This window comes from Flintibacter sp. SJQ-8, assembly GCF_054108085.1.
In genome coordinates, this window is record NZ_JBPJWR010000004.1 from 511,064 (window position 1) to 567,613 (window position 56,550).

Annotated in this window: 55 protein-coding genes and 2 pseudogenes (2 of these 57 only partly in view); 35 read left to right on the forward strand and 22 right to left on the reverse strand. The window is 61.2% G+C overall.

Features of this window, described 5'->3' with window-relative positions:
* The 7 genes from ACSAMP_RS03450 to ACSAMP_RS03480 all read right to left on the reverse strand — a co-directional run.
* On the reverse strand, window positions 1–290 hold the beginning of the coding sequence (locus tag ACSAMP_RS03450; protein WP_457799519.1) for a penicillin-binding transpeptidase domain-containing protein. 1,972 nt of this gene lie to the left of the window's left edge; 290 of the gene's 2,262 nt are visible here — the first part of the coding sequence; it begins with the start codon at window positions 288–290; the stop codon falls past the left edge of the window.
* A 429-nt stretch (window positions 291–719) separates the two neighbouring features.
* Entirely contained in the window at window positions 720–1,232 is a 513-nt protein-coding gene (locus tag ACSAMP_RS03455; RefSeq protein ID WP_457799520.1) for a rod shape-determining protein MreD, read from the reverse strand.
* Window positions 1,233–1,248: 16 nt separating this feature from the next.
* Window positions 1,249–2,091, reverse strand: coding sequence for a rod shape-determining protein MreC (gene mreC, locus ACSAMP_RS03460; RefSeq protein ID WP_441796989.1), 843 nt, complete (start codon window positions 2,089–2,091; stop codon window positions 1,249–1,251).
* Window position 2,092: 1 nt separating this feature from the next.
* Window positions 2,093–2,698: a Maf family protein gene (locus ACSAMP_RS03465; protein ID WP_457799521.1), complete on the reverse strand. Its 606-nt coding sequence runs from the start codon at window positions 2,696–2,698 to the stop codon at window positions 2,093–2,095.
* Window positions 2,699–2,716: 18 nt separating this feature from the next.
* Window positions 2,717–3,166: a dUTP diphosphatase gene (gene dut / locus ACSAMP_RS03470; protein WP_441796987.1), complete on the reverse strand. Its 450-nt coding sequence runs from the start codon at window positions 3,164–3,166 to the stop codon at window positions 2,717–2,719.
* 159 nt (window positions 3,167–3,325) lie between these two features.
* Entirely contained in the window at window positions 3,326–5,410 is a 2,085-nt protein-coding gene (locus ACSAMP_RS03475) for a U32 family peptidase (protein WP_457799522.1), read from the reverse strand.
* A 76-nt stretch (window positions 5,411–5,486) separates the two neighbouring features.
* The gene (locus ACSAMP_RS03480; RefSeq protein ID WP_441796985.1) at window positions 5,487–5,798 is read right to left on the reverse strand and encodes a cell division protein ZapA; all 312 of its coding nucleotides are present in this window, start codon (window positions 5,796–5,798) and stop codon (window positions 5,487–5,489) included.
* Window positions 5,799–6,047: 249 nt separating this feature from the next.
* Here ACSAMP_RS03480 and ACSAMP_RS03485 point away from each other — a divergent pair, with 249 nt between their 5' ends.
* The 10 genes from ACSAMP_RS03485 (at window position 6,048) to ACSAMP_RS03530 (ending at window position 18,455) form a co-directional block, all read left to right on the forward strand.
* Window positions 6,048–6,395 carry an Asp23/Gls24 family envelope stress response protein gene (locus ACSAMP_RS03485; RefSeq protein ID WP_441796984.1) on the forward strand — a complete coding sequence of 116 codons (348 nt, stop codon included), beginning with the start codon at window positions 6,048–6,050 and terminating at the stop codon, window positions 6,393–6,395.
* A gap of 28 nt (window positions 6,396–6,423) precedes the next feature.
* Window positions 6,424–8,118 (forward strand): DAK2 domain-containing protein, encoded by a 1,695-nt coding sequence (locus ACSAMP_RS03490; protein ID WP_457799523.1) that lies wholly within the window; start codon window positions 6,424–6,426, stop codon window positions 8,116–8,118.
* A gap of 145 nt (window positions 8,119–8,263) precedes the next feature.
* A complete protein-coding gene (gene mutY, locus ACSAMP_RS03495; RefSeq protein ID WP_457799603.1) occupies window positions 8,264–9,343 on the forward strand; it encodes an A/G-specific adenine glycosylase in 1,080 nt (359 codons plus the stop codon).
* On the forward strand, window positions 9,340–10,218 hold the full coding sequence (locus tag ACSAMP_RS03500; RefSeq protein ID WP_441796982.1) for a radical SAM protein: 879 nt from the start codon (window positions 9,340–9,342) through the stop codon (window positions 10,216–10,218). Before mutY ends, ACSAMP_RS03500 begins: the two co-directional genes overlap by 4 nt.
* Window positions 10,219–10,238: 20 nt before the next feature.
* On the forward strand, window positions 10,239–11,642 hold the full coding sequence (locus ACSAMP_RS03505; protein WP_441796981.1) for a Sapep family Mn(2+)-dependent dipeptidase: 1,404 nt from the start codon (window positions 10,239–10,241) through the stop codon (window positions 11,640–11,642).
* Between the two features lie 277 nt (window positions 11,643–11,919).
* Window positions 11,920–12,933: an alpha-hydroxy-acid oxidizing protein gene (locus ACSAMP_RS03510; RefSeq protein WP_441796980.1), complete on the forward strand. Its 1,014-nt coding sequence runs from the start codon at window positions 11,920–11,922 to the stop codon at window positions 12,931–12,933.
* A gap of 109 nt (window positions 12,934–13,042) precedes the next feature.
* Window positions 13,043–14,329 (forward strand): LCP family protein, encoded by a 1,287-nt coding sequence (locus ACSAMP_RS03515; RefSeq protein WP_441796979.1) that lies wholly within the window; start codon window positions 13,043–13,045, stop codon window positions 14,327–14,329.
* Between the two features lie 212 nt (window positions 14,330–14,541).
* A complete protein-coding gene (locus ACSAMP_RS03520) occupies window positions 14,542–15,051 on the forward strand; it encodes a shikimate kinase (protein WP_441796978.1) in 510 nt (169 codons plus the stop codon).
* Window positions 15,052–15,158: 107 nt separating this feature from the next.
* Window positions 15,159–17,069: a DEAD/DEAH box helicase gene (locus tag ACSAMP_RS03525; RefSeq protein WP_457799524.1), complete on the forward strand. Its 1,911-nt coding sequence runs from the start codon at window positions 15,159–15,161 to the stop codon at window positions 17,067–17,069.
* A 48-nt stretch (window positions 17,070–17,117) separates the two neighbouring features.
* On the forward strand, window positions 17,118–18,455 hold the full coding sequence (locus ACSAMP_RS03530) for a butyryl-CoA:acetate CoA-transferase (protein ID WP_457799525.1): 1,338 nt from the start codon (window positions 17,118–17,120) through the stop codon (window positions 18,453–18,455).
* Window positions 18,456–18,743: 288 nt separating this feature from the next.
* Here ACSAMP_RS03530 and ACSAMP_RS03535 read toward each other — a convergent pair whose 3' ends face one another.
* The 5 genes from ACSAMP_RS03535 to ACSAMP_RS03555 form a co-directional block, all read right to left on the reverse strand.
* Window positions 18,744–19,364 carry a TatD family nuclease-associated radical SAM protein gene (locus ACSAMP_RS03535; RefSeq protein ID WP_441796975.1) on the reverse strand — a complete coding sequence of 207 codons (621 nt, stop codon included), beginning with the start codon at window positions 19,362–19,364 and terminating at the stop codon, window positions 18,744–18,746.
* A gap of 50 nt (window positions 19,365–19,414) precedes the next feature.
* Window positions 19,415–20,182 (reverse strand): TatD family hydrolase, encoded by a 768-nt coding sequence (locus ACSAMP_RS03540; protein ID WP_457799526.1) that lies wholly within the window; start codon window positions 20,180–20,182, stop codon window positions 19,415–19,417.
* A gap of 103 nt (window positions 20,183–20,285) precedes the next feature.
* A complete protein-coding gene (locus tag ACSAMP_RS03545) occupies window positions 20,286–21,644 on the reverse strand; it encodes a sensor histidine kinase (protein ID WP_457799527.1) in 1,359 nt (452 codons plus the stop codon).
* Window positions 21,641–21,973, reverse strand: a complete 333-nt coding sequence (locus ACSAMP_RS03550; protein ID WP_457799528.1) for a winged helix-turn-helix domain-containing protein — start codon at window positions 21,971–21,973, stop codon at window positions 21,641–21,643. The genes ACSAMP_RS03545 and ACSAMP_RS03550 overlap by 4 nt, the downstream gene beginning before the upstream one ends.
* Before the next feature lie 88 nt (window positions 21,974–22,061).
* The gene (locus ACSAMP_RS03555; RefSeq protein ID WP_457799529.1) at window positions 22,062–22,877 is read right to left on the reverse strand and encodes a VTC domain-containing protein; all 816 of its coding nucleotides are present in this window, start codon (window positions 22,875–22,877) and stop codon (window positions 22,062–22,064) included.
* Between the two features lie 176 nt (window positions 22,878–23,053).
* Here ACSAMP_RS03555 and ACSAMP_RS03560 point away from each other — a divergent pair, with 176 nt between their 5' ends.
* The 3 genes from ACSAMP_RS03560 (at window position 23,054) to ACSAMP_RS03570 (ending at window position 26,379) form a co-directional block, all read left to right on the forward strand.
* Window positions 23,054–24,703, forward strand: a complete 1,650-nt coding sequence (locus ACSAMP_RS03560) for a carbohydrate-binding domain-containing protein (RefSeq protein ID WP_457799530.1) — start codon at window positions 23,054–23,056, stop codon at window positions 24,701–24,703.
* 11 nt (window positions 24,704–24,714) lie between these two features.
* Complete coding sequence (locus tag ACSAMP_RS03565; protein ID WP_457799531.1) at window positions 24,715–25,098, forward strand: S-layer homology domain-containing protein; 384 nt, start codon at window positions 24,715–24,717, stop codon at window positions 25,096–25,098.
* Between the two features lie 213 nt (window positions 25,099–25,311).
* Entirely contained in the window at window positions 25,312–26,379 is a 1,068-nt protein-coding gene (locus tag ACSAMP_RS03570) for a branched-chain amino acid aminotransferase (RefSeq protein ID WP_441796972.1), read from the forward strand.
* Between the two features lie 296 nt (window positions 26,380–26,675).
* Here ACSAMP_RS03570 and ACSAMP_RS03575 read toward each other — a convergent pair whose 3' ends face one another.
* The 7 genes from ACSAMP_RS03575 to ACSAMP_RS03605 all read right to left on the reverse strand — a co-directional run bounded on the left by ACSAMP_RS03575 (window position 26,676) and on the right by ACSAMP_RS03605 (window position 32,752).
* Window positions 26,676–28,481 (reverse strand): recombinase family protein, encoded by a 1,806-nt coding sequence (locus ACSAMP_RS03575; protein WP_457799532.1) that lies wholly within the window; start codon window positions 28,479–28,481, stop codon window positions 26,676–26,678.
* Entirely contained in the window at window positions 28,468–28,713 is a 246-nt protein-coding gene (locus ACSAMP_RS03580) for a helix-turn-helix domain-containing protein (protein ID WP_117568913.1), read from the reverse strand. Before ACSAMP_RS03580 ends, ACSAMP_RS03575 begins: the two co-directional genes overlap by 14 nt.
* An 88-nt stretch (window positions 28,714–28,801) precedes the next feature.
* Entirely contained in the window at window positions 28,802–28,999 is a 198-nt protein-coding gene (locus ACSAMP_RS03585) for a hypothetical protein (RefSeq protein ID WP_117466784.1), read from the reverse strand.
* The gene (gene mobV, locus ACSAMP_RS03590) at window positions 28,983–29,969 is read right to left on the reverse strand and encodes a MobV family relaxase (protein ID WP_015537326.1); all 987 of its coding nucleotides are present in this window, start codon (window positions 29,967–29,969) and stop codon (window positions 28,983–28,985) included. The genes ACSAMP_RS03585 and mobV overlap by 17 nt, the downstream gene beginning before the upstream one ends.
* A 2-nt stretch (window positions 29,970–29,971) precedes the next feature.
* Window positions 29,972–30,190, reverse strand: a complete 219-nt coding sequence (locus ACSAMP_RS03595) for a hypothetical protein (RefSeq protein ID WP_015534241.1) — start codon at window positions 30,188–30,190, stop codon at window positions 29,972–29,974.
* Window positions 30,191–30,783: 593 nt separating this feature from the next.
* A complete protein-coding gene (locus tag ACSAMP_RS03600) occupies window positions 30,784–32,157 on the reverse strand; it encodes a DNA primase family protein (RefSeq protein WP_054324427.1) in 1,374 nt (457 codons plus the stop codon).
* Window positions 32,132–32,752, reverse strand: a complete 621-nt coding sequence (locus ACSAMP_RS03605) for a CHC2 zinc finger domain-containing protein (protein ID WP_015537325.1) — start codon at window positions 32,750–32,752, stop codon at window positions 32,132–32,134. The genes ACSAMP_RS03600 and ACSAMP_RS03605 overlap by 26 nt, the downstream gene beginning before the upstream one ends.
* 233 nt (window positions 32,753–32,985) lie before the next feature.
* Between ACSAMP_RS03605 and ACSAMP_RS03610 the strand changes: the two genes are divergently transcribed.
* The 5 genes from ACSAMP_RS03610 (at window position 32,986) to ACSAMP_RS03630 (ending at window position 36,292) form a co-directional block, all read left to right on the forward strand.
* Window positions 32,986–33,825 carry a helix-turn-helix domain-containing protein gene (locus tag ACSAMP_RS03610; protein ID WP_015534243.1) on the forward strand — a complete coding sequence of 280 codons (840 nt, stop codon included), beginning with the start codon at window positions 32,986–32,988 and terminating at the stop codon, window positions 33,823–33,825.
* A complete protein-coding gene (locus tag ACSAMP_RS03615) occupies window positions 33,806–34,468 on the forward strand; it encodes a sigma-70 family RNA polymerase sigma factor (RefSeq protein ID WP_117466788.1) in 663 nt (220 codons plus the stop codon). Before ACSAMP_RS03610 ends, ACSAMP_RS03615 begins: the two co-directional genes overlap by 20 nt.
* Window positions 34,469–35,030: 562 nt before the next feature.
* Window positions 35,031–35,390 (forward strand): PadR family transcriptional regulator, encoded by a 360-nt coding sequence (locus ACSAMP_RS03620; protein ID WP_015534245.1) that lies wholly within the window; start codon window positions 35,031–35,033, stop codon window positions 35,388–35,390.
* The gene (locus tag ACSAMP_RS03625) at window positions 35,387–35,845 is read left to right on the forward strand and encodes a DUF1700 domain-containing protein (RefSeq protein WP_024738886.1); all 459 of its coding nucleotides are present in this window, start codon (window positions 35,387–35,389) and stop codon (window positions 35,843–35,845) included. Before ACSAMP_RS03620 ends, ACSAMP_RS03625 begins: the two co-directional genes overlap by 4 nt.
* Before the next feature lie 3 nt (window positions 35,846–35,848).
* Window positions 35,849–36,292: a hypothetical protein gene (locus ACSAMP_RS03630; protein ID WP_457799533.1), complete on the forward strand. Its 444-nt coding sequence runs from the start codon at window positions 35,849–35,851 to the stop codon at window positions 36,290–36,292.
* Between the two features lie 588 nt (window positions 36,293–36,880).
* Here the strand turns inward: ACSAMP_RS03630 and ACSAMP_RS03635 are convergent.
* Window positions 36,881–37,201: pseudogene (locus tag ACSAMP_RS03635) on the reverse strand (23S rRNA (uracil(1939)-C(5))-methyltransferase RlmD); the annotation flags it as partial.
* Here ACSAMP_RS03635 and ACSAMP_RS03640 point away from each other — a divergent pair.
* Window positions 37,193–37,843 (forward strand): hypothetical protein, encoded by a 651-nt coding sequence (locus ACSAMP_RS03640; RefSeq protein ID WP_457799534.1) that lies wholly within the window; start codon window positions 37,193–37,195, stop codon window positions 37,841–37,843. The pseudogene ACSAMP_RS03635 and the gene ACSAMP_RS03640 sit on opposite strands and share 9 nt — an antisense overlap.
* A 27-nt stretch (window positions 37,844–37,870) precedes the next feature.
* A complete protein-coding gene (locus ACSAMP_RS03645) occupies window positions 37,871–38,584 on the forward strand; it encodes a metallophosphoesterase (protein WP_457799535.1) in 714 nt (237 codons plus the stop codon).
* On the opposite strand, the gene ACSAMP_RS03650 is transcribed toward ACSAMP_RS03645, so the two are convergent.
* The gene (locus tag ACSAMP_RS03650; protein WP_457799536.1) at window positions 38,575–39,639 is read right to left on the reverse strand and encodes an NAD(P)H-dependent flavin oxidoreductase; all 1,065 of its coding nucleotides are present in this window, start codon (window positions 39,637–39,639) and stop codon (window positions 38,575–38,577) included. The genes ACSAMP_RS03645 and ACSAMP_RS03650 overlap by 10 nt on opposite strands.
* Window positions 39,640–39,800: 161 nt before the next feature.
* On the opposite strand from ACSAMP_RS03650, the gene ACSAMP_RS03655 reads away from it, so the two are divergent.
* From ACSAMP_RS03655 to ACSAMP_RS03690, 8 genes and pseudogenes are all read left to right on the forward strand, one after another.
* Window positions 39,801–41,015: a HipA domain-containing protein gene (locus tag ACSAMP_RS03655; RefSeq protein WP_457799537.1), complete on the forward strand. Its 1,215-nt coding sequence runs from the start codon at window positions 39,801–39,803 to the stop codon at window positions 41,013–41,015.
* 18 nt (window positions 41,016–41,033) lie between these two features.
* Window positions 41,034–41,303, forward strand: a complete 270-nt coding sequence (locus tag ACSAMP_RS03660; protein ID WP_457799538.1) for a helix-turn-helix domain-containing protein — start codon at window positions 41,034–41,036, stop codon at window positions 41,301–41,303.
* Between the two features lie 386 nt (window positions 41,304–41,689).
* Window positions 41,690–41,845: pseudogene (locus ACSAMP_RS03665) on the forward strand (EamA family transporter); the annotation flags it as partial.
* Between the two features lie 131 nt (window positions 41,846–41,976).
* Window positions 41,977–42,561 (forward strand): hypothetical protein, encoded by a 585-nt coding sequence (locus tag ACSAMP_RS03670; RefSeq protein ID WP_457799539.1) that lies wholly within the window; start codon window positions 41,977–41,979, stop codon window positions 42,559–42,561.
* A gap of 151 nt (window positions 42,562–42,712) precedes the next feature.
* Window positions 42,713–44,401, forward strand: coding sequence for an efflux RND transporter periplasmic adaptor subunit (locus tag ACSAMP_RS03675; protein WP_457799540.1), 1,689 nt, complete (start codon window positions 42,713–42,715; stop codon window positions 44,399–44,401).
* Between the two features lie 4 nt (window positions 44,402–44,405).
* On the forward strand, window positions 44,406–45,146 hold the full coding sequence (locus tag ACSAMP_RS03680; RefSeq protein WP_457799541.1) for an ABC transporter ATP-binding protein: 741 nt from the start codon (window positions 44,406–44,408) through the stop codon (window positions 45,144–45,146).
* Window positions 45,143–46,393 (forward strand): ABC transporter permease, encoded by a 1,251-nt coding sequence (locus ACSAMP_RS03685; protein WP_457799542.1) that lies wholly within the window; start codon window positions 45,143–45,145, stop codon window positions 46,391–46,393. Before ACSAMP_RS03680 ends, ACSAMP_RS03685 begins: the two co-directional genes overlap by 4 nt.
* Before the next feature lie 225 nt (window positions 46,394–46,618).
* Entirely contained in the window at window positions 46,619–48,481 is a 1,863-nt protein-coding gene (locus ACSAMP_RS03690; RefSeq protein WP_457799543.1) for an S-layer homology domain-containing protein, read from the forward strand.
* Window positions 48,482–48,538: 57 nt separating this feature from the next.
* On the opposite strand, the gene ACSAMP_RS03695 is transcribed toward ACSAMP_RS03690, so the two are convergent.
* On the reverse strand, window positions 48,539–49,474 hold the full coding sequence (locus ACSAMP_RS03695) for a D-2-hydroxyacid dehydrogenase (protein ID WP_457799544.1): 936 nt from the start codon (window positions 49,472–49,474) through the stop codon (window positions 48,539–48,541).
* A gap of 217 nt (window positions 49,475–49,691) precedes the next feature.
* Between ACSAMP_RS03695 and recG the strand changes: the two genes are divergently transcribed.
* The 7 genes from recG to ACSAMP_RS03730 form a co-directional block, all read left to right on the forward strand.
* Window positions 49,692–51,788, forward strand: a complete 2,097-nt coding sequence (recG, locus tag ACSAMP_RS03700) for an ATP-dependent DNA helicase RecG (RefSeq protein ID WP_457799545.1) — start codon at window positions 49,692–49,694, stop codon at window positions 51,786–51,788.
* 113 nt (window positions 51,789–51,901) lie between these two features.
* Entirely contained in the window at window positions 51,902–52,375 is a 474-nt protein-coding gene (locus tag ACSAMP_RS03705) for a GNAT family N-acetyltransferase (RefSeq protein WP_457799546.1), read from the forward strand.
* Window positions 52,376–52,425: 50 nt separating this feature from the next.
* Complete coding sequence (locus ACSAMP_RS03710; protein WP_457799547.1) at window positions 52,426–52,812, forward strand: C-GCAxxG-C-C family protein; 387 nt, start codon at window positions 52,426–52,428, stop codon at window positions 52,810–52,812.
* Window positions 52,813–52,958: 146 nt separating this feature from the next.
* On the forward strand, window positions 52,959–53,420 hold the full coding sequence (locus tag ACSAMP_RS03715; RefSeq protein ID WP_457799548.1) for a hypothetical protein: 462 nt from the start codon (window positions 52,959–52,961) through the stop codon (window positions 53,418–53,420).
* A 715-nt stretch (window positions 53,421–54,135) separates the two neighbouring features.
* Window positions 54,136–55,344: a cation diffusion facilitator family transporter gene (locus ACSAMP_RS03720; protein WP_457799549.1), complete on the forward strand. Its 1,209-nt coding sequence runs from the start codon at window positions 54,136–54,138 to the stop codon at window positions 55,342–55,344.
* A 158-nt stretch (window positions 55,345–55,502) separates the two neighbouring features.
* Window positions 55,503–56,195 carry a response regulator transcription factor gene (locus ACSAMP_RS03725; RefSeq protein ID WP_441796958.1) on the forward strand — a complete coding sequence of 231 codons (693 nt, stop codon included), beginning with the start codon at window positions 55,503–55,505 and terminating at the stop codon, window positions 56,193–56,195.
* Between the two features lie 46 nt (window positions 56,196–56,241).
* Window positions 56,242–56,550: the 5' portion of a sensor histidine kinase gene (locus ACSAMP_RS03730; RefSeq protein WP_457799550.1), read on the forward strand. It continues 1,131 nt past the right edge of the window; only the first 309 of its 1,440 coding nucleotides appear in the window; its start codon is at window positions 56,242–56,244; the stop codon falls past the right edge of the window.

Genomic DNA, 56,550 nt, shown 5'->3' on the forward strand with positions numbered 1-56,550 from the left:
TCCCACTGAGTGCCCGTGGCCCGGGCCACCTGGAGCAGGGAGAGAATGGAATCATTGCGCTCCTGGGCCTTGCCCATAAGGGAGGTGTTCAGCTTCACCTGATACACCGCCTTGTCCGACACCAGCACCCGGCCGTTCCGGTCCAGGATCTGGCCCCGCCCGGCCTCCACCGTTTCGGTCTCGGCAATTTTATATTGGGATTGACGGCGATAGGCCTCGCCGTTGTTGATCTGAAGGTCATACAGCACCGAGCCCAGCCCGGTGAGCAACAGGGCCATGAGCACCACCACGGCCAGCACCCGCCGCTGAAATTGTTTGGTATCTATGAGGGGGCCTCCTTTCTGAGGCGATAAGAAGAGAAAAGTTGCGGTTTTAATTGACTAAAAGCCTTCCCCTGGGGGAAGGTGCCCCCGACGGGGGCGGATGAGGGGAACGCCGAAGGATTTGAAGCTGTTGCGTGGGAATCCTCCAGTCATCGCCTGGCGGCGATGCCAGCCCCCTTTCACAAGGGGGCCTAATGGTGCGGTATATCAGCCCTCCTTGTTAAAGGGGGGAGGGCCGCGAAGCGGCGGGGGGATTCTGCCGGAGGCGCTCAATGGTCGCCAGCCTTCCCCTCATCCGTCACGGGCTTTGCCCGCGCCACCTTCCCCCGAGGGGAAGGCTTTTGGACGGGGGAACGGATTGCCGCGTTGCTTCGCTCCTCGCAATGACAACAAAAATTACGCCAGCTTATCCCCGCCCACTTTCCGATACACCGCCCGGAACAGCAGATAAATAAACGGCATCCACGCCAGGGACAGCAGGCACTCGGGGACGGCCACCTCCAGCAGGGCGGGCAGGTCGCCCCGGTCAGAGATCAGGGCCCCGGCGATGCGCAGGCCGTCCAGCACGGCCAGCAGCCCCGCCCCGCACAGCATACAGCCGGGGAGAGACTGGGACAGCACATACTGGGAGATGCCGCCGATGGCCGCCCCGGCCAGGGTCATGCCCACCACCGTGCCGCCCCAGCCCAGGGGATAGGACAGGGTCCACACCAGGCCCACCGCCAGGCCGAAGCCGCCCCCGGCCCCGGAGCCCTCCAGCACGGCCACCGCCGTCAGCGCCAGGGGCAGCAGCATGGGCGTGACCCCGAACAGGGGGAACCGGGGCAGGATGCAGCTGTCCAGCAGCCACACGGGCAGCAGGGCCAGGGCATACACCGCCCACTTATGGATCAGGTCTTGTCTTGTCATAATCTACTCCACGGGATCATTCCACAATGTCAAAGTCCTTGATGACGAACACTTCCACCAGGCTGTCCAGCTTCACGTCGGGCAGCACCACGGCGTAGCGGGTCATGCCGGAGGGGTCGGTGAACACGCCCTCCACCTGGCCCACCACCAGCCCGGAGGGGTACACGTCCCCCTTGCCGGAGGTGACCACCTCGTCCCCGGAGACCAGCTGGGCGTCCTCGGGCAGATAGCTCAGCTTCAGGCGGCCCTGGCTCATCAGGTCGAAGCTGCCCTCTAAGATCCCGGCGGAATAGGTGCGGGTGACGATGCCGCCCATCTCGATGTCGGTGTTCAGCACGGTGGAGACGGTGGACCAGTTCAGGCCCACCTGAGAGACCACGCCCACTAAAACCCCCGTCTCGGTGATGACGCAGTTGCCCACCGCCACTCCGGCGGCGGAGCCTTTGGACAGGGTGAGGGTAGACTCCCAATTAGAGGTGGAGCGGGTAGTCACCTGGGCGGACTCGAAAGTGAAGTCCCGGCGCTTGGCCTGGAGCTGGAGCAGCTGGCGCAGCTGTTCGTTCTCACGGCTGGCCTCCTCCCCCTGGCGGACCTGCTCCTCCAGCTGGCTCACTTTTACTTGCAGGTCGCTGAGCTGGTCGTGAAGCTCCTGATAGTGGAACACATAGGTATAGACGCCCTCCGCCCAGTCCATCACAGCGGACACGCCCCCCCGGATGGGGGAGGCCACTGTGTTCACCACGTTGGACAACGGGTCGGTGTTCCCACCCAGCAGGGCCGAACCTACACCGATGAGGACAGACAGCAGCAGGGCGATGAGCACCAGCAGCAGTCCGTTTTGCCGGAAAAAGTTTTTCACTTTATCGCTCCTTTTCGGCGCACTTCTGGGCGCACTGGGCCAGGGCGTCCTCCCCCACCTGAGCCAGCATCCGGCCCAGGCGGCAGATGGGCAGCCCCACCACGTTGAAATAGTCCCCCCGGATGCCCTCCACCAGCAGGGCACCGCAGCCCTGAATGCCATAGCTGCCCGCCTTGTCCATAGGCTCTCCGGTCTGGATATACAGGTCGATCTCCCGCTCCGTCAGGGGGCGGAAGCGGACCTGGGTGGCCTCGTGCTCCACCAGCAGGGTCTCCCCCCGCTTTACGGCCACGCCGGTGTAGACTGTGTGCTCCCTGCCGGACAGGGCGGAGAGCATCTGTGCCGCGTGGACCTTATCGTGGGGCTTGCCCAAGACTTTGCCGTCGATGGCCACCACCGTGTCGGCGGCCACCACCACGTCGTCCGCCTCGGCCTCGGCGGAGACCTCCAGGGCCTTCTGCCGGGCCAGCTCCTCCACCAGCTGGGCGGGGGTCAGCTCCGGGTGGGGCAGCTCCTCCCCCTTGGCGGGCCGGACGGTGAAGGAAAATCCCATCTGCCCCAGCAGCTCCCGCCGCCGGGGGGACTGGGACGCCAGTATCATTGCCATGCTGTCACCTCGTTCGTCTCACGCGCCGGTGGAGCCGAAGCCGCCGGCACCCCGGGCGGTCTCGTCCAGCTCGTCCACCAACTCCACCTGGGCCTGGATCACCGGGGCGATCATCAGCTGGGCGATGCGGTCGGCGGGCTGGATGACATAGTCCTCCTTGCCGGAGTTCTGCAGCCCCACCATGATCTCCCCCCGATAGTCGCTGTCGATGACGCCTACGCAGTTGGCGGGGGCCACGCCGTGCTTCACCCCCAGGCCGCTGCGGGCATACACCAGGGCCACATAGTCGGCACTGGGCAGGGCGATGGCGATGCCCGTGGGGATCATCCGCCGCTCCCCGGCGGGGATGGTCACCGCTTCGTCCATGCAGGCGTGCAGGTCCATGGCCGCCGCCCCGGCACTGGCATAGAAGGGCGCGGGTATCTCCTGCCCGATCTTGGGAGAAAGGGCCTTGATCTTCAGTTTCATGTCGTTGTCCTCGCTTTGATTTTGTAAAATTGCCTCCCCCCTCCCAGGGGGACGGTGCCCCGAAGGGGCGGATGAGGGTGAGTATCGGTGGTGCGCCGGTCATCGCGGGCGGACACAGAGGTCCGCCCCTACGGCGTTGAACGGAAATTTACCCGGTTCTCACTCCACATCCCGGTAATACAGGCCCCGGGTGTAGTCCCCGGGCTGCCAGCCCCGCTGGCCCTGATAGCGGCGGAGGATGCGCACGCAGTCCTCCGGGCTCTCGGTGGTGAACATCAGCCGGGCGCCCCACAGCCCCAGACGGGCATAGTCGGCGGCCTTGTCCGCCAGGAACAGGGTCTTGGCGTTCAGAATTTCGTTCCGGCAGCCCCAGGCCTTGACCACGGGGAAGCGGGCCCCCTTCCGGTCCACCAGGCGCAGGCCGTCGCCGCACACGTGCTGACCGGCGTGGTTATAGACGATGCAGTTTTCCGTGATCATCAGGGGCAGGCGGCCATAGGCGATCAGCTCCATGGGCACCGCCTTGGACAGGTCCCGGATCTGGGCCAGCTTCAGCTCGAAGGAGGCGGTACACCCGGCAAAGCCCAGGCGCTTCAGCTCCTTCAGGCTCTGGCTGTTGTACACCCCCAGGCCATAGTCGCCCCAGACAGTAAAGCCCTGCTCCATGGCCTGCTCTGCCACGCCCAAAGTCCCGGCCATGGCGATGCTCACGCCCTGCTCTTTCAGGGCGGCCAGCTGACCGGCCAGCTTGTCCCGCTCCCGGTCCCAGCACACCCGGGGCAGCAGTACGGCGGGCTCCACGCCGGCCTTTTGGCAGCGCTCTGCCAGCTCCGGGTGGGCCGCCCCCACGTCGGCGGGGAGATAGATCCGGGCGGGCCCGGCTTGCAGCAGCTGGTCCGTCACCTGGTCCGCGTCACTGACGGACAGGGTGAGACAGGGGGGCTGCTTGGGGTTTTCATACCGCACTCCGGTGTGGAAGGGCAGGGTCCGCCGCTCCGACGGGGCCACCCGCTGCTGGCTGAGGGCGGCCAGGGCCTGGCGGCGCAGGTCGTTCAGGGCGGACAGGGGGAGGGACAGGCCCTCCTCCACCCGGGCGGCGGTCATCTCGCAGGAGAAGGGGGTGCCGCCGGTGCGGGAGAGCTGGCCCTCCACCTTCTCCCGGGTGAGGGGCACGTTCCGGGCCGGCTCGGGCACCGGGCCCTCCACCCGGGCCACGTGGCCCTCCTGGTCCTCCACCGCCACTTGGGCGGGCTGGTCCGGGCGGATCATGGCGTACATACGCACAGGCTCCTTCCGGTTCTCCCCATTTTCATAGGTGGCGCGGGCCTGGACGTACAGCTCCCGGGGCTCTTTCCCCTCCTGGCGCACGCCGAACATATCCGGGCCCTTCTGGTCCAGGTAATAGCCCTGGGTAAAGCCCTGGCGGGAGAAGGCCTGCTCCAGCTGCTCCAGCTCCTCCGGCGTGGGCTCCCGGTTTTCCCGCAGGGCCCGGGAGTAGATGCCGGTGACGATGGCCACATACTCGGGCCGCTTCATCCGGCCCTCCAGCTTCAGGCAGGCCACGCCCATGTCCTGCAATTCCTTCAGGTATCCCGCCAGAGAGGCGTCCTTCAGGGACAGGGGATAGCTGTCCGCCCGGTTGCCCCAGCCATATTTCAGGCGGCAGGGCTGGGCGCACAGGCCCCGGTTGCCGCTGCGCCCCCCGATGACGGAGGAGAAGAAGCACTGGCCGGAGTAGCACATGCACAGGGCCCCGTGGCCGAATACCTCGATCTCGATGGGGGAGCGCTGGCAGATGTATTCGATCTGGTCCCGGGACAGCTCCCGGGACAGGACCACCCGGCTGGCCCCCAGGTCGGCGCACCGCTTCACCCCGTCTAAGGAGTGGATGGTCAGCTGGGTGGAGGCGTGGATGGGCAGGTCGGGGACCGTCTGGCGCAGCATACGCATCACGCCCAGGTCCTGGACGATCACCGCGTCCACGCCGATGGCGCTGGCGTGGGCGGCAACTTCCGCGGCCCCGGCCAGCTCCCGGTCGGTGAGCAGGGTGTTCAGGGTCAGGTGGACCTTGCACCCCCGCAGGTGGCAATAAGAAACCGCCGCCGCAGCCTCCTCAGCCGAGAAGTTTTTCGCGTTGCGGCGGGCGTTGAAATCTCCATATCCAAAATAGACCGCGTCCGCTCCGTTTTGAACGGCGGCGGTGATCGACTCCATGGAGCCGGCAGGGGCTAATAGCTCCAGCATGTTTTTTGTTCCTCCCCGGGGCCGTTTTGGGCATACCAGTCCCTTTCCGGCCATGCCCGGCCCGTGTTTTCCCGGCTTACTTCCGGTTTTGCAGCTTGAAGATCTCCCGCTTGGCCTCAGACAGCTCCATCTTCAGCTGGTTGACCTCCTCCAGATTGTCCTTGATCTGGCGGCGCAGATTCTCCGCCGCGTCCTGCTCCCGGAAGTATTGGTCGGCGATGTTCATGGCCGCCAGCACGGCGGCGTCCGCCTGAGAGATGCGGCTGTTGGCGATCTCCCGCAGCTGCTGGTCCACGTGGGCGGCGCACTTGCGCACATAGTTCTCGTCCTCCACGGCCACCATGGTATAATCCCGGTCAGCGATGGTCACGACCACTTTATTTTTCATCAGGTTTCCCTCCCTGTCAGATATCCTCGTTTCGCGGGGGCAAATTTGCCCAACTTTACCCCATATTATAGCACAGGCAGACGGGTTTGAAAAATAAAATATCCATGAATTTTTCCGCCTGTTTTTCCGGCGGCGGCCCGCCCCAAAACAGGCCAATAATAATGCTTGTGTTTTTCCAGAAAATCGAATAAAATATAAGCTGTATATCTGTGATGTTTCCCATCCTCAGCGAAAGGAAGGTATCGACCTATGAAACTGCAAAACGATCTGGGCGAGATCCGCATCAGCAGCGAGGTGTTCACCGCCGTCACCGGCAGCGCCGCCACCAACTGCTATGGCGTGAAGGGCATGGCGGTCCGCTCCACCACCGACGGGCTGGTCCATCTTCTCAAGCGGGAATCCATGGCCAAGGGCGTGAAGGTCTATTATAACGACGACGGCACCGTGGCCATCGAGCTGCACATCATCGTGGAAAACGGCGTGAATCTGACGGCTGTGTGCCACTCCATCATGAGCCAGGTCCGCTATGTGGTCAGCAGCACCACCGGGGTGGATGTGTCCACGGTGGACGTATACGTGGACTCCATGCGGTTTTGATCATCCGTAGAAAGGAACAATGCCAACTATGATTCAGACGATAGACGCGGCGGCATTTCAGCGAATGGTCATCCACGCTTATGCCGCCATCAACGCCCAGAAGCAGGCCATCAACGACCTGAATGTGTTCCCCGTGCCCGACGGGGACACGGGCACCAACATGACCCTGACCATCGGGGCCGCCGCCCAGGACATGAAGAAAAAGCAGCACGAGGGGGTGGGCCAGGCGGCCAACGCCGCCGCCTCCGCCCTGCTGCGGGGCGCCCGGGGCAACTCCGGCGTCATCCTGTCCCTGCTGTTCCGCGGCTTTGCCAAGGCGGTGCGGGACAAGACCACCATGGACGGGGCCGACCTGGCCATGGCCCTGGACTTTGGCGTGGCCGCCGCCTATAAGGCGGTGATGAAGCCCGCCGAGGGCACCATCCTCACCGTCTCCCGCATGGCCGCCGCCCGGGCCGCCGGAGCCGCCCGGGAGAACGCCGGGCTGGAGGCCGTCCTCCAGGCCGCCATCGAAGAGGGCTCCACCGCCCTGGACCACACCATCGACCAGAACCCCGTGCTGAAAAAGGCGGGCGTTGTCGATGCCGGCGGCAAGGGTTTTCTCGTTATCCTCCAGGGTATGCTGGACGAGCTCCAGGGCAAGCCCATGCCGAAGACGGACGAGGACGAGACGTCCGCTCCTGCGGACAAGGCCGACTTTGAGATGATGGCCGCCGAGGAGATCACCTTTGCCTTTGACACGGTGTATATCGTGCGGAAGAAGACCGCCGACGTGGACCTGGAGCCCCTGCGCCGCTATCTCAACAGCATCGGCGACAGCCTGGTCATCGGTGAGGACGACGAGGCCTTTAAGGTCCACGTCCACACCAACATCCCCGGCGAGGCTCTCACCGAGTCTCAGAAATACGGCACCCTGGAGCTGGCCAAGATCGAGAACATGCGCACCCAGGCCGACGACCTGGCCGCGGGCAAGCACGTGCAGAGCACCGACGACCTGGCCGCCATCGAGGAGGAACTGGAGAAGGGCGAGTCCGCCCAGCAGCCGGCCAAGGCCGCGCCGGAGAAGAAGTTCGGCTATGTGGCCGTGTGCGCCGGTCAGGGTCTGGAGGACGTGTTCCGGGACCTGGGCGTGGACGGCCTGGTGGGGGGCGGCCAGACCATGAACCCCTCCACCGAGGACATCCTGAAGGCGGTGGACGCCACCCCGGCGGAGATCGTCTATATCCTGCCCAACAACAAGAACATCATCATGGCCGCCCAGCAGTGCGTCCCCCTGTGCGAGGACAAGAAGGTGGTCATCCTGCCCACCAAGACGGTGCCTCAGGGGGTGGCCGCCATGCTGGTGGCCGACCCGGACGCGGAGGAGGAGGTCAACACCGCCGCCATGACCGAGGCCTTCCAAAAGGTGCGCACCAGCGAGATCACCTATGCCGCCCGGGACTCTGACTTCGACGGCTTTGCCATCCACCAGGGGGACTATCTGGCCCTGGAGGAGCACCAGCTCTTCGGCACCGACCAGGACCTGGACGCCCTGCTGGACCGCCTGGCCCGGTCTGACGCCCACCAGAGCGCGGAGTTCATCTCCATCTTCTATGGCGAGGACGTCACCGAGGAACAGGCCCAAAAGGCCGAGGCCATCTTCACCGCCGCCTGCCCCAACGCGGAGGTCAGCCTCCTGTCCGGCGGCCAGCCCGTGTATTACTACATGATCTCGGCGGAGTAAGGCGCGGGGACAAACCAAAATAACAAAAAGACGAGCAGCCGTTCTGAAAATGAGCGGGCTGCCCGTCTTTTCTCTGCCCCCTCGTTGCCATGGGGCGGGGTTTGGCGTATAATAACGGGGAAATTCCCCGAAACAGGAGGCCCCTATTTTGACGCAGACGCAACTGGAACAACTGCCCATCCCCCTGCTGCTGTGGTATCGGGACAACGCTCGAGTGCTGCCCTGGCGCAGCGACCCCACCCCCTATGGGGTGTGGGTGTCAGAGATCATGCTGCAGCAGACCCGGGTGGCGGCGGTGCTGGACTACTACCGCCGCTTTCTCGATGCCGCCCCCGACCCGGCGGCCCTGGCCGCCCTGCCAGAGGACCAGCTGATGAAGCTGTGGCAGGGGCTGGGCTACTATAGCCGGGCCAGAAACCTGCAAAAGGCCGCCCGGCAGATCATGGACGACTTCGGCGGGGTCTTCCCCAGCACCTATGAGGACATCCATTCCCTGGCCGGGGTGGGGGACTACACCGCTGGGGCCATTGCCTCCATCGCCTTCGGCCTGCCCGTGCCCGCGGTGGATGGAAACGTGCTGCGGGTCACCGCCCGCATCACCGGGGACGAGGGGGACATCACCTCCCCCGCCATGAAGAAAAAGATCACGGCGGCCCTGGCGGAGATCATCCCTGTGGACGCCCCGGGGGCGTTCAACCAGGCCATGATGGAGCTGGGGGCCACCGTCTGTCTGCCCAACGGGGTGCCCCAGTGCCAGCGCTGCCCCGCCGCCTTTCTGTGCCGGGCCCATCGGGAGGGGACCACCGGCCGCATCCCGGTGAAGGCCCCCAAAAAGCCCCGCCGGATAGAGGACCGGAGGGTCTATCTCCTGTTTCATGAAAACGCCGTGGCTCTCCGCCGCCGCAGCCCGAAGGGCCTGCTGGCCGGGCTGTGGGAGTATCCCAACGAGCTTTCAGACAGCCCCGACCCCCTGAAGGAATGGGGCCTGGAGCCGGAGAGTCTAACTTTGGCCGCCGTGGGCAAGCACATCTTCACCCACATCGAGTGGCGCCTCACCGCCCTGGCGGGAGAGCTGCCCGGAGACCGGCTGCCCCCGGGGTGGGTGTGGGCCGATTTGAGCCAGCTGCGGGAAATTTATGCCCTGCCCAACGCCTTTCAGTTTGCCGCCCCGGCGGTGGAGCGGCGGCTGGCAAAGACAGGGCCGGAAGGAGGGACCGCCCCATGATCTGCCGCCTGTGCCCCAGAAACTGCGCTGCGCTGCGCACCGAGACCCAGGGGGCGGGCCTGTGCCGGATGCCGGAGGGGCCGGTGGTGGCCCGGGCCGCCCTGCACATGTGGGAGGAGCCGCCCATCTCGGGCAGCCGGGGCTCTGGGACCATCTTCTTCTCCGGCTGCTCCCTGGGCTGCGTCTTCTGCCAGAACGAGAAGATCAGCCACCGGGACTTTGGCCGCCCCATCACGCTGGAGCGCTTGGCGGACATCTGCCACGAGCTGATCGCCCAGGGGGCCCACAACTTGAATTTCGTCAACCCCACCCACTATGCCCATGTAGTTTCCAAGCTGCTGACGGAGCACCCCATGCCCGTGCCCACGGTGTGGAACTCCGGGGGCTATGACCGGGTGGAGACGCTGAGAGGGCTGGAGGGGAAAATTCAGATCTACCTCCCCGACCTGAAATATTTAGACGCTGAAACTGCCGCCAAATACTCCGCCGCCGCCGACTATCCCCAGGTGGCCCAGGCGGCCATTGAGGAGATGGTCCGCCAGACGGGACCCTGTCAATATGACGAAAAGGGCCTGCTGGTCCGGGGAACGGTGATCCGCCACCTGATCTTACCCGGCCAGGTGAACGGGGCCAAGGCGGTGATGGACTATGTGGCCGGGCGGTTCCCGCCCCACGCGGTGCTCTTCTCCCTCATGAGCCAATACACCCCCTGGGGGGACCTGACGAATACGCCGGAACTGGACCGCCGCCTGCGCCGGGGAGAGATGAACGCCGCCGCAGACTATATGCGCAATCTTGGCCTGGACGGCTTCTGCCAGGAGCGCACCTCCGCCAAGGAGGAGTACACCCCGCCCTTTGATCTGACGGGGGTATAAACGTGAAGGAGGGCATACCCATGACCGACCATGAACAATTAGACCTGTTTTTTGACCGCCGCCGCGCTTCTATGGTGGAGGACATCCGCGCCCTGGTCCGCGTGAACAGCGTGAAGGGGGAAGCCTGTCCCGGCGCGCCCTTCGGCTCCGGCCCCACCGCCGCTTTGGACGCCGCCCTGGCCCTGGCCCGCCGGGAGGGCTTTGCCGCCCGGAACGTGGACGGCTATGTGGGGGTGGTGGACTTGAACGACGCCCCCACGGAGCTTGGCATCCTGGCCCACCTGGACGTGATGCCCCAGGGCACGGGCTGGACCTATCCCCCCTTCGACGTGACGGAGCACGAGGGGAAGCTCTATGGCCGGGGCACGGCGGACGACAAGGGCCCCGCCGTGGCCGCCCTGTACGCCATGATGGCGGTGAAGGCCATCCGGCCCGAGCTTCATAAAAACGTCCGCCTGATCCTGGGCACCGACGAGGAGAGCGGCAGTGCGGACATCGCCTATTACTTCGCCCGTGAGGCCCCGCCGCCCCACGTGTTCTCCCCCGACGGGGACTTTCCCGTCATCAACATCGAGAAGGGCCGCTTCGCCCCGGTGTTCCGGGGGCGCTGGCCCCGGCAGAAGGAGGGGGCGCGGGTGCTGTCCGTGGTAGGCGGACAGCGGCACAACGCCGTGCCCCAGCAGGCCCGGGCGACAATTGCCGGGCTGTCCCCCGCCAAGCTGGCCCCGGTGATCCGCCAGACGGAGCGGGACACGGGGGTGGAGTTCCAGCTGGGGCGCACCCCGGCGGGCCTGACCCTCTACGCTCTGGGGACGGGGGCCCACGGGGCCCAGCCGGAGAAGGGCAACAACGCCCTCACTGCCCTGCTGTCTGTCCTGGCCGCGCTGCCCCTGGCCGACAGCCCCTCCGCCCAAATGATTCGTGGTCTGGCCGCCCTGTTCCCCCACGGGGACACCCAGGGGAAGGCCCTGGGCCTGGCCTGCGCGGACGAGACCTCCGGCCCCCTCACCCTGAATTTCAGCGTGCTGGACTTAAATCAGACGGGCTTCTCCGCCCAGTTTGACTGCCGCTTCCCCCTGTGCGCGAAAGAGGAGGAGCTGCTCTCCCGCCTGTCTGATGCGATTTCTCCCCTGGGGGCGGAGGTGGCCGACCCCGGCCTGGTGCCGCCCCACTGCGTGCCCGAGGATGACCCCTTCGTCCAGACCCTGCTGGGGGTCTATCACGACTACACCGGTCTGCCCGCCCGGTGCCTGGCCATCGGCGGGGGCACCTATGTCCACGACATCCCCGGCGGCGTGGCCTTCGGCTGCGCCATGCCCGGCGTGGACAACCGCATGCACGAGCCGGACGAGTTCGCTATTCTGGATGATCTGGTGCTCAGCGCCAAGATGTTTGCCCAGGTCATTTTGGATGTGTGCGGGTGAACCTGGTTTAGCCTTCCCCATCCCAGGGGGCAGATGAGGGCAGGCCTCGTGGGTGCGGTGGTCATCGACGGGCGGACACGGAGGTCCGCCCCTACACCGACTTACGATGGCTCTTGTAGGGGCCGACCTCCGCGTCGGCCCGCTCGACAACCGATGCACCCACGTTACTCCCCCTCATCCGTCATGGGCTGCGCCCATGCCACCTTCTCCCCTGCGGGGCGAAGGCTGAACCTCATCCCTCCTAACTCCTAACTCATCACTCAAAGGAAGTGTTACCATGACTTATCAGGAAGTATTGAACAACGCCCGGACTTGCAGCGGGCCTTATTGCAAGGTGTGCCCGGTGTGCAACGGCAGGGCCTGCAAGAACGTTATGCCCGGACCTGGCTCCAAGGGGACGGGGACGGTGGCCGCCCGGAACTATGACGCCTGGCAGGACGTGCTGCTGAACATGGACACCATCTGCGAGAACGTGCCCGTGGACACCCGGTTCACCCTGTTCGGCCAGACCTATGACCTGCCTGTGTTCGCCGGGCCGGTGGGGGCGGTAAAGCTCCACTACGGGGACAAGTTCACCGACCAGGAATATAACAGCATCCTGGTCCCCGCCTGCGTGGAGGCGGGCATCGCCGCCTTCACCGGTGACGGGGTGGACCCGGGGGTGTTCGCCGCCGCCTCCAAGGCCATCGGGGAGAACGGGGGCCGGGGCATCCCCACGGTGAAGCCCTGGGACCGGGACACCCTGTTTGCCAAGCTGGACGCCGCCAAGGCCTCCGGCGCGAAAGTCTTCGCCATGGACATCGACGCCGCCGGCCTGCCCTTTTTGAAGGGCCTTACGCCCCCCGCCGGGTCTAAGACGGTGGCCGAGCTGCGGGAGATCATCGAATACGCCGGGGTGCCCTTTATCATCAAGGGCGTTATGACCCCCACCGGGGCCAGAAAGGCCCTGGAGGCCGGGGCGGCGGGCATCGTGGTGTCCAACCACGGGGGCCGGGTGCAAGACGGCGTGCCCGCCACGGCCCAGGTGCTGCCCTCCATCGTCCACGCGGTAAAGGGCAAGATGACCATTCTGGTAGACGGGGGCATCCGCTCCGGCCTGGACGTGCTGCGGGCATTGGCCCTGGGGGCGGACGCCTGCATTCTGGCCCGGCCCTATGTCACCGCCGTGTACGGCGGCGGGGCGGAGGGCGTGCGCCTGCTCACCGAAAAGCTGAAGGCCGAGCTGTCCGACGCCATGGCCATGTGCGGGGTGCACAGCCTGTCTCAGATCACCCACGCCCTGGTCTTTTAAGGCGGATCATTCCGGTCTTCGTCCAAATCCTTAAATTTTCATAAAATTCCGCCCGCCCTCTTGCCGGGGCGGGCGGAAACCGTTATACTTGGGAAAGCAGTCCGTATTTATGGAAACCAACGGGGAGGGGAACGACCTGGAAGAGAGATATATCAGCGTCCGCAGGGGCGGCAAGCGCCAGGCCCCTCCGGCCAAGAAGCCCCAGGGCCGCTCCCGCCGGGGTTATGAAGATGACGAGTTTTACGACGATCCATATTACGACGACTATGACCGGGGCGGCTATTATGATGATCGCGGCGATGACTACGACGATGACCCGCCGCCCCGGAAAAAATCGGGGCGCGGCTCCGGCCATCGTTCCGGTCCCCCCAAGCGCCCGGGCAAACGCCCCCGCTCCCCCCTGGGGCGGCTGTGCAGCTGGCTCTATCGCCTGGTGGTGGTGCTGTCGGCCATGATCGTGGTGGGCTATGGGGTGGCCAGGTTCGCCATCCGTCCCCCGGAGGTACCGTCTGCCCCCGACCAGAGCACAACGGCGCCGGATGGCAGCACAGACGTCTCTGCCGATATCTCCACCCCCACAGACCCCAACGCCCTGGTCCGCCGGGATGGGGTATACAACATCCTGCTGGCGGGCACAGACCGAGACGGCTTCCGCACGGACACCATGATGGTGTTCAGCTATGACGTGCCCAACCAAAAAGTCGGTGTGGTCTCCGTCCCCCGGGATACTATCGTGGATCGGGGCTCCGGGAAGAACCCCAAGCTGGTCTATGGCTCCGGCGGGGTGGAGCAGCGGATGAAAGAAATCTCTGAGATCCTGGGCGTCCCCGTGGACCACTACATCAAAGTAAATTTAAAGGGCTTTATCGCCCTGGTGGACTATATGGGCGGAGTGGACTTTTATGTTCCCTGCGACATGAACTATGACGACCCCTATCAGAACCTGTCCATCCACTTTAAAGAGGGCATGAAGCACTTAAACGGCCAGCAGACCATGGAGGTGGCCCGTTTCCGCAAGAACAACGACGGCTCTGGCTATACCGACGTGGGCCGCACCCAGACCCAGCAGGCCCTGCTGGTGGCTCTGGCCAAGAAGGCCCTGGCCTGGAACAGTCTGACCAAGCTCAACGGCTTTGTGGACATTTTTGACCAGTATGTGGACACCGACCTGTCGGTGACGGAGATGCTCTATTTCGCCTCTCAGGCCATCCACGTGGACCCCTCCTCCAGCGTGGAGACCTGCACCCTTCAGGGCAACGGAGAGGCCCACTACCGGGGCTATTCCTACTGCTATGCTCTGGACCCCACCACCACTCTGGAGGCAGTGAACCGCCTGATCAACCCCTATACCCGCGACCTGACGCTGGAGGACATGAACCTGCTCCAGGGCAGCTGAACATCCACCCGCCCCACGGCTTTCCACATGCCGCGGGGCGGGTTTTGTCACATTTTTGGTCACGTCTGTGGAAAACTTCTGGCCCGCCGGGTCGGCTTCGACGTTTTTTGTGGGGAAACGCGGGGATTTTTCCACCGTTGTCTCTTTCTTTTTGCATCGGGGTATAGTATAATATATTAGTTAAATTTGTCTGCAAAGGTTGGGGACGCACTGTGAAAAATGTGGTTCTGATCGGGATGCCCGGTTCGGGCAAGAGCACGGTGGGGGTCCTGCTGGCCAAGGCCCTGGGCTATGACTTTCTGGACATCGACCTGGTGATCCAAAAGCGGGAGCACGCCCTGCTCCAGGAGATCCTGGACCAGCGGGGCCTGGATGCCTTTTTGCAGGCGGAGGAGGACGCCGTCTGCTCCATCGCCTGTCAGAACACCGTGGTCGCCCCCGGGGGCAGCGCCGTGTGCCGGGAGAAGGCCGCAGAGCATCTGAAAAGCCTGGGCCCCGTGGTCTATCTGAAGGTCCCTCTGGAGGAGCTGAGCGGGCGCATCCAGAACCTGAGCACCCGGGGCATCGCCATGCAGCCCGGCCAAACCCTGGCCGACGTGATGGCCTATCGCGCCCCCCTGTATGACAAATACGCCGACCTGGTCATCGACTGCGGCGGCGGACAGACGCTGGCTCAGACCGCCCGGCTGGTGCTGGAGCGGCTGCGTGAGCTTTCGCGCTGACAACACCCCAGCCCACAGGGAAAACGTGGGCCGGGCGGAGCAAAAATTCTCCGCCTGAATGAGCGCGCCCGGAGCGTGTCCGGGACGAGCAGAAAAGGAAGTATCGCATGACTTTTGAACAGCTGGGGCTGAACGCCCCCATTTTAAACGCACTGCGGGAGATGGGCTATCACGCCCCCTCCCCCATCCAGGAGAAAGCCATCCCCCCCGCCCTGGCGGGCCGGGACGTGCTGGGCTGCGCCCAGACGGGCACGGGCAAGACCTGCGCCTTCGCAACCCCCATTCTCCAGCGGCTCTCCGCCCAGACCGTCTCCGGCCACCCCATCCGGGCATTGGTGCTCACCCCCACCCGGGAGCTGGCCATCCAGATCGGCGAGAGCTTTGAGGCCTATGGCAAGTATCTGTCCCTGCGCCACGCCGTCATCTTCGGCGGCGTGGGCCAGAACCCCCAGGTGGAGGCCTTGCGCCGGGGCGTGGACATCCTTGTCGCCACCCCCGGGCGGCTGATGGACCTCCACGACCAGGGCTTTGTCAGTCTGGACGATCTGGACATCTTCGTCCTGGACGAGGCGGACCGGATGCTGGACATGGGCTTTATCCACGACGTGAAGAAGATCTTGAAGTGGCTGCCCCGGCAGAAGCAGACCCTGTTCTTCTCCGCCACCATGCCCCCGGAGATCGGGGACCTGGTGAACTCCCTGCTCCACGACCCCGCCCGGGTAGCGGTGGACCCCATCTCCTCCCCGGTGGAGGCCATTGAGCAGAGCGTGTATTTTGTGGACAAGAACAACAAGACCCGTCTGCTGGCCCACCTGATGGGGCAGCTGGGGGTGAAGAACGCCCTGGTGTTCACCCGCACCAAACACGGGGCCAACAAAGTGGCCCGGGACCTGGAGAAAGCGGGGGTGTCCGCCGCCGCCATCCACGGCAACAAGAGCCAGACCGCCCGGCAGCAGGCCCTGTCCGACTTTAAGGCGGGGAACATCCGCTGCTTAGTGGCCACCGACATCGCCGCCCGGGGCCTGGACATTGAAGAGCTGTCCCACGTGTTCAACTATAACCTGCCCGAGGTGCCCGAGACCTATGTCCACCGCATTGGCCGCACCGGCCGGGCCGGACGGGGGGGCCAGGCCATCGCCTTCTGCGACTTTGGAGAGAAGCCCCTGCTGCGGGACATTGAAAAGCTGATCGGAAAGCAGCTGCCCGTGGTGGAGGACCACCCCTATCCCATGGAGGTGTTCGAGGCCCCCAAGCGGGACAAGCATGGCCGCATCGTCAACGAGGAGGACCAGGAGGCCCGGGCCGCCGCCCGGGAGAAGCGCCGAGCCCGGGACGAGGCCGCCAAGGCCGCGGCCAAGGAGAAGCGCCAGGCCCAGCAGGAGCAGCAGGCCCAGGCTGTAGAAGTCCTGGAGCAGGCCCAGCCCAGCACGAAAAAGCGCCGCCGCAGAGGCCGGGGCAAGGCCCAGGCCCAGGTGGAGAGCGCCAAGACCGTTCAGGTGATGGAGCCCGAGGTCGAAGCGCGCCAGCCCGTCCGGGAGAAGCGGCCCCGCCGGGGCGTGCGCTCCGGGACGCTGATGGACACCGGGGACGCCATGCCCCGCACCGAGTTCCACCGCCCCAACCCCCTGGACAGCGACGTGATCATGGACGCCACCGCCCGCCTGCTGGCCCCCCGGCCCCTGACCCTGGGCGGCCAGGAGCAAAGCCGCCGCAGCAAGCGCAAAAAGCCCGCCCACAAGAGCCAGGAGCGTTCCGCCCAGACCCAGCGCGCCCCCAAGCAGCAGCCCGCCGCCCAGGAGGACCAGAACGGCAAGGCTGGCAAGAATGGCAAGAGCGCAAAGGCCGCCAAGGGCGAGAAAAATGCCCGCCAGGGCCGGAAGGACCGCACCGCCCCCCGTGAAAAGCGCAGCCGGGGCGGCTATCAGCGGGGCCTGCCCCCGGAGCCCCACCGCCAGCAGAAGGACTCCACCGAGCAGCCCAGCCTGATGAAGCCCTTCTATATCAACGTGGGCCGTTAAAAAATAAGCAGATCACAAAATTTTGATTCAGATACGGAGGATACGAACATGGACTATCAGGCACTGTATCAGCAGAAGCTGACCACCGCCGACCAGGCGGTAAAGGTCATCAAGTCCGGCGACTGGGTGGACTACGGCTGGTGTACCAACCACCCCGTGGCCCTGGACAAGGCCCTGGCCGCCCGGAAGGATGAGCTGCACGACGTGAAGGTGCGCGGCGGCGTGACCATGTGGATGCCCGAGATCGCCAAGGCCAAGGACGCCGGGGACCACTTCACCTGGAACAGCTGGCATTGCAGCGGCATTGACCGGAAGATCATCTCCAAGGGCATGGGCTTCTTCGCCCCCATGCGCTATTCCGAGCTGCCCCGGTTCTATCGGGACAACCTGACCGTGGACGTGGCCATGATCCAGGTGACCCCCATGGACAAGCACGGCAACTTCAGCTATGGTCTGGCCGCCTCTCACCTGGCCGATATGCTGGACCGGGCTAAAGTCATCATCCTGGAGGTCAACGAGAACCTGCCCTGGGTCTATGGCCTGAACGGCTGCGAGATCAACATCAAGGACGTGGACATGGTGGTGGAGGGCGAGAATCCCCCCGTGGCCCAGCTGGGCGGTGGCGGCGAGCCCACCGACGTGGACCGGGCCGTGGCCAACCTGGTGGTGCCCCAGATCCCCAACGGGGCCTGTTTGCAGCTGGGCATCGGCGGGATGCCCAACACCATCGGCTCTATGATCGCCCAGTCTGACCTGAAGGACCTGTCCGTCCACACCGAGATGTATGTGGATGGCTTTGTGGACATGGCCATGGCGGGCAAGATCACCGGACGCCACAAGCAGCTGGACAAGGGCCGCCAGGTGTTCGCCTTTGCCGCCGGCACCCAAAAGCTGTATGACTATATGGACCACAACCCCGACGTGATGGGCGCCCCTGTGGACTATACCAACGACGTCCACGTCATCAGCCAGATCGACAACTTCATCTCCATCAACAACGCCATCGACATGGATCTGTTCGGCCAGGTGAACGCCAAGTCCGCCGGTCTGAAGCACATCTCCGGCACCGGCGGCCAGTTGGACTTTGCCATGGGCGCCTATCAGTCCAAGGGCGGCAAGAGCTTTATCTGCATGTCCTCCACCGTCACCGGCAAGGACGGCACCGTGAAGAGCCGCATCGTCCCCACCCTGACCCCCGGCTCCATCGTCACCGACCCCCGTTCCTGCGTCCACTATATCGTCACCGAGTATGGCATGATCAACCTGAAGGGCCTGTCCACCTGGGAGCGGGCCGAGGCCATCATCTCCATCGCCCACCCCGACTTCCGGGAGCAGCTTATCGCCGACGCCGAGAAGATGCACATCTGGCGCCGGAGCAACAAGTAAGAGAACAAAAAAATCCTGTGTCCAAGTCGGACACAGGATTTTTTATGCTGTTTTATGCTTCCAGCACAGTCCGGCAGTCCGGTTTATGGGACAGCGCCCCCGGTATACTGATACCATCAAGACCGGAAAGGGGAACGGGAGCATGGAATACGAACTGGTTTGGGTGCGGGAGCACATCGAGGTATACGACGGCGCGGGCCGCTTCTGCTTTTCCGCCGACAACGAGCGGGAGGTCCGGGAGGAGCTTGGCCTGGTCCACTGACGCGTCTTATCTGCTTACAGAAATACTCAGGAGTCGATGAAGCTGCGGATGCGCAGCTTGACCCCCAGGTCCCGGGCGATGTCCTTACAGGTCTGGATCTCCTCCGGGGTCTTGTCCTTGTCCACAATGGTCAGGATGACGTGGGGGACATACTGCTTGCTCTCCCGGGCAAAGTCCAGCATGGCCTGATAGGCGGCCTCCCCCTGGACGGGGTGGCACAGGGCCACATACTCCTGGGCGGTGATGGCGTTGAGGGAGATGGACACGGTGTCGATGCGGCCCTTCAGCTCCGGGCACACGTCCCGGCCTAAGATCAGGTTGGCGTGGCCGTTGGTATTGATGCGCACCGGGGGCAGCTTGTCCCCGAAGCGGGCCTTCAGCTGGTCCACCAGCCACAGGATGTCGTCTAAGCGATAAGTGGGTTCACCATAGCCGCAGAAGACGATCTCCCGATAGGAGCACACGTCCCGGCTGAGGAAGCTGTCCATGGCCTCCTGGCGGGAGGGCTCGTGCTCCAGCCACAGGGAATCTTCGGTGTAGATGGAGCCCTGGGCCTTGCCGTGGCGCAGGCAGAACTCGCAGTTGCAGTTGCAGCGGTTGGTCAGGTTAACATAGAGGGCATCCTCGTATTCATAGGTGATGGTCATGGATATCCTTCCTTTATGCAAATATGTAGGGCCGTCCGGGCGGCAAAAATTCAGATGCGGAAAAATCGTCTGCCGTTTCCCAGGGTGATCCGGGCGACCTCTTCGGGGTCCAGGCCCTTGCGCCGGGCGATGGCCTCGGCCACCAAGTGGACCCGGCCCGAGTCGTTCCGGCGGCCCCGGAAGGGCTCCGGGGACATATAGGGGGAGTCGGTCTCGATCATCATCCGGTCCAGGGGCAGCAGGTCGATGACCTCCAGGGCCCGGCGGGCGTTCTTAAACGTAATGCTGCCGGTGAAGGAGATCATCCAGCCCAGCTTCATCAGGGTCTTGGCGTCCTCCACCCCGCCGGAGTAGCAGTGATAGACCCCGGTGACGTTGGGGTGGGCCCGGACGATGTCCAGACAGTCGTGGTGGGCATCCCGGTCATGGACGATGACGGGCAGGTCTAATTTTTCCGCCAGCTCCAGCTGGGCGTGGAACGCCTGCTGCTGAAGCTCCCGGGGCGGATTCTCCGCCCAGTGATAGTCCAGGCCGATCTCCCCGATGGCCCGCACCTTGGGGTTCTGAGCCAGGGCCTCTAACACAGGAATATCATGTTCCGCGTTCCAGTCGGCGCACTCCTCCGGGTGGACTCCCACGGCGGCATAGACAAAGGGAAAACGCTCCGCCAGCTCCACCGCCGTCTGAGAGCTTTTCAGGTCGCAGCCGGGGTTTAAGATCAGCTCCACCCCCTGGCCGGGCATGGAAGAAAGAACCTCCATCCGGTCCGCATCAAAGGCGTCGGCATCATAGTGGGCGTGGGTATCAAACAGGCGCATGAGCATCCCCTCCAAAGCCCGGCCCCGCCGGGCGACATTGCCTATATCATAGCCTGTTCCAGGCAAAAAAGCAAGGCACGGCAGACAAGCCGTGCCTTGAAATTTATTTTAAGATGGCCGTGAAGGTGATCGTGTCCCCCTCCAGCTTGGCGGAGATGGAGCCGTGGTGGCCCTCGGCGATGCTGCGGGCGATGGACAGGCCGATGCCGAAGCCGCCGGTGCTGCTGCGGGCGGGGTCGGCCCGATAGAAGCGGTCAAACAGCTTGCCGGGGTCCAGCTCCGGGGCGGGGTCGCACCGGTTGGCGGCGGTGAGCACCACCCCCCGGCGGCCCTTGGCCAGGGTGAGGGAGATGGGCGCGCCGGGCAGGGCATATTTGATGGCGTTGTCCAGGAGGATGGACACCAGCTGCCGCAGGGCGTATTCGTCCCCGGTGTAGATAAGGCCGGGGGCGATGGACAGGGAGAGTTCATGGCCCTTGGACTGGGCTAAGTCCCGGAAGGACTCCGCCGTCTCCTCCACTGCCTCGCTGATGGGGAAGGGCTCGGGCTTTAGGGGGGAGTCCTCCTCGTCCATGCGGGACAGGGTGACCAGGGAGGAGACCAGACTGGTGAGCTTTTCCGTCTGGCCCAGGGCCTTGTCGATCCACTTCTGTTTCCCCACCTCCATCTCCAGGACTTTCAGACTGGTGGCGATGACGGTGATGGGGGTCTTTAATTCGTGGCTGGCGTCGGTGATGAACTGCTTCTGCCGCTGGGCGCTGCGCACCACCGGGTCGATGGCCCGCCGGGACAGCAGTACCACCAGCCCCAGCACCAGCAGAATGCAGGCCCCGTCCGCCGCCAGGGACCACAGCAGCACCGTTTTCATGGAGCGCTGGGCCTGATAGCAGTCCAGGAAGATGGCCATGTTCCGCCCCTGGCCATTGTGGACCACCAGAAAGCGATAGGAGCCATAGTAGCCATAGCCCGGGCCGTGCTTTACGGCGGCGGCCAGATATTCCCCCGTGTCCTCCTGAGAGACCGAGGCGATCTTGCTCAGGTCGGCCATGGTCAGCTCCCCGTCGTCCCCATAGCGCAGGACGAAATAGCGGGTGGAGTAGGGGGTCTCGGCGGTGAAGGGCCCCCGGGGCCGGTCATTGGGACGGGCGCTCTGGGGCGCGTCGGACGGGGGCGTGCCCGGGTCCTGGGGAGGCTGGGCGTCGCCGGGGGCTGCGCCGGACGTGTCGCCAGTCGGGTCTGTCGCTGCACTGGTATCCGTGTCTGAGGACGGAGCGGCGCTGCCTGTGTGGGCGGAGAGGGGGATGGTCCCCTCGTTCTCCTGGATCAGGGTCAGGGTGTCCCGCAGGTCGCCGTCGGTGGAGATGAAGTTGGCCGTGTTCAGGATGACGGTGAGCAGCAGCATCACCGCCGCCACAGACAGGGTGGCGATGCGGATGAACCGGTTGCGCAGGCGGCGGATCATGGTTCGGCCTCCAGCAGATAGCCCAGGCCACGGTTGGCCCGCAGGGCGGTGTGGGAGCCCAGAGCTTTCAGCTTCTTTCTCAAGTTAGAGATGTTCACCCACACCACGTTGATCTCCGCCTCGTTGTCCCAGCCCCACACCTGCTCCATGATGCGGTCAGCGGAGAACACCTGGCGGGGGGCGCGGAGAAACAGCTCCATGATCTGAAACTCCCGCCCGCCCAGGCGGACGGTCTTGTCCCCGCAGGACAGGTCCCCGGTGGCCGGGTCCAGGGTCAGGTCGCCATAGGTCAGGGCGGCGGGGCGATAGGTCTGCCCCCGGCGGAGCATGGCCCGCACCCCTTTTCTTGCTGTGTTTTTGCGTTTTCTGCCTTGTAGTATAATGGCCCTTTCAGGGAAATGCAAGGGTCCAGAGGGCTTACAGGGCCTCACGGGTGGCGGGGCGGCCGCAGACGATGTTCAGGTTGCCGTTGCGGCAGCGCAGGGCGTCCAGGAACTCTTTGGAGGGCTGCTCCCCGGGCAGGGTGACGCGATACTCCAGCTCGTACAGGGTGCCCATGTTGGCGGTCTTCACCCGCTCCAGGGTGTGGGACCGGGTGTACTGGTCAAACAGATCGTCGAACAGACCGTCATAGTCCAGGCTCTCGGGAATGGTGATCTTCAGCACCCGCTCGCTCTCAGACCGCTGACCGAAGTTCACGGCGGTGAGCAGGGCCAGGGCGGCGGCCCGCCAGCGCAGGCCGGTGTCGAAGGTGATGCGCAGCTCCGGGTCCTCCCGCCCGGCAAAGGCCGTGCGGTCATAGCCGATGAATACCTTGGGCTGGGTGTGGTAGAAGGACTGGAACCAGCCGATCTCCCGCCCGATCTGGCCGAAGCGGTCCGGCTCCAGCTGTCCCGTCAGTAGGGGACTGACCAGAGGGGCGGGGGCGGTGATGCGCCGCTTATAGACCACGCCGTCGAACTTCTTTTTGATCTCTACAAAGACCTTGCCGTCCGGGGCGGCCACGCCATAGCTGCGCACCCGCAGCTTCTCCTTATATACGGGCTTTTCCAGGCTGGCCCGGATGAGCCGCCAGTCGGGGGTGTCGTAATAGATGTTGCAGATGGTGTATTTCCCGTATTGGTCGGGGACCATATGGGCCTTCATGCCCGTCAGCATCACCCGCAGCTGGGCGGGGGTGAGCATGTATTTCTTTTCATACCGCTCAAAGCAGCTTTGGATCTGGTTTGCCATGTGGGATACCTCCTTTGTGTCCCTGATGATACGCCGGGAACCTAAAGCCAGCCTAAAGAAATTTTTTTGTTTTCTTTAACTGGCCTTTAGGTTGCCGGTCTATGCTGTGGACATCCCGAGAGGGAGCGCACAAAACCGCACACAGATCATCTGGATCGTCAGAAAGGATGTTTTTTATGAAGATGAATATGACGCCCCGGGCGAAAAAGCTGCTGGCCGGACTGACCGCCGCAGCCCTCACCTTATCTATGCTGCCTGCCACCGCCCTGGCGGCAAAGGACTATGCCACCGGCGGGGAGACGGCGCTGCGCTTCTCCAACAGCGGCATCACCGTTCAGGAGGGGGACTATGACGGATATAAGATCGACGGCACGGAGCTGACCATCAACGCCGCCGGGACCTATGTCCTGTCGGGCAGCTGCGCCGACGGCTCCGTCACCGTGAAGAAGGGCACCACCGGCGTGGTGCTGGTGCTGGACGGCCTGACGTTGACCTGTGGAGACAGCGCCGCCATCGCCTGCAACAAATCCACCGAAGTGACCATCGTGGCCGCCGACGGCACGGTGAACACCCTGGCGGACACGGAGCAGAACAACGACGAGACCTACCCGGACAACGACAGCGCGGAGAACGCCGTCATCAAATGTAAGGACGGCTCTCAGGTCACCCTGTGCGGCTCCGGCACTCTGAACGTGACGGCCAACGGCAAAAACGGCGTCAAGTCCGGGGCCACCACCGACGAGGAGGGGGCGGCCAGCCTGACCATCCGGGAGCTGACCCTGAACATCGACGCCCCGGTGAACGACGCCGTGAACGCCGAGCAGCAGCTGAACATTGAAAGCGGCAGCCTGACCATCTCCGCCGGGGACGACGCCCTCCACTGCGACCTGTCCCTCACCGTGGGTGCGTCGGGCACCGCCGGGCCGGACATCGACATCACCGGCTGTTATGAGGGTATCGAGGCGGCCAATTTGGCCATCCGCTCCGGCGACATCGATATCACCGCCACCGACGACTGCCTGAACGCCGCCAACTCTGACCTGACGGGCTATAGCTTCACCATGGACATCTCCGGCAGCACCATCAATGCCTATACCTTCGGGGGCGACGGCTTTGACTCCAACGGCAGTCTGACCATCTCCGGCGGCGTGATCGCCGTGTGGACGGCCAACACGGCGGACAACCAGCCCCTGGACGCCGACGGGACCATCACCGTCAGCGGCGGCACGGTGCTGGCCGCCGGGGGCAGCAGCGGCATGGGCATGGACCTGAGCGCCAGCCAGCCCTATGTGCTCTATGGCTCCACCGGGGGCATGGGCGGCGGCAGAGGCCAGGGCCAGCAGTCCGCCCTGGCGGCCAAGGGCAGCACCCTGACCATTCAGGACGCCAGCGGAAACAGCGTATACAGCGCCGCCGCCCCCTGCAACGTGAACTTTGCCTTCTTCTCCTCACCCAAGCTGACCCTCGGCAGCAGCTACACTCTGACCGGCGGCAGCACCACCACCACCGCCACAGCCCAGACGGGGACCACCACCTCCAGCCAGCCCACGCCCCTCGACGGCACCCAGCAGCCCGCCGACGGCACCCAGCAGCCCGCCGACGGCACTACGCCCCCTGAAAAGCCTGACGGCAGCGGCGACAATGGCGCAAGCGGCGGCAATGCTCAGCAGCCCGGCCCCGGCGGCTTTAACGACGTGTCCCGGGACGACTGGTTCGCTGGCGGCGTGGACTATGTGTCCCAAAAGGGCCTGATGAGCGGCACGGGCACGGGGACCTTTGCCCCCAACACGGCCCTCACCCGGGGGATGCTGGTGACCATCCTCTAGGCGCGCCGGAGGTGACGGGCACCTGTCCCTTCCGGGACGTGGCCGCGGGCAGCTATTATGAGAAGGCGGCCATCTGGGCGGCGGAAAACGGCCTGGTCAGCGGCTATGAAAACGGCTGCTTCGGCCCCAACGACCCCGTGACCCGGGAGCAGCTGGCGGCCATCCTCTATCGCTATGCCCAGTACCGGGGCCTGGACGTGAGCCAGACGGGCAGCATCGGCGGCTTTGCCGATAATTCCTCCGTGTCCGGCTACGCCAGAACGGCCATGGCCTGGGCCAATGGCGCGGGTCTCATCAGCGGCATGGGGGACAACACCCTGGCCCCCCGGGGCACGGCCACCCGGGGCCAGGCGGCAGTGATCCTGATGGGCCTTGATAAGCTGGCCGGGCTGTAAAAAATTTCAGCAAATTTCCCAAACCGGGCCATTCCCCCGTTGAATCCGGGGCGAAAGACTGGTATAATATGCGGCAAAGGCAGTATTCCGCATCCCGTATTTCTCAGGTTTCAGTTTGATATGGGCCGCGGAGCCATCTAGGCCCCGTCTGCTGCGCCGCAACGCTCACGCGGAAGAGCGCCGGAACATTGGATAATCAGGAGGAAACTCACCATGGAAGAGATCAAAATCACCCGCGCCGCCAAACTGAAGGAAAAGCCGGACTCCTCCACTCTGGTCTTTGGCAAGAACATGACCGACCATATGTTCATCGTGGACTATGACGAGGGCAAGGGCTGGCACGATCCCCGCATCGTCCCCTATGGCCCCCTGCAGATCGACCCCGCCGCCAAGGTGCTGCACTATGCCGAGGAGATCTTCGAGGGTCTGAAGGCCTATCGCACCGCCGACGGCTCTATCCAGCTGTTCCGCCCCGACTGCAACATCGAGCGCATGAACAACTCCGCCGAGCGTATGTGCCTGCCCCAGATCCCCGCCGAGCTGGCCATGGCCGGCATCACCGAGCTGGTGAAGCTGGAGCGGGACTGGGTGCCCACCGAGAAGGACACCTCTCTGTATATCCGTCCCTTTATGATCGGCCTGGACCCCGCCCTGGGCGTTCACGCCTCTCACCACGTGCAGTTCATCATCGTCGTCTGCCCCGTGGGCGCTTACTATCCCGAGGGCCTGGCTCCCGTGAAGATCTATGTGGAGCAGGAGGACGTCCGCGCCGTCAAGGGCGGCACCGGCATGGCCAAGACCGGCGGCAACTACGCCGCTTCCCTGCGGGCCGGTGACCGGGCGGAGAAGGCCGGTTACAGCCAGGTGCTGTGGCTGGACGGCGTCCACCGCAAGTATATCGAGGAGGTCGGCGCCATGAACGTGATGTTCAAGGTCAACGGCAAGATCCTCACTCCCGACCTGAACGGCTCTGTGCTGCCCGGCGTGACCCGCCGCTCCTGCATCCAGCTGCTGAAGGACTGGGGCTATGAGGTGGAGGAGCGCCGCATCTCCGCCGAGGAGCTGTTCGAGGCCGCCAAGAACGGCACCATGGAAGAGGCCTGGGGCACCGGCACCGCCGCCGTGGTCTCCCCCATCGGCGAGCTGGCCGAGGGCGACGAGAAGGTCATCATCAGCGGCAACAAGATCGGCCCCGTCACCCAGCGCCTGTATGACGAGCTGACCGGCATCCAGTGGGGCCGCCTGCCCGATACCCACGGCTGGACCGTGAAGGTCTGCTAAAGCAATTCAAAAAAGTGACTTTGTCACTTTTTTGAGAAAGCTGCGCCCGGTGCGCGCACTCGCTGCGCTCGCACACTTACCGGGCGAGAAGTGTTTTTCGCCACGCGCATGTCGCGGCGAAAAACGGATCTCAATTTATTTCGCGGCGTGCGCGCCGCGAAACTCTGCGAGGCTCTCTTGAATTTTTGCAAAACCAACTAAAAACCCGGCCTGCGAGTGTTCACAGGCCGGGTTTTCAAACTCTTTGTGGGCTTTTGGAGGAGGAGACCAGTATGATCGACGCGTCGCAGCCATTTTTAGAGGACAAGAAACAGACCTTGGCCCTGGACGGCGGGGACGACCCGGTCCGGCTGATCCTGGCGTATTTTTCCACGGACAACGAGAATATCGACGAGCTGGAAAAGCTGAAATACAATCAAACGATGTACCGCCGCCTTGGGTGGCAGGACGAGGCGTATTTCGACTATTGTTTCATTTTCCAAGGGCAATTCTTTCACTTCTGTTCCATTCACCGGGACAGGGAAGTTGAAGATAATCTTCCTAATCCAGTTGCCATCCGGCTGCTTTTCCGGGAATAACTCAATCCGCTCAATAAACGCCCGCATGAACTCCTTCCGCTCCACTTCGGAGGCTGCTTCATAGACCTGATCGAATGCCAGCAACAGGCGGTAGATATTATCACCCGAAATCTTCTCCTGCCGGATACTCCGTATCTGGCTTTGCACATCGTCAATCTGGACTTCAATCTCATCTATTGCGCCATATTGCTCGTCATATCGGCGCTGCAAATCAGAAATTTTCCGGTCATAATACGGGTCATTCACATCTAAACCGTCCATCTGCCGTTCCAGTCGGGCCTTTGTGCCTAATGTCTGCCGAAGCTGCGCCTGTAATGCTTCCAGCTGCTTCTCCAAATCGTTCGTATCGACAGCGGAGCCGATTTTCGCCTTGATTGCATCCGCAAACCGTGGGTCACTGACCATAGCAGAGATGATTGACGCTACCATGCGGTTCATTTCCATCTGCTCAATATTCAGCCGGAAGGTACACTCGTGGCCTGTTGGCGTCACCGTATTCTTGCAGTAATAGTAATAGCGGGTCTTTTTGTCCTTGCTGTGGGCTTTCGCAATATTCCCGTACAGGCTTTTGCCGCAGCAGGGGCATTTCAGAATACCGGACAAGATATGTGCGTGGGTAGGGTCATTGACTTTCTCACGCCGGTAAGCATTGATTTTCCGTTTTTCCTGCGCGAGGTTCCAATCTTCTTCTGAAATGATAGCCTCATGCTTCCCCTCGTACACAGGGAACTCCGATTGCTCAACTACGTGCATCTCATTCCGTGTGCCGATCTTCTTCTCTGTCCGGCGTCTGCCATAGGCGATTTTTCCCATATATACCGGATTATCAATGATACTCTTCACAAAGCTGGCAGAAAAACCGGGAATGGTGCCGTTCTGCCTTAACTTCTTCACAAAGCCCTGCCGGTTCAGATATTTTGCCACGCCACTGACACCATCGTTGGTGTGAATATAGCGGTCAAAGATGGTGCGGATCACGTCCACTTCATCCTCAGCAATCAACAGTTCGCCTTTTTCAAGGCGGTATCCATAAGGGGCAAAGCCACCGTTCCATTTTCCTTCACGGGCTTTCTGCTCCCGTCCGGCCATCGTCTGTGTCCGAATATTTTCACGCTCTATCTCTGCCACCGCAGAAAGGACAGAAATCATCAGCTTGCCGGAATCTTTGGAACTGTCAATGCCGTCTTCCACACAAATCAGATTGACACCGAAATCCTGCATCAGCTGCAAGGAATTCAGAACGTCAGCGGCATTCCTGCCAAACCGGGACAGCTTGAACACCAGCACATATTCCACACCGTCTTTGCAGTCCTGAATGTCTTGCAGCATCCGCTGAAATTCGTGCCTGCCCTGAATATTCTTGCCGGAAAAGCCTTCATCAGAATATTCACCAGCCACTACCATATCTTCGTATTCAGCGTATTTCCGCAGTTTGTCTCGCTGAGCATCCAGACTATATCCGTCCACCTGCATGGATGTAGATACCCGTGTGTAGAGATAACATTTTGTTTTAGTTTTCTTCATGCAGGCCGCCCCTTTCTTCCAGCTCTAAACATTCATCCGTTACTTTCTTCTTCGCCAGACCTTCATTCTGAATGTAGTACTCCAACAAACGGAGTACATATTCCGGCGCATGGCGGTTATCCAGTTCCCATTCTGTCACAGTCCGATAGGGAATCTGAAAATATTTACAAAATTCCTTGCGATTCATGCCAGTGCTTTCCCGCAATTCTTTTATTTTGGTTTTGCAGTCCATTTCATTTACCCCATAAAGCAAAAATACACGTTGCGTATTTATTATAGCATACGCCAAACAAATACGCAACGTGTAAATTTAATTTATATCAAGCGGCTTTGTCAAATTCCTGATACACAGGAACGGGTTGCTTTCCTGATGCCGCAGACTGTGTACGGCCATCCTTCTCAGTCTCCTGCATCTGCCCCAACAGCTGTGGCCCGTACTTCTGCAACAGCCGCGCCATCACATCAACACAGCGGTCAAATGCCGCATTATATTTCGGATCATCATAAACTTTGCTCAATAGGCCGCTCCTTTCCTCTATGGCTGCTCTGCGCATAGATGTTCAAAACTTCTGCCGGTATCTGTTCCAAAATCGCCACGGCACTGTCATAGTCGCGCCGCAGCTTGAGGTCTTCGATCTGCTTTAGGGTGCTGACCTTCTGCGCCGATGCAAGAGATTCTTCCAGTTCGGCATTTTTCGTTTTCAACTTTTTGTTTTCGGATGCTGTTTTCGTGAAGGCTACGCCATATTTCCGCAGCAGTGTGTCCATCTTCTCCACGCTGGGAATATAGGTATCCAGAATCTTGCAGATTTCCTCCGCCCGGCTTTTGGCGTTAAAGGGATTGATTCCAGTGAGCAGATCCTCCAGTTTGCTTTTCTGTTTGGTCAGTCTGGTCATCTCCTTAAATACGCGGGGCGGGATATGGTCGCGCCCGGTCAGGCTGGCGCTCTCGCCACGCTCCAAATCTGGAAACTTCTTGACCATGTGTTTCCAAAACTCATCCTGCCACCAGGTCAGCTTCTTTTTATTGCCCATGATGTCTTTGGCGCTGAGCCTGCCATCCTCCGTCAAAGGGACAAAACAAAGGTGCATATGGGGCGTTTTCTCGTCCATATGCACCACGGCGGATATAATTGTCTCTTTGGACTGATGCTGTTCCAAAAAGTGCAGAGCTTCCTCGAAAAATACCCGAATTTCCGCCCGTTTCTTTCCCTTAAAGAACTCCGGGCTGGCTGTGAACAGCGTCTCGATCATACGGATACTGTCTTTCCGGGTACGGCATCCGGCAGCGGCAATTTGCCTCTCTGACTCGGCCCGGTACTTGCCGGGCGGTTTGACCAGATGGAAGTTGTACTTGCTTCGGCTGGTATCCACATCGGGATTACTGGCGTACTTTTCCTTTGTGCGCTCGTTATGGGCCTCGATATTGCCGATTTCAGGCCCCTTATATTTGGCAAATCGCATAATCGCGTATTGTGCTTTTTCCATACTCAATCCCTCCGTTTCTGCCAGACAATGTCATATCCCAGCACGTCAGCCAACTCCACGGCCTCCCGATACCGCAGCGATTCCCGCTGCAATTTTCCGGAAAGATTGGATACGCTGTCGCTCCACCCATACTCATCGTGCAGCTGGTCAACGACTTCCTGCATGGTGTAACCGGCGCGGATGATCTGCGCCTTGATTTCGTTTCGGATACTTGACTTCATAAAATATATTCCTCCATTTTCGCAAGTGAAGCCCTTTGTCACTTGATAGATAAAACATGATTTTCGGTTGCGTCATAAAAAGAACCGGCTACGCTGGGGAGCGCACCGGCTTTGGTCAATGGTGAAATTTGTGCAAATGCTGTTTTGCGATAGAAATGATTCCCTGCATATCGTTGGTCAACGGCGGAATATTCGACTTCACAGAAATGCGGGACTTTTCACTGTTCGGGCTGTATTGTCACAAAATGCTGCAATCTGTACGTCGTTCCGTGAGCCGCCATCCGGCGAACTGTATACGGATAAAAGAGAAACATTTCGCTGTTTTGAGATTGCTCTAAAATATGCCTGCAAAATCACCGCTTTTACTGACCGCTTCAGGTGTGGTCAAAATGACCACACCTACTTCACAGCACAAAAGCGCGAAGAATTTCACGGTTCTGGTGGTGGACAAAATATCCATAACCACTTTTACACATCAAAATAGGTGTACCCAAAATGGGCACGACCACTTTATCCAAATGAAGCGCCTCTACAATATATGAGGTAACAGGGTCAATCGCTGCGTACATACGTACCGGCGACCAGATCGGAAATCAATCCCGCCAGTCTTCCGGTACGTACGTACACTGTGAAGCGTCCGTAAACTCGTTTATATGCGGCCTTGCCACTGCCTCGATCCCCATAAAGCCCCATACCCGGCGTCCTGCCGAATTGGTAATCGTGTTGCAGTGTTCCAGATTGTACTTACCGCAGGCTGCCACCAGCGCATCGCTGAAGCTGCGGCGTTTGAGTGCAGTCAGGCTATTTTCCTCGCACCACATCCGGTAAATGTCGTAGCAATCCTTTGAACTGATGGACGCATCCGCTTTCAGCCGGATATAGCCCTCGGATTCCAGAAAATCAAACACGTTATTGTTGTCCCGCTTGACGGCCTCCCGGTTCTCTTTGGTGCGCTGGCTCTCGGTGAACTTGAAGTTGTTCGCTACCAACCGCTGCAATCCCGCAAAAGCCCACAGCAGAATGCCCTCCACCTCGGCCTTCATCTTCTCTGCCAGGTCGGGATCATCCACACGGTCGGCAGGTTTCTCTTTGGCGGTCAGCACCAACTGCCGCCGATAAAAGCCATCACTGCGGTCAAAGAGAGCCTGCAAGTCGCCATTGCTGAATGCCAGCAGCCGGGCGCACATCCATCCCTGATAGCTCTGCTTGCCTTTACGCTCCAAATCCATTTTACCCTGTGCGGTGACGATGGATTTGACATAGTTGGTCTGCCGCAGGGCCTCCATCCGCATATCATCATCGACACACAGCAGAATGTGTTCCAGATCAGCGCGGGCAAAACGGTTCTCGGAAATTTTGCCGATGCTGCCGTCCTTCATGTTGCTGCCGAACAGGGCGGACAGCACCGCGCCGATCTGGCTCTTACCCTCGCCGCCATTGCCCTTAATGACCATCATGCGCTGTCCCTTGTTGCTGGGGATCAGGCAGTAGCCGATATATTCCTGCAAAGTGGGAATGTCCTCCGGGTAAAGAAGCCCATCCAGAAAAGCCAGCCAGCGGGTCGGCGTGGGCGCATCGGGATTATAGGCCACCGGCAGGCGGCAACGCACGATGTCCGGTTTTCCCTCCGTAAAGGAGCCATCCAGAAACAACGTGCCGTTTGCCAGATGAATGCGGTCAGCCTCCGGCGGGAAATCCTCTACCAGCGCCGCCAGCTTCATCAGCTCCACGATATTGCTGATTTTGCGGGGGATATTGCTGACCGCACAGCATTTCAGTTCCTCAAAAATTTCTCCACGCAGTGGCAGCTCATCGGTCACGCGGCCATCAGGCGTGAAAAAAGCCCCGTTTGTGTAGATGATTTTGTGTCTGCCGAGAAAATCATCACAAAACAGGGCTTCATTGATACTCTTGCCGTCAAACCAGATGGGCTGGTTGGCCTCACGCGATTGCTCGTTCTTCGCCACGGTGCTGCACCTCCTTTTCCAGACGTCTGAGCCGCTGCTCCAGCGCGGTGATAGTGCCGTCCTTCAGCAGCATATCCACCGCTTTCACACGCTGCTTCAGTTCCGCAAACATGAGAACGTCCAACAAATCATTTACATACTCGATCATATGACAGGCTTCCACAAAGCGGTCATCCAGTTCATCCTCCGGCGATTGCGGGGCATATTCGACCTTCCAGCGTTCCAGCAGATGCAGATAATCGCAGAGCACCCGCTGGCAGTGTATCTCATCGTTGCGGAAAGCCCGCGCCAGCGGATAGGGCTTTTTCAAAGCCATCGCTGCCGGGGGCTTGTCCGGGTCGATGCCAAAGTCATAGGCCAGCTTCTTTGCGGCCTCGTAGCTGCTCAGGCCGAACAGCCGCGCCACAAAATCGATCACATCCCCGGTAGCCCCGCAGCCAAAGCAATAGAAATAATCCCTGTTCAGCTTCATGCTGGGATGCCGGTCATCGTGGAAGGGGCAGCAGATCATATCGCCCCGGTTGACCTTACAGCCGTAGTATTCGGCGGCCTGCTTCACGGTGACAGCGGATTTTACAGTTTCAAATAAATTCATAGGCTTTGTCCTCCATTATTTATTGACGGTATCTGCCCGTCTGCCTGAATATACGGGGAAAAAGCCTATAAACCGAAAAATCCGCTAAAAGTGCAAGAAATGAAAAAACGCCGCCCTGAAATCTTGCAAAAATGCAAGACCTCAGAGCGGCGAAGCCAGCGGAAAGCATTTGCCCGCGCTGGTTTTATCAGGTATAATGGATAAAGAGAGTTTTCAGAAGAGAGGTGCGTCACATGGAGGGAGCCTATCTGCCCGGCAATATCCGGCAGCGGATGCAGGAGCTTATGAAGGAACATAAAATTACCCAGGCACAGCTGGCGACCCGCATCGGCAGCACCGAGAGCGCCATCAGCCGGTTTGTCAGCGGTAAGACTGATAAGATCAGCACAGAACATTTGCTCCGCATTGCGAAAGTGTTTGAAGTCTCCACAGATTTCCTGCTGGGGGAAGTCAACACGCCCGACCGGACAAATTTTGATATTGAAGAACTGGGCCTGTCGGTGCAGGCGGCGCGGAATCTGTACACCGGAAAAGCCAATGCAGAGATCGTCAACCGCCTTTTGGAAAGCCCTCGCTTTGCAGAAGTCACCTATATGATTGAGCAATATTTTGACGATACGCTGGCCGCCGGTTTCGCCGGACAGAACCAGATGCTTACTACTCTCAGCGCCATGCTGCGCCGAAACAATAAAACAGACGCTGCGGTGCAGGCGGCCAGAACTGTCAACCGGCAGAAAGTTCCCGTATATCAGGCAGACCTGACGATGATACAGAACACATTTATGGCGGCGCTGCGGGAAGTGAAGAAAGAGATCGGCAACGATTTCACAGCAGCGCAGTCCTTGACCAAGGGCATCACTCAGCAGATGTTTACCGAACTCACCAAAGGGGCGGATGTTCATACTCCGACCATCACGCCCGAAATGATTTCCGCCGCCGTCACCCAGAGCGCAGCGGGGATGGACGGTGTGCAAAAGGAAGCATTAGACAAGTTCGGTCAGGCGCTGACGGAATTTCTCCAATCCACCTTAGACCACGCGCAGGAGAAGCAAAATGCCGACCCGGAGCAATGAGCAGCTGTGCAGACTGGCACAGAAAGGGGATACGGCTGCCCGTGACATTCTGCTGGAAAAGAATCTGGGATTCATCCGAAAAATTGCGCTGGAGCAATACCGAAACATGGGGCTGGATGAAAATGATATTGGAATTGATTTGGATGATTTGATGCAGGAGGGAAGTATCGGCCTGCTGAACGCGATCCCTTTGTTTGATGCCGGACGGGGCATGAAATTTCTGACCTATGCAGCACCGGCGCTCCGCAACGCCATGACGGACTGCATCCGCGCCGCCCTCGGTTTATTTGAGCAACGGATGGTGGATAAGAAAGACGGCCCCGGCTTCCAGAGAGTATATCTGGATGACGTTCTCTCAGAGGATGAACGGATGCTGCGGATCGAAGCCATAGCCGACCCTCACACCCAAACGCCGGAGCAAATCTATATCCAAAAAGAGCAGCTGATAGAATTGTATGCGGCGCTGGACAAGCTGACAGCCAGAGAGCAGACCTATCTGCTGTACCGCTATGGCTTTACCGATGGAATCGAGCACCCGCTGATCGGCGCGGCGCTCCATTTCCATCTCAGCGAGAGCTGGACAAAGAAGGTGGAGGGCGAGGCGATGGACAGCCTGCGCGGAAAGCTGCCGTGGTGGTTCTGATACGATGGGAAGCAGCGGCTGACGGGGGCTTTGATATACCTTTGTTCCGCAAATGACACGGCTGACAGACAGTGCTTGCCCGCACCGCCTGCCAGCCTTTTTCTGTCGCTTATGCTGCCCCGCAAGGGGCAACCTTTCCCGCCAGAACGCCGCAACTGTGGCCACACTTTTCAGGGTGTGCTACAATTCCGGCTGCCATCTGCTCCACAAAGGTATAACACACTAGACTTTCCTACGGAAAATCGTGTGCCACGAAACCGCCGGTTTCTTTGGATTCTTCCGGTCAAAGGGGAACACTATCCCCTCTGAACACCCCAGACAAAGGAGAACGCTGTTCCCTTTTGGAATCCCCTTGCCAATAGGGATGCTACCGCCCTATTGAATGATTTAGATAAAAAACAAAATAAAGCATAGTTCGCCAGCACACCGCTATTCTGTCATTACCTTACACAGACATCTTGTAACTTTTTCGTTAAGCCTATTGACTCTGATACTTCGGAAGAGATATAATATAGTTGCTACTTAGCGAGCCTAAATAGCAAAGCTAAAGAGAGGCGACGATATGAATAACAAATATGTCCAGCAATTCAAAAAAGGCTCTCTGGAAATGATACTTTTATGCCTAATCGGACGCAAGGAGACTTATGGATATGAAATTATAACTGAATTGAACAATAGTGCGTCTGTTTTGGGATATGCGAAAGAGGGAACCATTTACCCCATTTTGTATCGTTTGCAGGAAGCAGAACTAATCAAATGCCGATTGGCTCCGGCTGCGGCAAATGGCGGCTCAAAAAAGTATTATTCTTTAACGGATAAAGGCAGGAATGTACTTGATGAACTAATCTTATTTTGGTCAAGCTATGAAAACTGCGTAAACGGCTTTATAGAAAGTTATCAACAAGCGAGGGTATCCAAATGAAAGAACAATATATCAAACAGGTTGAAAAGGAACTATCTTTACCACGCAAAATGAAAAAAGAGGTTGTACGTGACTTGAATGAAGTTTTTGCGTCTGCTATGGAGCATGGAGAAACAGAGCAGCAGATTATCCAGCGTTTGGGGACGCCAAAAGAATTTGCAGACAGCACCGCAGAACAGTTTGGCATTGATAACACCAAATCGAAAAAAAGGAACGGTATCATTTCTACTCTTGCTGCGCTTGTTATCGCGGTTGCCGCCTTTTCGGTATATGCTGTTACGCAATCAGGAAAAGTACCAGAAGGAGCAATCGGACAAGCAGACGCGACAACAAATATACAGATTGAGGGCGCGTTTGCCTTTGATATTTCGCAAATCCTTTTGGCTATTGGGTTTGCAGCAACAGCTATTGCTGTTTTGTTAATTATCCGAACCATACACAAAAACAGGAGGTAACTAATGAAAAAGTATATTTCTGTATTCACAATCATGGTTATGATTTTTTTGGCTGCGTGTTCTAATCAAAATACATCATCTACACCGACAAGCAATGAGAACAATACGCAATCTAATAGTGTTACAAAATTGGACGAGGGTGTTTGGCCTGAGAATGAGTACACAGAGGGGCTTCCTGTTGCGCCTGGTACGGTTGCATGGGCTACACTTGATACAGAACATGAGAATTGTAATATCAACCTTACCGGTATTAGCGAAAACGACTATAACGAGTATATGGAGCTTTTGAACCAAGAAGGCTTTTCCGTAATTGAAAATGTGTCAGAGGAAATCGAGGGAGAAAACTATGTTTCTATCGGGACACTTTTATCAAACGACGAAAAGTGGTTAAGTGTCAGCTACATACCCAATAGTCTAACTATCTACATTTCCTTTGACAATAACTGAAAGAGATCACGGAATAGCAAAGCCAGCCGAGCCAGTCAACGGTCAAGATGAACGGCGCAAGCGCCGCCGTTGACAGCCCCGCCCGCCTTTGCAGATAGGCAATCAAGGGGCGACAGCAAGGAGTGCTGCCGCCCCCAGTATTATCAGAGAGGGAGAATTCTATGAGAAATCGGATTGTAAAAGTGACAGAAGTTGTAGTCAGAAGCGCTTTTTACATCATCTCAAACTATGTATTTGTTAGCATGGGACTATCATTTCATACTCAATGGATTTCAATTCTATTTTTGCTTTCAATGGTATGGTCTACTATTGATTACGGAAAGTCCATAAATGAAATAATCGAAAAAAAGGTAATTGCTGAAATACTATGTATATGTTGCATTGCACTGAGTATAGCGATGGCATATTTTGTGGGATATATTCAAGGAGCATTCGTTTCCCTCTGAAAATACAGGGCCACAACTTTCCGCTTAATATATCAGTATGGAACAAGTTATCAAAAAGTCATGAATGCTCGTAGCTCACCGGCCCGGCCAGCAAAAGCAGTAAATCTGAAATTGATTTACTGCTTTTTTGCTCAATAGACTCTTAAATCATCTGAAAATATTTCAACGCATCCCTGATCGCCGCTTCCTTCTCCGGCGGACATTTTGGCACTTTGGCATCTTCCTTCTTTGACAGGTTATAATTTTGCCCCACATCCAGCCCGCACTTGCGCTTTATCTGTGAGATGTACAGGGAAGATACCTTCAAACCGGTATGCTCCAACACATACGCCTTGATCTGTTCATAAGTCGCGCCCTTCTGGAAGCCGGACATATCCATATCTTCCAGCGAGAACTCCACCCGCACCTTCTTCGAGTCGATTTCTCCCTTGGAAAGCAAAACAACCGTCTCGACGTGATCAGTTCCTTTTACCAGGTCTATTGCTGCGGCCTGGCGTGGGTGTGTTCAGGCAAGACCTGCAACGACTATGGGGCCGACTGGTCTGACCTGGACGGGGGAGATCTGCCTCCGTTCCGCCTGGAGCAGGACGGCTCGTTCAAGGCCCTGTTCCGGCTGCCGGACCCCCAATATAAGTTTGTGAAAAAGAAGACGCTGGCGGGCAAGATGCTCAGACCCGCCACCATCTACAGCGCGGTCAGCAGGGAGCTGCTGGCCCGAAAGAGCCAGTATCGGGAGCTGGCGGCGCTGACCCACACCGTGGCCAACTTTATGCCCTGCCCCTGCTTCTCCTACAACGCCCTGAAGGGCTGCAAAGAGCAGGTGCGGGATTTTCTGCCCCTGATGGTAGACTATGCGGAACGGCAGGGAAATCAGGAGTGGAAGGACTGGTTCATTCTGAATCGGGAGAAGTATTGTCTGGAGGACTATTACTATATTGATACCGGAGAAGACCACGCGGCGCACATCAAGGGCATCCCGTTTTTCCGCTCCCAGAGCCTGGACCATCCCCTTCCCCGGACGGAGGAGGAGCTCACAGAGTGTCTGGACGAGATGATAACGCGCATCCGGGCCAGGGCGTGCAGACTGTCCGGCATCCTGAACTGACGAAATCACGAGAGCGGGGGACGAGTTATGGTCTACGCAGCGTCGGATATTCACGGGCGGTGGGAGAAATACCGCGCTTTGCTTGAGCGGCTCTCCCGGGAGGACCCGGACTATACCCTGTATCTGCTGGGGGACAGCATCGACAGGAACAAGGGCGGCTGCCGCATCCTGCTGGACGCCATGAAGCGGCCCAACGTGATCTCCCTCCTGGGGAACCACGAATTCAGCGCCGCCGTCTGCCTGCCCTGGCTGCTCCAGGAGGTGACGGAGGAAACTCTGTCCGCGGTGGACCAGGAGCGGATCACCTCGGTCCAGGAGTGGATATTTAATGGCGGCGCGCCCACCCTGGAGGAGCTGCGGGAGCTGAGCCGCCAGGAGAAGGCGGCCATCCTGGACTACATCCGGGACATGGACGTCTATGCCGAAGTGGAGACCGGGGGGCGGTCCTTTTTGCTGACCCATGCGGGGCTGGACCACTTTCAGCCGGAGAAGGACCTGGAGGACTATGCCCTGCCGGACTTTCTCTTTGGCCGCGCCTTTGCCGAGCAGCGGTTTTATGAGGGGGAGTTCCTGGTCTTCGGCCACACGCCCACCCGGGAGATCCACCGGCAGTTGGGGCAATCGCCGGTGGACAACGTGATCTTTGGTGAGAACAAGATCGCCATCGACTGCGCCTGCGGCTATGACGGCGGGCGGCTGGGCTGCCTGAATCTGAACACCCTGGCGGTGTTTTACCTCTGAGCCAGGGCCGCCTGATACTCCGCCAGCACCTGGGCCACGGTGGACATCTCGTTCACCTGGCCCACCTCTGCCCCGCAGAAGAACAGGCCCTCCTCCCAGTCGCCCTCTACGGCCCGGATGAGGGCGTGGGTGATGCAGTAGGGGGTCTGGGCGGGGTCGCAGGTCTTGATGCACCCGGCGCACCACTGAGGGGCCTGACGCTCTCCCGCCTCCATGCGGGCGATGAGGGGGCTGTAGATGGCCCGCCCGGGCATACCCACCGGGCTGTGGATGATGCGCACGTCCTCGGCCCTAGCCCGGAGGATGGCGTCTTTATAGGCCTGGGAGGCGTCGCACTCCTCCGTGGCGATGAGACGGGTGGCGATCTGCACCCCGGAGGCCCCCAGGCCCCGGAACCGAGTTAAATCGGCTCCGGTCAGGCCGCCCCCCGCCACAAAGACGGGGATGTCCCGGCCATATTTCTCCCTGTAGGGGGCCAGCTCCGTCAGCACCTGGGGCAGGATGTCCTCTAACGGCTGGGCCGTACCGGCCAGCAGGTCGCCCTCGTGAAAGCCCAGGTGTCCCCCGGCCTTGCAGCCCTCGATGACCAGAAAGTCCGGGGTCACGCCATAGCGCTTGTCCCAGGTCTTCAGAATGAGCTTGGCCGCCCGGGCGCTGGACACGATGGGGGCGAGAGCCACGTCCGCCTTCCCCACCAGGCCGGGCAGTTCTAAAGGCAGGCCCGCCCCGGAGATGATGGCGTCCGCCCCCGCCTCCACCGCCGCCCGGACCAGGGGGGCGTACTGCTTCATGGCTACCATCAGGTTCACCGCCACCAGACCACGGCCATTGGACAGACGCCGGGCGCGGTCGATCTCCTGCTTCAGGCCCCGCAGATCGGCTTCCTGGGGATTCTGGCGGAAATCGGCTTCCCGATAGCCCGCGTGGGCCGCGCTGACGCACCCCATCCCCCCGCAGGCGGCCACCGCCCCGGCTAGGCCGCCCAAAGACACTCCAACGCCCATGCCCCCCTGGATCACAGGCAGGGGCAGACGCTTGTTTCTGATTTGAATCATGGTATATCAAACTCCATATAATATAATTTTTAAAACTAGATTATATGATATCATAGAATTGATTTTTGTCAATGGCAAGATACTTTTCGTCATTCCCCGATTGGAATGCGGGGCGGACTGTGGTAAAATACCGGTATCATAGAGCGAAAGGGGCGGCGGCCATGCGATACACACTGATGCACAAGGAGATACCGGTTTTGGACATGGACCTGGACGAGGCCACCAGCTCCGTACAGAAGATCGCCGCCGTGTATCAGCCCCGGCACCTGCCCCTGGGGACGGGGACAAAAAAGGACGGGGTAGACCGGGCAGCGCTGAACGCCTGGTGGATCGACCGGAGCATCCCGGCCAGCCGCTCCGGCGTGCGCCGGGCCCTGGAGACCCTGGATCTGCCCAACACCCAGATGCTGCTCACCCGCTGCTTCGGCCTGAGCCTGTCTGACCAATACTGGGTGCGGCCTGAATACAGTGGGCTGGAGTGGAAGCAGATCAACTTCTTTGAAGATCCTTTTTCCGAGAACGTGGGCGACGTGCTCCTGGGAAAGGCGGCGGACGCCGCCGGGTTCGACCTCCGTTCGCCGGACAACACGTCAGACGGCTATCTGAAAAAGCGCTGGAAGATCATCGGCGGGAAGCGCTGCCTGCTGAAGGCCGGGAGCAACCCCTTTATGCAGCAGCCCTTCAACGAGGCGGCGGCCAGCCTGGTGGCCCAGCGGCTGGGCATCCCCCACGTGCCCTATACCCTGCTGTGGGACGAGGGCGTCCCCTACAGCGTCTGTGAGGATTTCATCACACCGGACACGGAACTGGTCAGCGCGCGGCGGGTGATGCAGACGGTGAAAAAGGACAACAGCACCTCGGTCTATCAGCATTACCTTAATTGCTGCCGGGCCCTGGGCGTGGCCGATATCGCCCTGGCCGTGGACCAGATGATCGTGCTGGACTATCTCATCGCCAACGAGGACCGGCACCAGAACAACTTCGGCCTGATCCGGGACGCCAACACCCTGGAGTGGCTGGGGGCCGCCCCCATCTTCGACAGCGGCTCCTCTCTGGGCTATGACAAACTGCCGCCCCAGATCCTCTCCCCCCGCATGACCGAGTGCAAGCCCTTTAAGCGGACCCACGACGAGCAGATCAAGCTGGTCCGGTCCTTCGCCTGGATCGACTTTGACCAGCTGGACGGCATCGAACAGGACCTCCGCCGCATCTTTGACCAGGCGGGGGACTATATGGACGAGAACAGAAAATCCGCCATCCTCGCCGCCTTCTCCGCCCGATCAGACAATTTGAAGGCCCTGGCCAAGACCCAGCACCCCATAGACGACCAGACCCAAGACGTGGAGCAGGATGTGGCGGAGGATTATGTTAATTGAAATCAACGAGGTGAGACCATGGCGGAAGCGAAGAGCATTGTGACCTATCAGACCAGGGAATACGGCGTGGTGAAGGTCAAGCTGGCCGCGCTGATGGACCGGCGGGGGATCACCCGAAACCGGCTGCGGACGCTGACGGGCATCAAATACGACGTGATAGACCGCTATTATAAAAACGAGGTGGTCTCCATGGTGGACATGGACTTTCTGGCAAAGGTCTGCTATGTCCTGGACTGCCGGGTGGAGGACGTCCTGGAATATGAAAAACCGGCGGAGTCCGCGCCGTGACAGGGCGATTTTTGTGATATAGACCATTCAAAGCCGACGGGGCGCGTCTTCCGTCGGCTTTTCTTCTGCATAAAACTCCCTATAACCAAACGCTTATACAAGACATAGCACATTTGGGAATGGCCTTTTTCGGGAAAGCATGGTAAATTGCTTAACAGAAACAAGAGTTAAATATTTAACAAGGTCGGCCCGCTCAAGCCGAACCTGACAGGTAGCTTTTGTTTTCTATTCCTTTTTTCATTTTTCATCCATCCTTCCAGAACAACCAGCAGGGGGCGTCCAGAACGGACGTCCCCTTGTTGGTTTTTAAATTTTTAAACGCCGATACCAGAACCGTGCTATACTGGGCTTATCTGTTGAAGCAAACGAGAAAGAGGGAGCTTATCATGTGGCTGATGTTTGCCGTGGGGTCGACGCTGTTTGCCGGTCTCACCTCCATCTTGGCCAAGTGCGGCATCCGCAAAACGGACTCCACCGTGGCCACCGCCATCCGCACTATCGTGGTGCTGCTCTTCTCCTGGGCCATGGTGTTTCTGGTGGGGGGAACGCTGGTGATGCTGGTGTAACGCCACGACGAGCCGCCAAAAAGACGGCTTGTTTTTTTGTAAAAGTTCCGGTAAAATCGTCTTGAGAAAAGATATCCGCCCGATTTCGTTCAGACAGGAGGTTCCCCATGAAGAAAAGACGGTTAGCAGCTTTATTTCTTGCCGCCGCATCTCTGCTGGCCCTGTGTGCCCTGGCCGGGTGCGCCGGTCGGGGGGAGAGCCGGACAGAGGAGGACGTCCCCCTGGATCTTTTGGCTTACTCCGTGTGGGCGCGCCTGGACCGGCAGAACGACGTATATTTCCAGGCGGCCCGGTTAGCAGACGACTATCTGTCGTCGGAGGAGCGGGACACTGCGGAGGCCCGGTTCCAGGGGTTCTGCCGGGGCGTGAACGTCATGGCCCAGGACCAGATCATCTATAACCAGGTCAACGCCATTTTCCAGGGGCAGGATACCCTGAAAAAGGCGGTGAAACAGCTGGTCACCGCCACCCTGACCTGTAAGCTGGACGAACTGCCCCTCTCCCGGCTGTCGGACGAGGAAGTGACCCAGCTGCGGGACACCCTCCAGACCCTGGCCGAGTGCTGTGACCGGGGAGAAGAAAGCTCCCTGGCCCACTGCATCGAAAACCGGACGGAGGGCGACGATTTGACCGCCGCCATCGCCCGGGTGACGGAGGCGGTACAGGGGCTGGAGAGACTGACTGCCGAATAATATCCATCGACCTGCGGGCCGCCCATGGGGCGGCCCATTTTTTGTCCCCGCCCAATCTTAAACAAATCTTCAGACTTTCTTTGTCTGGCGCTAAAACTTCTCTGCTATGCTGTGCAATACATCAAGCGTCACAGCAAAAGGAGAGAAGCATATGGCATCTGCACAGGAGCTGCTGCAAGAACAGTCTGACCTCCCGGCCGCTCAGCCGGGGGAGGGCCCCAAGAAGAGGGGGCGGATCAAATTCCCCAAGCTGAAAAGAAAGCTGCCGGTGAAGCGGCTCATCGCCCTGGCCCTGGCGGCGGGGGCCGTGTATTGGCTGTTTCTCCGCCCGGGGGGCGGGGGGCAGGTCATCCAGGCCAGCTATACCGCCGCCCCGGTGACCATGCGGGATATCGTAGTGTCTGTTTCGGGCACGGGGACGGTGACTCCCGCCGACTCCTACAAAGTGGGGGCTTTGGTGACGGGGGAGATCTTAGAGGCTCCCTTTGCCGAGGGGGACCGGGTGGAGAAGGGGGCCCTGCTCTATCGGGTGGACCCCGGCGCGGCCCAGACCGCCCTGGACCAGGCCCAGCTGAACGTGCGTCAGGCCCAGCTGGCCTATGACGACCTGGCCGCCGCCCAGCGCCCCGCCGCCAGCCTGGCGGGAGTGGTGCAGCAGGTCCACGTCCAGCGGGGGGACCAGGTGTCCCCTGGTTCGCCCATCGCGGACATCGCCGACCTGTCGGTGATGACCCTCACCCTGCCCTTTCAGTCCGCTGACGCCGCCCGCCTGACCCTGGGCCAGAGCGCCGCCGTCACCCTGGACGGGACCATGGAGACCCTGAGCGCCACGGTGGAGTCGGTGTCCACCGCCGATCTGGTGGGCAATGGCGGGAGCCTGGTGCGCCAGGTGAAGCTGCGGCTGCACAACCCCGGGGCCCTGTCCCCGGACCAGAGCGCCACCGCCCGGGTGGGGGATATCGCCTGCGCCGCCGGGGGCAGGCTCCAGGCCAACTCCCGCCAGACCATCACCGCCCAGACCAGCGGCGAGGTGAGCCAGGTGCTGGTCACCGCCGGGAGCCGGGTGGCCGCCGGGGATGCCCTGGCCGTGCTGGGCGGCTCCGCCGCCGCCAGCGCTTTGGAGAACGCCGCCATCACGTTAGAGAACGCCCGCCTGAGCCTGCAAAGCGCCCAGGACGCCCTGAACAACTATGTCATCACTGCGCCGATCTCGGGCACGGTGGTGGAGAAGAGCTTTAAGGCCGGGGACAAGATCGAGACCGAGGCCCTGTCCGCCGCCAATGGCACCCTGGCCACCCTGTATGACATGTCTCAGCTCACCTTCCGCATGGCGGTGAACGAGCTGGACATCAATAAGGTGGCCGTGGGCCAGCGGGTGGAGATCACCACCGAGGCCCTGTCCGGCCAGATCTTCACCGGCACAGTGGACAAAGTGAACATCAACGGGACCACCACCAACGGCTTTACCACCTATCCCATCACCATCCGCCTGGACGGGGACGGGACGGAGCTGGCCCGGCAGGGTTTAAGACCGGGCATGAACGTGTCCGCCACCATCATCGGCCAGTCGGTGGAGAACGCCCTGTGCGTCCCCGTGGGGGCGGTAAGCCGGGGGAACAAGCTGCTGGTGGCCGCGCCCGGCGCTCTGGCCGAGGACGGGACCACGGTGCTCGACCCCACCAAGACGGAGGAGCGCCAGGTGGTGCTGGGGGCCAGCGACGACAGCTATGTGCAGATCTTGTCCGGCCTGTCCCAGGGGGAGACGGTGCTGGTGCCTGGCCAGGACCAGGTCCAGACAGACGGCAGTGTCGTGATGACCGACTCCGGCGGGGAGGGCTGAGCCTATGGCAGAGCACCTGATCGAACTGCGGGACATCTATAAGATCTACCCCATGGGAGAGGAGACGGTCCATGCCTTGGATGGCATCAGCCTGACCATTGACCGGGGGGAGTTCGTGGCCATTGTGGGCCAGTCCGGCTCGGGCAAGTCCACCGCCATGAACATCATCGGCTGTCTGGACGTGCCAACCTCGGGCACCTATCGCCTGGGAGGCGTGGACGTGTCCACCATGGGGGACGACCAGCAGGCGGACATCCGAAACAAGATGCTGGGCTTTATCTTTCAGCAATATAATCTGATCCCCAAGCTCACCGTGGAGGAGAACGTGGAGCTGCCCCTGCTGTATGCCGGGGTGGCCCCGGAGGAGCGCCGCCGCCGGGCCAAGAGATCACTGGAGCGGGTGGGCCTGGGGGACAAGGGGCGGCATCTGCCCGCCCAGCTCTCCGGCGGCCAGCAGCAGCGGGTGTCCATCGCCCGGGCCCTGGCGGGGGACCCCTCCGTCATCCTGGCCGACGAGCCAACGGGGGCGCTGGACTCCCGTACCGGGCGGGAGGTGCTGCACTTTCTCCAGCAGCTCAACGACGAGGGGAACACGGTGGTCCTCATCACCCACGACAACTCCATCGCCGTGAAGGCCAAGCGCATCGTCCGCCTGCAGGACGGGCACATCATCTATGACGGGGACGCCCACGACCCCCGGGCGGTGGTCCAGCCCGACGAGAACCGAGAGGAGGCCGCGCCGTGAACGTCACCCAATCTTTCAAGCTGGCCCTGAAATCTCTGCGCACCAGCAAAATGCGGGCCTTTCTCACCATGCTGGGCATTATCATCGGCGTGGCCGCCGTCATTATCATCATCTCCCTGGGCAACGGCCTGACGCGCATGGTGGAGCAGCGGGTGGAAAAGCTGGGGGTGACCCAGATCATGGCCTATACCTTTGGCATGGGGGACGGCACCACCGGCAACGTGACCCCACAGGAAATATACGACCTGGTGGAGGGCCACCCGGACGTGTTCAGCGGCGTGACTCCCTGGGTCAGCGCCGGGACAGGGGTGCGCCGGGGGGACACCCAACTGAAAAAGACGGCCATCACCGGGGTGAGCGAGGCCATGTACCGCCCGGAGACGGGCACCACCCTGGACGGCGACGCTTTGGGCCGTGGGCGGTTTTTGCAGTATGTAGACGTGCAGCAGCGGAAAAACGTGTGCGTCATCGGGGCATACGTGGAACGGGAGGCCTTTCAGGGGGACGCCCTGGGCCGGGAGCTGCTCGTCGGCGGCGTGCCCTATACGGTGGTGGGGGTGATGGCCCAGTCCCAGACCACCATGGAGGAGGGGGGCGGGGACGACCTGGTCTATGTCCCCTATGAAAACGCCATGCAGCTGTCCGGCAGCGGCTTTGTCTCCCTCTACCAGCTAACCGCCCGCACCCGGGACACGGTGGAGCAGGCCCGGGAACTGCTGCGGGACCTGATGGTGCAGAAATTCCCCGACCCGGACGCGGAATACAACGAATATATGATCACCACCATGCTGGAGCAGGTGCAGCAGATCAACGCCATGATGGGGGTGGCCATGGCTGTGCTGGTGGCCATCGCCGCCATCAGTCTGCTGGTGGGGGGCATCGGCATCATGAACATCATGCTGGTCTCCGTCACCGAGCGCACCCGGGAGATCGGCATCCGCAAGTCTCTGGGGGCCAAGCGCCGGGACATCCGGTGGCAGTTCATCATCGAGGCGGGCACCACCTCCGCCGCCGGCGGCCTGCTGGGCATCGGCCTGGGCTGTTTAGTCGCCAGCGGCATCGGCTCTGTTCTAGGCGGGACTCTGGCCCAGAGCATGGGCGGCGGCATCACCTTCTCCGCCACCCCCACCCCCATGGCCGTGGCCGTCAGCTTCGGCGTGTCCGTGGGCATCGGCGTGCTGTTCGGATATTTACCGGCCAACAAGGCGGCGAAATTGAATCCCATTGATGCGCTGAGATATGATTGAGGACGGCCCTCTCAGTCACGGCTATCGCCGTGCCAGCTCCCCCACAGGGGGAGCCAAGTTCCCAGCCCTGTCATTGCGAGGAGGGCAACGCCCGATGTGGCAATCCGTTCCTCGTCTTACTTGCCTCCCCCTTTGGGGGAGGTGCCCAGTGCGTACACTGGGCGGAGAGGGCCAGCGGCCTTTGGCCGCCCGCAGATATGATCCCTTCTGAAAGGAGCACTTCCTATGAAAAACCGACTTTCCTCCCTGGCGCTGGCCGGGGTGTTGTCTCTCTCTTTGATCCTGCCGGTGGGGGCGGCCAGTGCCGCGGCCCCGGAGGACCAGGCCATCCAGACGGTGAACGCCCTGGGGATCATGGTGGGGGACCGCACCGGGTCCATGGACCTGTCCCGCTCCGTCACCCGGGCGGAGTTTGTCACCATGGCGCTAAAGGCCATGGGCCGCCAGATCGGCCAGGCGGCCTCCTCCCCCTATCCCGACGTGCCCTGGAGCCACTGGGCGGCGGGCTATGTGGAGGCGGGGGTGGCCGCCGGGCTGGTGTCCGGCTATTCCGACGGGCGCTTTCGCCCCTCCAGCACCATCACCCTGGCCGAGGGGGTGACCATCGCCCTGCGGCTGCTGGACTATGGCCCCGACGACTTTACCGGGGCCTATCCCACCGGCCAGCTGGCCCAGTACCACAGCCTGAAGCTGGACCGGGGCGTCACCGCCCAAAGCGCCGCCAGCCCCATGACCCGGCGGGACGCCATGTTCCTCTTCTATAACCTGATGACCGCTAAGAATAAGAGCGGGACCGTCTATCTGGAGACCCTGGGCCACAAATTAAATGCCGCCGGGGAGATCGACCTGGTGGCCCTGGTCAGCGACGCCATGGAGGGCCCCCTGGTGGTCGGCGGGGGCTGGAAAAATGACCTGCCCATGGCCGTATCCGGGGCGCTGGTCTATCGCCAGGGGAAGCTGTCCGCCCTGTCCACGGTGAAGGACGGGGACGTGATCTATTGGAACCGGGCCATGAACGCCATCTGGGCCTATAGCGACCGGGTCACCGGGACCATTCAGGCCATTCAGAACCCGGACAGCCCCACCGCCGTGACGGTGGCGGGGCGCACCTGCGCCATCGAGAGCGCCGCCGCAGCCTATGCCCTGTCCGACCTGGGGGAATATCGCCTGGGGGACACGGTGACGCTGCTGCTGGGCCGGAACGGGGCGGTGGCCGCCGTGACGGGCACCCCCTCGGGCACCGGCTCCGCCGCCTATACCAGCCAGCGCGTCGGCGTGGTGACGGCCATTGAGAGCGCCCAGTATTCCGACGGCAAGGGGGGCACCTACACCTCCCGCACCGCCGTGGTCCTGGCCACCGACGGCCAGACCTATCGCTATGAGAATCAGGCCGGCCTGTCCGCCGGGAGCCTGGTCCAGGCGGAGGCCGCCGCCGATAAAGTCACTCTGCGGCCTTTGCCCGCCGCCTCCCTGTCCGGGTCGGTGGACCGCTCCGCCGCCCGCCTGGGCCGCTATCCCTTTGCCGGCGACGTGGAGATCCTGGACGTGAGCGGCAGCGCCGCCGTGCGCGTCTACCCCCAGCGCCTGGCGGGGATGAGCCTCGCTGAAGGGAACGTGTCCTATTATCACCTGAACGGCGCGGGGGAAATTGACCGCCTGGTGCTGAAGGACGCCACCGGGGACATGTACGCCTATGGCGTGGTCACCCGCATCTCCTCCTCCAAGGACGGCAGCATGAAGGGCTATGACTATGACATCGGCGGCACAGCGGGGTCCATCCCCCTGTCCTCCACCCGCCTGCCCGTGGACGGCGTGGGCGGCGTGCGGTGCAAGGGCGACCCCAGCGCCCCAGAGGGGCTGTACTCCCTCACCGCTCTGCGGGGCGGCACGGTGGAGGGCAACACCCTTCGGGCCGGGGGCAAGACCTATACCCTGCCGGACAACGTGGCCGTGTACCGGGTGAAGAACGGGAGCTATTACCGGATCACCCTGGCCCAGCTGGGGCAGGGCGACACCCTCACCGCCTGGTATGACCGCCCGGATGAGCAGGGCGGCCGCATCCGGGTCATCACCGCCGCAGAAAATTAAAACAGACAAAAAGAACCCGCTCCGGGACCTGATTCCAAGTCCCGGAGCGAGTTTTGTTTAGCCCTCCACCAGATTTTCCAGGGGCTGGCCCGCCAGATAGCGCTTTAGGTTGTCCTGGGCCATCTCAATGCAGGTGCGGCGGGTGATCTCCAGCCGCATCCCCCCGGCCACGTGGGGGGTGATGAGCAGATTTGGAATATCCCACAGGGGGCTGTCCTGGGGGAGCGGCTCGGGCGTGGTCACGTCCAGAGCGGCCCCCCACAGGCGGCCCTCCCCCATGACATGGGCCAGGGCGTTTTGATCCAGCACGCTGCCCCGGCCCGCGCTGACGAGGATGGCCCCCTCCTTCATCCGGCGCAGCCGGTCCTCGTTCATCAGACCCACCGTTTGGGGGGAGTGGGGCACCACCAGCACCACCACGTCCGCCTGGGGAAGCAGGTCGTCCAGCCGCTCCATGGGGAACACCTGGTCAAAGCCCTCCACTGTTCCCCGCACCGTGCGCTTCAGCCCTAAGGTGTGAGCGCCCAGGCCCTGGCACATGGCGGCGAAGGTGCTGCCGATGTGTCCGGCCCCCACCACCAGAACGGTGCTGCCCCGGACGCACTTCATCCGGCCCCGGTCCTTCCACTCATGGGCCCGCTGGCTGTCCCGATAGACGGGCAGGCGGCGGCACACCGCCAGGAGACTTGCCAGAATGTGCTCGGCCACACTGACCCGGTTGGACCCGCTGGAGGAGGTGAACTTCACCCCCGCCGGGATGTGCCCAGCATAGTCGTCCGTCCCCGCCCACATGGTCTGGAACCACCGCAGGGATTTGGCCTCGGCCAGGCGCTCCGGCTTGGGCCAGCCGAAGATCACCGTGGCCCGGGCCAGCTCCTCCTCTGTCACGGCGCTCCCTTTGGTGTAGATGTGCTCCGCCTGGGGGGCGATGGCGGCAAACTCCCCCTTCTCCTTCTCCGTCACCGGGAGAAGGTTCAAAATGACCTCCGGCATAAACGTGCTCCTCTCTTGCATGTTCTGATCTGGCCTGCCCCGCCCTGTAGGCGGGGCGTTTTCGTCTATTATACCCGGCAGAGGCCCCCGCTGGCAAGGCCCCGGCTTTACTCCCCGGGGCGGCTGTGGTAAAATAAATCATCTATTCTTGTTTGTGTTCTAAACCCCTGCAGGGTTGGAACACAGGATATTCGATCCGGGGAGAGGAGGCGCCGCCATGGTCGTGAAACCGGATACCCCCCTGACCCAGTTCCCCGGTGTGGGGGAGGTGCGGGCCAAGAAGCTGGCCCACCTGGGGCTGAACACCGCCGGGGACCTGCTGACCTATTACCCCCGGGACTATGAGGACCGGCGGCAGGTCTATGCCATCCGCCAGGCCCCGGAGGGGGTGCGGGTGTGCGTGCGGGCCATGGTGGCCCAGCACCCCCGGCTCGCCCGCATCCGAAAGGGGCTGGATCTGGTCCAGGTGCCCGTGGTGGACCAGGGGGGCACCCTGCACCTGACCTTTTTCAACCAGAGCTATGTGGAGCGGGCCCTGCTGCCCGGGGAGGACTATGTCTTCTATGGCCAGGTGGAGCGCCAGGGCAACCGCCTGTCCATGACCAACCCGGTGTTCGAGCGGGCGGACCGCCAGGACGTCACCGGGCGCATCGTCCCCGTCTATCCCCTCACCGCCGGGATATCCAGCCACCTTCTCTCCAGTCTGGTGCGCCAGGCCCTGCCCTGCGCCAGGGGGATGGCGGACACCCTGCCCCAGGGGGTGCGCCAGGCCCACCACCTGGCGGCGGCGGAGTTTGCCCTCACCGCCATCCACTTTCCCCCGGACGACCAGGCATTGGACCTGGCCCGGCGGCGGCTGGCCTTTGAGGAGCTGTTCTACCTGGCGGTGGGTCTGGCCTTTCTCAAGCGCCGCCGCATGACGGGCGCGCCCGGCTGCCGGGTCCCCGCCCTGCCGGTGGACCAGTTTGCCGCCCTGCTGCCCTTCTCCCCCACCGATGCCCAGCGCCGGACCATGGAGGAGGCCGCCCGGGACATGGCCTCCGGCAGGCCCATGAACCGCCTGGTCCAGGGGGATGTTGGCTCGGGCAAGACGGTGGTGGCCGCCTACGCCGGGTGGCTGGCGGTGCAGGGGGGCTTTCAGGCGGCCATGATGGCCCCCACCGAGGTGCTGGCCGAGCAGCACTTCCGCACCCTGTCCGCCCTGCTCTCCCCCGCCGGGGTGCGGGTGGGTCTGCTCACCGGGGCCATGACCGCCGCCCAAAAGCGCAAGGTCCACGCCGCCCTGGCCCAGGGGGACATCGACTTTGTGGTGGGCACCCACGCTCTGCTGTCCCAGGGGGTGGCATTCCGGCGACTGGCTCTCATCGTCACCGACGAGCAGCACCGCTTCGGCGTGGAGCAGCGCTCCGCTCTGGCGGAGAAGTCCGCCGCCGGAGGGATGCCCTCCCCCCACGTGCTGGTCATGTCCGCCACGCCCATCCCCCGCACATTGGCCCTGATCCTGTACGGCGATTTAGACGTGTCCGTCATCGACCAGCTGCCCCCCGGACGCACCCCCATCTCCACCTATGTCATCCGGGAGGACAAGCGCCAGCGGATGTATAACTTCGTCCGCCGTCAAGTCGGGGAGGGCCGCCAGGTGTATATCGTCTGCCCCGCGGTGGAGGAGGACCCGGAGGCCGCCCTGCCCGGGGAGGAGTCCCCCGCCATGACGCTGAAGGCGGTGAAGAGCTACGCCCAGCGCCTTCAGCGGGAGGTGTTCCCCGACCTGACGGTGGACATCCTCCATGGGAAGATGCGCCCCAAGGAGAAGGACGCGGCCATGCGGGCCTTTTCTGAGGGGAAAACGCAGGTGCTGGTGGCCACCACGGTGATCGAGGTGGGGGTGGACGTGCCAAACGCCACGCTCATCATCATCGAGAACGCGGACCGCTTTGGCTTAAGCCAGCTCCACCAGCTGCGGGGCCGGGTGGGCCGGGGGGAGCACCTCTCCTTCTGCGTCCTGCTCACCGCCACCCGGAACCCGGACTCTATGGCCCGGCTGCGCACCCTAGCCTCCACCACCGACGGCTTTCAGATCTCCCGGGAGGACCTGAAGCTGCGGGGGCCGGGGGACTTCTTCGGGCGGCGGCAGCACGGCCTGCCCCAGATGAAGCTGTCTGATCTGGCCGCCGACATGCCCCTCCTCCACGAGGCCCAGGCCGCAGCGGAGGAGCTGCTGTCCCAAGACCCGGAGCTGCGCGCGCCGGAAAACCGCCCCGTCCTGGCCCGCGTGCGGCGGCTATTTGAGGATACGGGGAATAGTTTGAACTAAATTACCCCGGGCGGATGATATCCGCCCCTACGAAAAACCTGCAACACTTGGTGTAGGGGCGGCTATTAGCCGCCCGGAAAAATCCCACAAAAACGAAAACGTGAGGTAAAATTATGTTGACTTTCCGTGACATCACCCTGGCCGACCGGGAGCTGGTCATGCCCATGGTCCAGGCCTTTTATCAGACCGACGCGGTGGACCACCCGGTGGACCAAGCCATTCTGGACCGGTCCTTTCTGGCCGCCGCCGACCACGCCGAGCCCCTGCTGCGGGGGGTGCTGCTGTTTCAGGATGACCAGCCCGTGGGCTATATCTACCTGACCCAGTGCTACTCCGCCGAGGTGGGGGGCCGGTGCGTGTTCATCGAGGAGATCTTCCTGCTGGAACCCTACCGGGGCATGGGCCTGGGCCACCAGATCATGGCCTGGATCGAGAGCCAGTACCCCTCCGCCCGCCGCTTCCGCCTGGAGGTGACGGAGGTGAACCAGCGGGCCGCCGCCCTGTATGAAAAGAGCGGATACCAGTACCTCCACTATGACCAGATGGTGCTGGACAAGATCAGCGGGGGAATTGACGAGCATATTTGAGAAAAGCCTTCCCCCAGGGGAAGGCATATAAACGTGAGGAGGAAACATTTATGACCAACCACATGGAGACGGCCCGACAGTTGCGGGCCAGAACGGACGTACATTTCAACTGCTGCCAGTCTGTGCTGGTGTCCTTTGCCGCCGACCTGGGGCTGACGGAGGAGCAGGCCTTCGCCCTGGGCAGCAACTTTGGGGCGGGGATGCGCATGGGCTCGGCCTGCGGGGCCCTCACCGGGGCGCTGATGGCCCTGGGCCTGATGGGCTGCGACGAGAAAAAGGCCATCGAACTGCTGCGCCGGTTCCGAGCCGACCACGGGGCCACCGACTGCGCCGTGCTCCTGCGCGCCTCGAAAGACCGGGGCGAGGAGAAAAAGGCCCACTGCGACGGCCTGGTCTATGAGATGGTCCAGGCGGTGGAGGAGCTGGCCGAAAAATAAGACCACGCGGCAATACGTGTCCCTCGTCCCTTGCCCGTGTCAACAGAAAATTTATCAAGAATTTATGTAAGAAACACGCCTCCTTCTGCGTCTATACAACAGGAGAATAAAACTTCTGTCATAACACGTGGAAGGAGATGTGTTTTATGAGAAAGCGTACCTTTGCGTTAGCAGTTCCGGTTGTATTGGTCGTGCTGGGTGCCATATCTTTTTTCTCTTTCAGGCACAGTGAAATTCAAACATACACTGATCAAGATCATGGCTTTAGCATTGATCTGATGGAAAATCAATTTGCGGTTGAGACAACCTCTGATCCAGAAACAACGGAAATATCGTTCCTGGATAAAAATATTCAAAGTAATTACCCAGAATGGACAGGCACGGTATTTACCATTCTCGTATATGACAGAGATGTTGCCGGGGAAAATCCATTCAATCGTTTGGATGGACCAAACTATTTGGGGGAGAGCGACAGATTTTATTACGGGATCTATTTCCCAACAGATGTGAACTATCCACCAGATGAAGCGGAAGCGGCAGATCACTATGAAGAACTCAGCCGCTTTGCCCGTGACCGTGTTGCAGAGAGTTTTTCCATATTGCCTTGAAGCGTTCCCGCGCAATGACAACAAAACGACAAACGGCCCTGACCGGGGATGTGGTCAGGGCCGTTTGCCTGTGTGTGTTTGTAAAGGAGAGAGAGTAATAGGAGAAATATCTTGATTTCTTTCTTGGTACGCGTATAGAATACCGGATAATTGCGGCAGAATCGTGACGGCGGGATGAATTTTTTGTGAACATTGCAGAATCTTTTCCACTGTGGCCCCCTTGCGAAAGGCCGATTCCCCTTGTCAAGGGGAAATGTCCCGAAGGGACAAAAGGGATAGGGCTAGCTGGCAGCGAAGCTGACTGAGGGATTCCGTTTCCAAGATAGCTTTCCTGTGGTCGGAATCCTTCCGTCACGGGCTGCGCCCGTGCCACCTCCCTTTGACAAGGGAGGCTGATGGACGCAGAAACGAACTGCTTGGCGCAAGACGACAGAAGACCCTGACCGGGGTGGGGTCAGGGTCTTCTGCCTGTGTGTGTTTGAAAAAAGGAGAGGGAGAAAAAAGAGGTAGGTCATTTCGTTTGGTACAAGCATAGGATAAAGGATAATTGCGGCAAAATCGTGACCTTCCCGTGAACTTTTTGTGAATAAAACGACGCCCGCCGTCATAGGCTCCCGGAACTGCAAACTTTCTTGACGGACCTTCCCGTTGTATGGGATAATACAAGGCGTGCAGCGGGGCATTTTTTCCCCCTCTCACAGAAAGCGAGGCGCACATGCTGAAAAAATTGATTGGTCTCTGTCTTCGGGGCGGCGACCCCAAGGACCCAGGCATCCGCCGCCGCTGCGGGGCCATCTCCGGCGGCATGGGCATCGGCCTGAATCTGCTGCTGTTTGCCGGAAAACTGCTGGCGGGCATTTTGTCCGGTTCGGTGGCCATGGTCGCCGACGCAGTGAACAACCTGTCTGACGCGGCCACGTCGGTGGTCACGCTGGTGGGTTTCCGCCTGGCGGGGCAACAGGCCGACGCCGACCACCCCTTCGGCCACGGCCGCATCGAATACATCACCGGCCTGCTGGTGTCCCTGGCGGTGCTGCTCATGGGGGTGGAGATCGGCAGGTCGTCTGTCCAGGCCCTGCTCCAGCCCCAAAAAGTCCAGTTGAGCCTGCTGACCCTGGTCATTCTGGCGGCGGCCATCCTCATTAAATTGTGGATATTTGTGTTCAACCGGGCCCTGGGCCGGGCCATCGACTCTCAGGCCATGGCGGCCACGGCGGCGGACGCCCTGTCGGACATGGCCTCCACCGGGGCGGTGCTGCTGTCTGCCATCGTCGGCCAGTGGACCCGGCTGCCCATCGACGGGGCGGCGGGCCTTCTCGTCGCGGTGCTGATCTTAAAGACCGGGTGGGAGGCCGCCCAGGCCACCCTGGCCCCCCTGCTGGGCCGGCCCATGGACCCGGAGCTGGCCGCTGACATTGACCGCATCGTCCTGGGCCACGACAAAATTCTGGGCATCCACGACCTGGTCTATCACGACTATGGCCCGGGCCGGGCCATGATGTCCTTCCACGCGGAGGTGCCCGCCGACGAGAACCTGCTGGAGATCCACGACATTATCGACCACATCGAGCGGGAGCTGAAGGCCCGCCACGGCATCGACACAGTGATCCACATGGACCCGGTGGTGTGCGATGCGCGCACCACCAAGCTGCGCTCACAGGTGGAGCAGGTGGTCCATGACCTGGACCCCGCCCTGTCCATCCACGACTTCCGCATGACCCCCGGCCCCATCCACACCAACCTGATCTTCGACATCGAGGTGCCCTATGGCTTCCGCCTGACGGACCGGCAGGTGACCACCGAGGTGGGCTGGCAGCTGAAAAAGCTCTCCCCCCGGTATTACCCGGTGATCCAGATCGACCACCCCTATATCAAGTCCCCCGACCCGGAGCAGACAAGGGCCATCTGGCGGGGGCGGGGCTGATTTTTACAAAATGTTCACCCAAGCGCCCCGGTTCGTGTTACAATAAATAGCGTACATGAAACAGCGCAAGCGCATAAGATCTGTTCCTCCCGGACACGGGAGTTCCCATCTGCCTGAAAAACGACAAACGAGACAAACGAGAAATGGAGGAGACCTTCATGGCAAAGAAAGTCTTGATCGTAGAGGACGACGGCAACATTGCCGAGCTGCTGCACCTCTATCTGGAGAAGGAGGGCTTTGAGACCCAGGTGGCCGGCGACGGCGGCAAGGGGGTGGAGCTGTTCCGCTCCTTCCAGCCCGATTTAGTTCTGCTGGATATCATGCTGCCGGTGATGGACGGCTGGGGCGTGCTGAAGAAGATCCGGGAGCACGACAAGACCCCCGTCATCATGCTCACCGCCAAGGGCGAGACCGAGGACAAGGTCACCGGATTAGAGGGGGGCGCGGACGACTATATCGTCAAGCCCTTTGAGATGAAGGAGGTCCTGGCCCGCATCCACGCCGTCCTCCGCCGTACCGGCGGTGAGGAGGAGCAGACGGAGAAAAAGCTGTCCTTTGACAAGCTGGTCATCAATCTGGACTCCTATGAGCTGCTGGTAGACGGCAAGCGGGTGGACACGCCCCCCAAGGAGCTGGAGCTGCTCTATCACCTGGCCTCCGCCCCCAACCGGGTGTTCACCCGGAACCAGCTGCTGGACGAGGTGTGGGGCTTTGACTACTTCGGCGACAGCCGCACCGTGGACGTGCACATCAAGCGCCTGCGGGAGAAGCTGGAGGGCGTCAGCGACCAGTGGCGGCTGAAGACCGTGTGGGGCGTGGGCTATAAGTTCGAGGTGGGCGGCGGGACCTGACCTCCCGCTCCCCTGACCCGATCCTTAACACCAGGAGGCGATCCCTATGCGATCCCTTTATAAACGCCAGCTGACCATGATGGTGGGGGTGATGGTGCTGTCCTTCACCCTGCTGTCCACCGCCTTCATGCTGCTGTCTTACCGCTATATCATCTCGGAAAAGCGGGACGCCATGGCCCGCAACGCCAGCTATATCGCCACGTTCACCGCGTCCTATTACCAGCAGTATGACAGCATCCAGGACAAGATCTACAGCAACTATGTGGCCTCCATCGCCCGCATCTCCGACTCCTATGTCATCGTCACCAACCCCGACGGGGAGATCATCTATGCCACCGACGGGGACCACCTCTAT

What these genes read in the sequence shown, in the direction of transcription:
- ACSAMP_RS03645 (WP_457799535.1), top strand. Translation starts at nt 37,871, where the DNA reads ATGGTCTACGCAGCGTCGGATATTCACGGGCGGTGGGAGAAATACCGC.
- ACSAMP_RS03705 (WP_457799546.1), top strand. Translation starts at nt 51,902, where the DNA reads ATGTTGACTTTCCGTGACATCACCCTGGCCGACCGGGAGCTGGTCATG.
- ACSAMP_RS03715 (WP_457799548.1), top strand. Translation starts at nt 52,959, where the DNA reads ATGAGAAAGCGTACCTTTGCGTTAGCAGTTCCGGTTGTATTGGTCGTG.
- ACSAMP_RS03525 (WP_457799524.1), top strand. Translation starts at nt 15,159, where the DNA reads ATGACTTTTGAACAGCTGGGGCTGAACGCCCCCATTTTAAACGCACTG.
- ACSAMP_RS03625 (WP_024738886.1), top strand. Translation starts at nt 35,387, where the DNA reads ATGAAAGAACAATATATCAAACAGGTTGAAAAGGAACTATCTTTACCA.
- ACSAMP_RS03690 (WP_457799543.1), top strand. Translation starts at nt 46,619, where the DNA reads ATGAAAAACCGACTTTCCTCCCTGGCGCTGGCCGGGGTGTTGTCTCTC.
- ACSAMP_RS03530 (WP_457799525.1), top strand. Translation starts at nt 17,118, where the DNA reads ATGGACTATCAGGCACTGTATCAGCAGAAGCTGACCACCGCCGACCAG.
- ACSAMP_RS03615 (WP_117466788.1), top strand. Translation starts at nt 33,806, where the DNA reads ATGCCGACCCGGAGCAATGAGCAGCTGTGCAGACTGGCACAGAAAGGG.
- recG (WP_457799545.1), top strand. Translation starts at nt 49,692, where the DNA reads ATGGTCGTGAAACCGGATACCCCCCTGACCCAGTTCCCCGGTGTGGGG.
- ACSAMP_RS03480 (WP_441796985.1), bottom strand. Translation starts at nt 5,798, where the DNA reads ATGAAAAATAAAGTGGTCGTGACCATCGCTGACCGGGATTATACCATG.
- ACSAMP_RS03650 (WP_457799536.1), bottom strand. Translation starts at nt 39,639, where the DNA reads ATGATTCAAATCAGAAACAAGCGTCTGCCCCTGCCTGTGATCCAGGGG.
- ACSAMP_RS03695 (WP_457799544.1), bottom strand. Translation starts at nt 49,474, where the DNA reads ATGCCGGAGGTCATTTTGAACCTTCTCCCGGTGACGGAGAAGGAGAAG.
- ACSAMP_RS03490 (WP_457799523.1), top strand. Translation starts at nt 6,424, where the DNA reads ATGATTCAGACGATAGACGCGGCGGCATTTCAGCGAATGGTCATCCAC.
- ACSAMP_RS03485 (WP_441796984.1), top strand. Translation starts at nt 6,048, where the DNA reads ATGAAACTGCAAAACGATCTGGGCGAGATCCGCATCAGCAGCGAGGTG.
- ACSAMP_RS03710 (WP_457799547.1), top strand. Translation starts at nt 52,426, where the DNA reads ATGACCAACCACATGGAGACGGCCCGACAGTTGCGGGCCAGAACGGAC.
- ACSAMP_RS03660 (WP_457799538.1), top strand. Translation starts at nt 41,034, where the DNA reads ATGGCGGAAGCGAAGAGCATTGTGACCTATCAGACCAGGGAATACGGC.
- ACSAMP_RS03500 (WP_441796982.1), top strand. Translation starts at nt 9,340, where the DNA reads ATGATCTGCCGCCTGTGCCCCAGAAACTGCGCTGCGCTGCGCACCGAG.
- ACSAMP_RS03595 (WP_015534241.1), bottom strand. Translation starts at nt 30,190, where the DNA reads ATGAAGTCAAGTATCCGAAACGAAATCAAGGCGCAGATCATCCGCGCC.
- ACSAMP_RS03475 (WP_457799522.1), bottom strand. Translation starts at nt 5,410, where the DNA reads ATGCTGGAGCTATTAGCCCCTGCCGGCTCCATGGAGTCGATCACCGCC.
- ACSAMP_RS03515 (WP_441796979.1), top strand. Translation starts at nt 13,043, where the DNA reads ATGGAAACCAACGGGGAGGGGAACGACCTGGAAGAGAGATATATCAGC.
- ACSAMP_RS03670 (WP_457799539.1), top strand. Translation starts at nt 41,977, where the DNA reads ATGAAGAAAAGACGGTTAGCAGCTTTATTTCTTGCCGCCGCATCTCTG.
- ACSAMP_RS03540 (WP_457799526.1), bottom strand. Translation starts at nt 20,182, where the DNA reads ATGCGCCTGTTTGATACCCACGCCCACTATGATGCCGACGCCTTTGAT.
- mobV (WP_015537326.1), bottom strand. Translation starts at nt 29,969, where the DNA reads ATGGAAAAAGCACAATACGCGATTATGCGATTTGCCAAATATAAGGGG.
- ACSAMP_RS03580 (WP_117568913.1), bottom strand. Translation starts at nt 28,713, where the DNA reads ATGGACTGCAAAACCAAAATAAAAGAATTGCGGGAAAGCACTGGCATG.
- ACSAMP_RS03675 (WP_457799540.1), top strand. Translation starts at nt 42,713, where the DNA reads ATGGCATCTGCACAGGAGCTGCTGCAAGAACAGTCTGACCTCCCGGCC.
- ACSAMP_RS03455 (WP_457799520.1), bottom strand. Translation starts at nt 1,232, where the DNA reads ATGACAAGACAAGACCTGATCCATAAGTGGGCGGTGTATGCCCTGGCC.
- ACSAMP_RS03630 (WP_457799533.1), top strand. Translation starts at nt 35,849, where the DNA reads ATGAAAAAGTATATTTCTGTATTCACAATCATGGTTATGATTTTTTTG.
- ACSAMP_RS03535 (WP_441796975.1), bottom strand. Translation starts at nt 19,364, where the DNA reads ATGACCATCACCTATGAATACGAGGATGCCCTCTATGTTAACCTGACC.
- ACSAMP_RS03510 (WP_441796980.1), top strand. Translation starts at nt 11,920, where the DNA reads ATGACTTATCAGGAAGTATTGAACAACGCCCGGACTTGCAGCGGGCCT.
- ACSAMP_RS03465 (WP_457799521.1), bottom strand. Translation starts at nt 2,698, where the DNA reads ATGGCAATGATACTGGCGTCCCAGTCCCCCCGGCGGCGGGAGCTGCTG.
- ACSAMP_RS03505 (WP_441796981.1), top strand. Translation starts at nt 10,239, where the DNA reads ATGACCGACCATGAACAATTAGACCTGTTTTTTGACCGCCGCCGCGCT.
- ACSAMP_RS03605 (WP_015537325.1), bottom strand. Translation starts at nt 32,752, where the DNA reads ATGAATTTATTTGAAACTGTAAAATCCGCTGTCACCGTGAAGCAGGCC.
- ACSAMP_RS03570 (WP_441796972.1), top strand. Translation starts at nt 25,312, where the DNA reads ATGGAAGAGATCAAAATCACCCGCGCCGCCAAACTGAAGGAAAAGCCG.
- ACSAMP_RS03550 (WP_457799528.1), bottom strand. Translation starts at nt 21,973, where the DNA reads ATGCTCCGCCGGGGGCAGACCTATCGCCCCGCCGCCCTGACCTATGGC.
- ACSAMP_RS03725 (WP_441796958.1), top strand. Translation starts at nt 55,503, where the DNA reads ATGGCAAAGAAAGTCTTGATCGTAGAGGACGACGGCAACATTGCCGAG.
- ACSAMP_RS03655 (WP_457799537.1), top strand. Translation starts at nt 39,801, where the DNA reads ATGCGATACACACTGATGCACAAGGAGATACCGGTTTTGGACATGGAC.
- dut (WP_441796987.1), bottom strand. Translation starts at nt 3,166, where the DNA reads ATGAAACTGAAGATCAAGGCCCTTTCTCCCAAGATCGGGCAGGAGATA.
- ACSAMP_RS03575 (WP_457799532.1), bottom strand. Translation starts at nt 28,481, where the DNA reads ATGAAGAAAACTAAAACAAAATGTTATCTCTACACACGGGTATCTACA.
- ACSAMP_RS03545 (WP_457799527.1), bottom strand. Translation starts at nt 21,644, where the DNA reads ATGATCCGCCGCCTGCGCAACCGGTTCATCCGCATCGCCACCCTGTCT.
- ACSAMP_RS03620 (WP_015534245.1), top strand. Translation starts at nt 35,031, where the DNA reads ATGAATAACAAATATGTCCAGCAATTCAAAAAAGGCTCTCTGGAAATG.
- ACSAMP_RS03560 (WP_457799530.1), top strand. Translation starts at nt 23,054, where the DNA reads ATGAAGATGAATATGACGCCCCGGGCGAAAAAGCTGCTGGCCGGACTG.
- ACSAMP_RS03680 (WP_457799541.1), top strand. Translation starts at nt 44,406, where the DNA reads ATGGCAGAGCACCTGATCGAACTGCGGGACATCTATAAGATCTACCCC.
- ACSAMP_RS03610 (WP_015534243.1), top strand. Translation starts at nt 32,986, where the DNA reads ATGGAGGGAGCCTATCTGCCCGGCAATATCCGGCAGCGGATGCAGGAG.
- ACSAMP_RS03555 (WP_457799529.1), bottom strand. Translation starts at nt 22,877, where the DNA reads ATGGCAAACCAGATCCAAAGCTGCTTTGAGCGGTATGAAAAGAAATAC.
- ACSAMP_RS03720 (WP_457799549.1), top strand. Translation starts at nt 54,136, where the DNA reads ATGCTGAAAAAATTGATTGGTCTCTGTCTTCGGGGCGGCGACCCCAAG.